Annotated in this window: 54 protein-coding genes, 1 tRNA gene and 2 pseudogenes (1 of these 57 cut by a window edge); 27 read left to right on the top strand and 30 right to left on the bottom strand. The window is 69.5% G+C overall.

Translation table 11 applies throughout. The annotated features are described in order from the left end of the window. From dapC to BN4252_RS00720, 7 genes are all read right to left on the bottom strand, one after another. On the bottom strand, positions 1-149 hold the 5' portion of the coding sequence (gene dapC, locus BN4252_RS00750) for a succinyldiaminopimelate transaminase (RefSeq protein WP_066524204.1). The gene continues 946 nt to the left of window position 1, outside the view; the window shows 149 of its 1095 coding nt (coding positions 1-149); its start codon is at positions 147-149; its stop codon lies off the left edge, out of view. A gap of 4 nt (positions 150-153) precedes the next feature. Continuing rightward, positions 154-477 (bottom strand): ferredoxin, encoded by a 324-nt coding sequence (fdxA, locus tag BN4252_RS00745; RefSeq protein ID WP_066524203.1) that lies wholly within the window; start codon positions 475-477, stop codon positions 154-156. Between the two features lie 16 nt (positions 478-493). Continuing rightward, on the bottom strand, positions 494-850 hold the full coding sequence (locus BN4252_RS00740) for a hypothetical protein (RefSeq protein WP_096877729.1): 357 nt from the start codon (positions 848-850) through the stop codon (positions 494-496). Then, positions 831-1736 (bottom strand): N-acetyl-1-D-myo-inositol-2-amino-2-deoxy-alpha-D-glucopyranoside deacetylase, encoded by a 906-nt coding sequence (gene mshB, locus BN4252_RS00735; RefSeq protein WP_066524200.1) that lies wholly within the window; start codon positions 1734-1736, stop codon positions 831-833. Before mshB ends, BN4252_RS00740 begins: the two co-directional genes overlap by 20 nt. Then, the gene (locus BN4252_RS00730; RefSeq protein WP_078056692.1) at positions 1733-3394 is read right to left on the bottom strand and encodes an ABC transporter family substrate-binding protein; all 1662 of its coding nucleotides are present in this window, start codon (positions 3392-3394) and stop codon (positions 1733-1735) included. Before BN4252_RS00730 ends, mshB begins: the two co-directional genes overlap by 4 nt. Before the next feature lie 78 nt (positions 3395-3472). Beyond that, positions 3473-5389, bottom strand: coding sequence for a translational GTPase TypA (typA, locus tag BN4252_RS00725; RefSeq protein WP_066524199.1), 1917 nt, complete (start codon positions 5387-5389; stop codon positions 3473-3475). A 76-nt stretch (positions 5390-5465) separates the two neighbouring features. Beyond that, positions 5466-5792, bottom strand: a complete 327-nt coding sequence (locus BN4252_RS00720) for a hypothetical protein (RefSeq protein WP_066524197.1) — start codon at positions 5790-5792, stop codon at positions 5466-5468. Between the two features lie 154 nt (positions 5793-5946). Here BN4252_RS00720 and BN4252_RS00715 point away from each other — a divergent pair, with 154 nt between their 5' ends. Continuing rightward, positions 5947-6666 (top strand): Rv1157c family protein, encoded by a 720-nt coding sequence (locus BN4252_RS00715; protein WP_066524195.1) that lies wholly within the window; start codon positions 5947-5949, stop codon positions 6664-6666. A 2-nt stretch (positions 6667-6668) separates the two neighbouring features. Next, positions 6669-7205 (top strand): DUF402 domain-containing protein, encoded by a 537-nt coding sequence (locus BN4252_RS00710; protein WP_066524193.1) that lies wholly within the window; start codon positions 6669-6671, stop codon positions 7203-7205. Here BN4252_RS00710 and BN4252_RS00705 read toward each other — a convergent pair. Both BN4252_RS00705 and BN4252_RS00700 read right to left on the bottom strand, forming a co-directional pair. Further along, positions 7202-7672 (bottom strand): nucleoside/nucleotide kinase family protein, encoded by a 471-nt coding sequence (locus BN4252_RS00705; RefSeq protein ID WP_066524190.1) that lies wholly within the window; start codon positions 7670-7672, stop codon positions 7202-7204. The genes BN4252_RS00710 and BN4252_RS00705 overlap by 4 nt on opposite strands. A gap of 3 nt (positions 7673-7675) precedes the next feature. Next, positions 7676-8011: a hypothetical protein gene (locus tag BN4252_RS00700; protein ID WP_066524184.1), complete on the bottom strand. Its 336-nt coding sequence runs from the start codon at positions 8009-8011 to the stop codon at positions 7676-7678. Positions 8012-8112: 101 nt separating this feature from the next. On the opposite strand from BN4252_RS00700, the gene BN4252_RS00695 reads away from it, so the two are divergent. From BN4252_RS00695 to BN4252_RS00685, 3 genes are read left to right on the top strand one after another with little or no spacing between them, the layout of a single operon-like run. Beyond that, the gene (locus BN4252_RS00695; protein WP_066524182.1) at positions 8113-9048 is read left to right on the top strand and encodes a DUF808 domain-containing protein; all 936 of its coding nucleotides are present in this window, start codon (positions 8113-8115) and stop codon (positions 9046-9048) included. Between the two features lie 21 nt (positions 9049-9069). Further along, the gene (locus tag BN4252_RS00690) at positions 9070-10203 is read left to right on the top strand and encodes a hypothetical protein (protein WP_066524180.1); all 1134 of its coding nucleotides are present in this window, start codon (positions 9070-9072) and stop codon (positions 10201-10203) included. Positions 10204-10239: 36 nt separating this feature from the next. Beyond that, complete coding sequence (locus tag BN4252_RS00685) at positions 10240-10662, top strand: cupin domain-containing protein (RefSeq protein WP_066524175.1); 423 nt, start codon at positions 10240-10242, stop codon at positions 10660-10662. 17 nt (positions 10663-10679) lie between these two features. Here BN4252_RS00685 and selB read toward each other — a convergent pair whose 3' ends face one another. From selB to BN4252_RS00670, 3 genes are all read right to left on the bottom strand, one after another. Further along, positions 10680-12461 carry a selenocysteine-specific translation elongation factor gene (gene selB / locus BN4252_RS00680; protein WP_066524174.1) on the bottom strand — a complete coding sequence of 594 codons (1782 nt, stop codon included), beginning with the start codon at positions 12459-12461 and terminating at the stop codon, positions 10680-10682. Then, on the bottom strand, positions 12458-13750 hold the full coding sequence (gene selA, locus BN4252_RS00675; protein WP_066524173.1) for an L-seryl-tRNA(Sec) selenium transferase: 1293 nt from the start codon (positions 13748-13750) through the stop codon (positions 12458-12460). Before selA ends, selB begins: the two co-directional genes overlap by 4 nt. Positions 13751-13775: 25 nt before the next feature. Further along, a tRNA-Sec gene (locus BN4252_RS00670) sits at positions 13776-13870 on the bottom strand. Between the two features lie 25 nt (positions 13871-13895). Here BN4252_RS00670 and selD point away from each other — a divergent pair. After that, complete coding sequence (gene selD, locus BN4252_RS00665) at positions 13896-14897, top strand: selenide, water dikinase SelD (RefSeq protein WP_066524172.1); 1002 nt, start codon at positions 13896-13898, stop codon at positions 14895-14897. 11 nt (positions 14898-14908) lie between these two features. Here the strand turns inward: selD and nrfD are convergent, their stop codons facing one another. Genes nrfD through fdnG form a run of 3 tightly spaced genes read right to left on the bottom strand, consistent with a single transcriptional unit; the run spans position 14909 to position 20304 of the window. Beyond that, positions 14909-16015 carry an NrfD/PsrC family molybdoenzyme membrane anchor subunit gene (nrfD, locus tag BN4252_RS00660; protein WP_066524170.1) on the bottom strand — a complete coding sequence of 369 codons (1107 nt, stop codon included), beginning with the start codon at positions 16013-16015 and terminating at the stop codon, positions 14909-14911. Next, complete coding sequence (locus tag BN4252_RS00655) at positions 16015-17034, bottom strand: 4Fe-4S dicluster domain-containing protein (protein WP_066524168.1); 1020 nt, start codon at positions 17032-17034, stop codon at positions 16015-16017. Before BN4252_RS00655 ends, nrfD begins: the two co-directional genes overlap by 1 nt. 6 nt (positions 17035-17040) lie before the next feature. Beyond that, entirely contained in the window at positions 17041-20304 is a 3264-nt protein-coding gene (gene fdnG / locus BN4252_RS00650) for a formate dehydrogenase-N subunit alpha (RefSeq protein ID WP_230208527.1), read from the bottom strand. A gap of 179 nt (positions 20305-20483) precedes the next feature. Between fdnG and BN4252_RS00640 the strand changes: the two genes are divergently transcribed. From BN4252_RS00640 to BN4252_RS00625, 4 genes are all read left to right on the top strand, one after another. Further along, positions 20484-21947: a DUF4185 domain-containing protein gene (locus BN4252_RS00640; RefSeq protein WP_066524165.1), complete on the top strand. Its 1464-nt coding sequence runs from the start codon at positions 20484-20486 to the stop codon at positions 21945-21947. Between the two features lie 44 nt (positions 21948-21991). Beyond that, on the top strand, positions 21992-23467 hold the full coding sequence (locus tag BN4252_RS00635; RefSeq protein ID WP_230208526.1) for a DHA2 family efflux MFS transporter permease subunit: 1476 nt from the start codon (positions 21992-21994) through the stop codon (positions 23465-23467). Further along, on the top strand, positions 23464-24228 hold the full coding sequence (locus tag BN4252_RS00630; RefSeq protein WP_066524162.1) for a spermidine synthase: 765 nt from the start codon (positions 23464-23466) through the stop codon (positions 24226-24228). The genes BN4252_RS00635 and BN4252_RS00630 overlap by 4 nt, the downstream gene beginning before the upstream one ends. 75 nt (positions 24229-24303) lie before the next feature. Continuing rightward, positions 24304-24510, top strand: a complete 207-nt coding sequence (locus tag BN4252_RS00625) for a hypothetical protein (RefSeq protein ID WP_066524156.1) — start codon at positions 24304-24306, stop codon at positions 24508-24510. Here BN4252_RS00625 and BN4252_RS00620 read toward each other — a convergent pair whose 3' ends face one another. Together BN4252_RS00620 and BN4252_RS00615 are read right to left on the bottom strand one after the other, a co-directional pair. Continuing rightward, positions 24511-26883: an ATP-dependent DNA ligase gene (locus tag BN4252_RS00620; protein ID WP_066524154.1), complete on the bottom strand. Its 2373-nt coding sequence runs from the start codon at positions 26881-26883 to the stop codon at positions 24511-24513. It lies immediately after the preceding gene. Between the two features lie 68 nt (positions 26884-26951). Then, a complete protein-coding gene (locus BN4252_RS00615; protein ID WP_066524150.1) occupies positions 26952-28439 on the bottom strand; it encodes an HNH endonuclease signature motif containing protein in 1488 nt (495 codons plus the stop codon). Positions 28440-28590: 151 nt separating this feature from the next. On the opposite strand from BN4252_RS00615, the gene ku reads away from it, so the two are divergent. Further along, positions 28591-29406 carry a non-homologous end joining protein Ku gene (gene ku, locus BN4252_RS00610; protein ID WP_066524227.1) on the top strand — a complete coding sequence of 272 codons (816 nt, stop codon included), beginning with the start codon at positions 28591-28593 and terminating at the stop codon, positions 29404-29406. Between the two features lie 49 nt (positions 29407-29455). On the opposite strand, the gene BN4252_RS11385 is transcribed toward ku, so the two are convergent. Next, a complete protein-coding gene (locus BN4252_RS11385) occupies positions 29456-29662 on the bottom strand; it encodes a DUF3072 domain-containing protein (RefSeq protein WP_066524225.1) in 207 nt (68 codons plus the stop codon). Positions 29663-30048: 386 nt separating this feature from the next. On the opposite strand from BN4252_RS11385, the gene BN4252_RS00600 reads away from it, so the two are divergent. The 6 genes from BN4252_RS00600 to BN4252_RS00575 all read left to right on the top strand — a co-directional run bounded on the left by BN4252_RS00600 (position 30049) and on the right by BN4252_RS00575 (position 36037). Next, on the top strand, positions 30049-31293 hold the full coding sequence (locus tag BN4252_RS00600) for an ABC transporter substrate-binding protein (protein WP_230208525.1): 1245 nt from the start codon (positions 30049-30051) through the stop codon (positions 31291-31293). Between the two features lie 3 nt (positions 31294-31296). Further along, positions 31297-32382, top strand: a complete 1086-nt coding sequence (locus tag BN4252_RS00595) for a FecCD family ABC transporter permease (protein ID WP_066524143.1) — start codon at positions 31297-31299, stop codon at positions 32380-32382. A gap of 3 nt (positions 32383-32385) precedes the next feature. Continuing rightward, positions 32386-33138, top strand: coding sequence for an ABC transporter ATP-binding protein (locus BN4252_RS00590; protein WP_066524138.1), 753 nt, complete (start codon positions 32386-32388; stop codon positions 33136-33138). Between the two features lie 65 nt (positions 33139-33203). Next, positions 33204-34310 carry a hypothetical protein gene (locus BN4252_RS00585; RefSeq protein ID WP_143341135.1) on the top strand — a complete coding sequence of 369 codons (1107 nt, stop codon included), beginning with the start codon at positions 33204-33206 and terminating at the stop codon, positions 34308-34310. Between the two features lie 63 nt (positions 34311-34373). Next, positions 34374-35489, top strand: a complete 1116-nt coding sequence (locus tag BN4252_RS00580) for a hypothetical protein (protein WP_066524132.1) — start codon at positions 34374-34376, stop codon at positions 35487-35489. A 5-nt stretch (positions 35490-35494) separates the two neighbouring features. Beyond that, positions 35495-36037 (top strand): DUF488 domain-containing protein, encoded by a 543-nt coding sequence (locus BN4252_RS00575; protein WP_066524129.1) that lies wholly within the window; start codon positions 35495-35497, stop codon positions 36035-36037. A gap of 3 nt (positions 36038-36040) precedes the next feature. Here BN4252_RS00575 and BN4252_RS00570 read toward each other — a convergent pair whose 3' ends face one another. Beyond that, a complete protein-coding gene (locus BN4252_RS00570; RefSeq protein ID WP_066524127.1) occupies positions 36041-36733 on the bottom strand; it encodes an SCO1664 family protein in 693 nt (230 codons plus the stop codon). Further along, the gene (locus BN4252_RS00565) at positions 36730-37272 is read right to left on the bottom strand and encodes a histidine phosphatase family protein (RefSeq protein ID WP_066524125.1); all 543 of its coding nucleotides are present in this window, start codon (positions 37270-37272) and stop codon (positions 36730-36732) included. Before BN4252_RS00565 ends, BN4252_RS00570 begins: the two co-directional genes overlap by 4 nt. A 129-nt stretch (positions 37273-37401) precedes the next feature. Between BN4252_RS00565 and BN4252_RS00560 the strand changes: the two genes are divergently transcribed. The 3 genes and pseudogenes from BN4252_RS00560 to BN4252_RS00550 all read left to right on the top strand — a co-directional run. After that, entirely contained in the window at positions 37402-38799 is a 1398-nt protein-coding gene (locus BN4252_RS00560) for a MoxR family ATPase (RefSeq protein ID WP_066524123.1), read from the top strand. Further along, positions 38780-40105 (top strand): annotated as a pseudogene (locus BN4252_RS00555) (hypothetical protein); the annotation flags it as partial. The gene BN4252_RS00560 and the pseudogene BN4252_RS00555, both read left to right, overlap by 20 nt. A 180-nt stretch (positions 40106-40285) precedes the next feature. Beyond that, positions 40286-40900, top strand: a pseudogene (locus tag BN4252_RS00550) (VWA domain-containing protein); the annotation flags it as partial. Here BN4252_RS00550 and BN4252_RS00545 read toward each other — a convergent pair. Continuing rightward, entirely contained in the window at positions 40897-41769 is an 873-nt protein-coding gene (locus BN4252_RS00545; protein WP_078056688.1) for a trypsin-like serine protease, read from the bottom strand. The pseudogene BN4252_RS00550 and the gene BN4252_RS00545 sit on opposite strands and share 4 nt — an antisense overlap. Continuing rightward, a complete protein-coding gene (locus BN4252_RS00540) occupies positions 41678-42673 on the bottom strand; it encodes a DUF418 domain-containing protein (RefSeq protein ID WP_143341134.1) in 996 nt (331 codons plus the stop codon). The genes BN4252_RS00545 and BN4252_RS00540 overlap by 92 nt, the downstream gene beginning before the upstream one ends. A 100-nt stretch (positions 42674-42773) precedes the next feature. Between BN4252_RS00540 and BN4252_RS00535 the strand changes: the two genes are divergently transcribed. Together BN4252_RS00535 and BN4252_RS00530 are read left to right on the top strand one after the other, a co-directional pair. Beyond that, on the top strand, positions 42774-43445 hold the full coding sequence (locus BN4252_RS00535) for a response regulator transcription factor (protein ID WP_066524220.1): 672 nt from the start codon (positions 42774-42776) through the stop codon (positions 43443-43445). Next, positions 43442-44593, top strand: coding sequence for a HAMP domain-containing sensor histidine kinase (locus BN4252_RS00530; RefSeq protein ID WP_230208524.1), 1152 nt, complete (start codon positions 43442-43444; stop codon positions 44591-44593). The genes BN4252_RS00535 and BN4252_RS00530 overlap by 4 nt, the downstream gene beginning before the upstream one ends. On the opposite strand, the gene BN4252_RS00525 is transcribed toward BN4252_RS00530, so the two are convergent. Continuing rightward, a complete protein-coding gene (locus BN4252_RS00525) occupies positions 44500-45672 on the bottom strand; it encodes a Dyp-type peroxidase (protein WP_078056686.1) in 1173 nt (390 codons plus the stop codon). The two genes, BN4252_RS00530 and BN4252_RS00525, sit on opposite strands and share 94 nt — an antisense overlap. A 118-nt stretch (positions 45673-45790) precedes the next feature. Here BN4252_RS00525 and BN4252_RS00520 point away from each other — a divergent pair, with 118 nt between their 5' ends. Then, positions 45791-46723 carry an ADP-ribosylglycohydrolase family protein gene (locus tag BN4252_RS00520; protein WP_066524115.1) on the top strand — a complete coding sequence of 311 codons (933 nt, stop codon included), beginning with the start codon at positions 45791-45793 and terminating at the stop codon, positions 46721-46723. Here the strand turns inward: BN4252_RS00520 and BN4252_RS00515 are convergent. From BN4252_RS00515 to BN4252_RS00505, 3 genes are all read right to left on the bottom strand, one after another. Further along, positions 46710-47168, bottom strand: coding sequence for a GNAT family N-acetyltransferase (locus BN4252_RS00515; protein WP_066524216.1), 459 nt, complete (start codon positions 47166-47168; stop codon positions 46710-46712). The genes BN4252_RS00520 and BN4252_RS00515 overlap by 14 nt on opposite strands. Positions 47169-47215: 47 nt before the next feature. Continuing rightward, positions 47216-48430, bottom strand: a complete 1215-nt coding sequence (chrA, locus tag BN4252_RS00510; RefSeq protein WP_230208523.1) for a chromate efflux transporter — start codon at positions 48428-48430, stop codon at positions 47216-47218. A gap of 83 nt (positions 48431-48513) precedes the next feature. Beyond that, a complete protein-coding gene (locus tag BN4252_RS00505) occupies positions 48514-50202 on the bottom strand; it encodes a 3-ketosteroid-delta-1-dehydrogenase (RefSeq protein WP_066524215.1) in 1689 nt (562 codons plus the stop codon). A 142-nt stretch (positions 50203-50344) separates the two neighbouring features. Here BN4252_RS00505 and BN4252_RS00500 point away from each other — a divergent pair, with 142 nt between their 5' ends. The 3 genes from BN4252_RS00500 to arfB are packed head-to-tail and all read left to right on the top strand — an operon-like array spanning position 50345 to position 51591. Beyond that, positions 50345-50935, top strand: a complete 591-nt coding sequence (locus BN4252_RS00500; RefSeq protein ID WP_078056685.1) for a putative glycolipid-binding domain-containing protein — start codon at positions 50345-50347, stop codon at positions 50933-50935. A 28-nt stretch (positions 50936-50963) separates the two neighbouring features. Beyond that, entirely contained in the window at positions 50964-51137 is a 174-nt protein-coding gene (locus BN4252_RS10995; protein ID WP_187370901.1) for a hypothetical protein, read from the top strand. A gap of 10 nt (positions 51138-51147) precedes the next feature. After that, a complete protein-coding gene (arfB, locus tag BN4252_RS00495) occupies positions 51148-51591 on the top strand; it encodes an alternative ribosome rescue aminoacyl-tRNA hydrolase ArfB (RefSeq protein WP_066524109.1) in 444 nt (147 codons plus the stop codon). Between the two features lie 359 nt (positions 51592-51950). Here the strand turns inward: arfB and BN4252_RS00485 are convergent, their stop codons facing one another. Together BN4252_RS00485 and BN4252_RS00480 are read right to left on the bottom strand one after the other, a co-directional pair. After that, entirely contained in the window at positions 51951-52637 is a 687-nt protein-coding gene (locus BN4252_RS00485; protein WP_066524108.1) for a DUF305 domain-containing protein, read from the bottom strand. Positions 52638-52685: 48 nt separating this feature from the next. Further along, positions 52686-54794, bottom strand: a complete 2109-nt coding sequence (locus BN4252_RS00480; protein WP_230208522.1) for a copper-translocating P-type ATPase — start codon at positions 54792-54794, stop codon at positions 52686-52688. On the opposite strand from BN4252_RS00480, the gene BN4252_RS11380 reads away from it, so the two are divergent. Beyond that, a complete protein-coding gene (locus tag BN4252_RS11380) occupies positions 54720-54971 on the top strand; it encodes a hypothetical protein (RefSeq protein WP_066524099.1) in 252 nt (83 codons plus the stop codon). The genes BN4252_RS00480 and BN4252_RS11380 overlap by 75 nt on opposite strands. On the opposite strand, the gene BN4252_RS00475 is transcribed toward BN4252_RS11380, so the two are convergent. Both BN4252_RS00475 and BN4252_RS00470 read right to left on the bottom strand, forming a co-directional pair. Further along, entirely contained in the window at positions 54972-55298 is a 327-nt protein-coding gene (locus tag BN4252_RS00475) for a heavy-metal-associated domain-containing protein (RefSeq protein WP_066524098.1), read from the bottom strand. A gap of 111 nt (positions 55299-55409) precedes the next feature. Continuing rightward, the coding region (locus BN4252_RS00470) for an ATP-binding protein (protein ID WP_143341132.1) at positions 55410-55618 on the bottom strand (209 nt) is incomplete at its 5' end.

Raw genomic sequence — 55618 nt, 5'->3', positions numbered from 1 at the left:
AGCTGGATGGACGGCGCGACCGGATCCACGGGCGTGCCCACGGACAGGTCGATCAGCCCGCCCTCGTGGGCCGCCGCGCGCGCCTTGACGTCCGCGATGGTGTCCCAGGGGAAATCCGGCAACACGTCACCCAAGGGTGTGCGCTGCATGGCGCTAGTCCTGGTTCTGCGGGGGCAGCGCGGCCACGAAGGGGTGGTCGAAGTCCTGCGGGCCGGTCTTTGCGGCGCCGCCGGGCGAGCCGAGCTCGTCGAAAAAGCCGACGTTGGCGTCGTAGTACTCGCCCCACTCGTCCGGCACGTCGTCCTCGTAAAAGATGGCCTCCACCGGGCAGGCGGGCTCGCAGGCGCCGCAATCCACGCACTCGTCGGGGTGGATGTAGAGCATGCGCTTGCCCTCGTAGATGCAGTCGACGGGGCACTCCTCCACGCACCCGCGGTCCATCACGTCCACGCAAGGCTGAGCGATCACGTAAGTCATGGAGACAAGTATGGCACTACCGCCGCGCAATGGGCCAAACGCCTCCGGCGATTCCCGCCACCACGAGGGCCACGGCCCACGGGTTGCCGGGCACCAGCACCTCCGCCATCCCCGGCACCGTGGCGGCCACCAGCCACAGGCCGGCGACCCATGCTGCGGTTGGGATGAGGGTGACGGCTGTGGTGTGCGTCCATAAGCAAGCTGCCCTCGAAAGCACCGAATTGAACGCTGCGGCAGCAGCCACCGCAACCGGCGCCCTCCACCCCTCCAGGTACACCGCCTGGAGCAGCGCGGCGAGCAGCGCGAAGCCGGCGAGCCACAGGTACGCGTGGATCACCTCGCCGCGCGGGTAGCTAGCGCTCGATGCCGCCAAGGAGGCCGCCGCTGGGGTCGGTGACGGGCACGCCCGCGCCGAGCTGGTAGTGCTCCACGCGCTGGATGGGCTGCACGATCAGGTTGCTCAGGGCGTAGTAGACCACGGGGCCCTCGGCGAGCGCGCCGTGCGGGTTGGTCGCGGAGACGCGCCCGTCCGCGATCCACAGCTGCGTGGCGTGGGCGCGCATGGCCTCGATCTTGGCGGAGTAGGCGGCGTCGTTCAGCTCGAGGCGGATATCGGAGCGCTCCACCCCGTCGAGCTCGCCGTCCTCTGGCAGCCGCCAGCCGTCCGGCGCGCGGTCCGGCATGAGCGCGGCGGTCCCCTCCGCTAGGCGCACGGCCCACAGGATGCGGGGCACCCCGACCTGCTCGGCCGCGGCGTGCGCGATCTCGTGGGCGTGGATGTGGTCGGGGTGGCCGTAGCCGCCGTCGGGTCCGTAGGTGACCACCAGGTGGGGCCGCTCGCGACGCAGGATGCCAGCGAGCAGCTCCACGGCCTCGGGCCCGGCGTTGACGAAGGCGCGGGGGTTGCGGCTCGCGGGCGAGCCGGCCATGCCGGAGTCGCGGAAGCGCCCCGCCCCGCCGAGGAACTCGCTCCGCGCGCGCATGTTGCTTATCGACGCCCCCAGCTCACCAATCCTGAACCCACCCAACTGATCAGCCTCGTCCGCGACCAGGTGCTGGTAGGTCTCGCCGATGACCTCGCCCTCCTCCCCCAGCGTGCACGTGACCACCAGGACGTCCGCGCCCCTGGCGGCGAGGTCCGCGATGGCGCCGCCGGTGGTGATGGCCTCGTCGTCCGGGTGGGCGTGGACGAAGACGGCGCGGTAGCCGGCCAGGTCGCGGGGTGCGGTGGCGGGTGTTGCGGTGTGCGGCTGTGTCATGGTTGTTCCTTCCAGGTGGGGGCCGTCTCCAGGCTGCCCGGCCAGTTGGCCAGGTCCGGGTCGGGGCCGATGATGCCCGCGCCGAGGGCCACCACGCGGGTCTCGTTGACGATGGGCAGCCACAGCGCCTCGTCCGCCTCGATTTGCTCCAGCTGCGCGGCGGCCTGCTCCACGGGCACGGCGCCGGTGAGCGCGTCGGCGGCCAGCTTCTCCGTCTCGGCGCTGCAGAAGCCGGAGACGTTGGCGGCGCGGAACGCGTGCGGCGGGCAGGCGGCGCGGCCCGCCACCTCGGTGCTCGTCCCGGTGTGGAGGCGCCAGCCCACCACCGCGCTGATCTCGCCGCTGGGCAGCATCGTGGACATCAGGCTGGCCGGGTCGGTGGTCACCACGGCCGCCTTGACGCCTCGCGAGACCAGCAGGTCCACCAGGGAGCGGGCGGCGGCGTAGGCGGCGGGGTCCGCTGGGTCGGCGGCGATGCGCAGCGGGCCGGCCAGCGCGGTATGGGCCGCGAGCGCCTCGGTGGCGGGTGCGGTGGCGGGCGCGGTGGCGGGGCTGCGCGGCGGGACATCCAACTCGGCGGTCCTGCCGGTGGCGATAGAGGCGAGCAAGGGGGCGTCGACAAGCGAAAAAAGCTCCCTGCGCGCGGCGAGCGGCAGGTCCGAGGTGGCGGTGAGGCCCAGCGTGCGCGGGCCCGGCACCGCGCGCACCTGCGTGCCGGGCAGCAGGCCGATGGTGCGCATCGTGGTCTCGTCGGGCGTGCGGTCCACGTACGCTAGCTGGTGCGAGCGCAGCTGGTCCGCCATCTGCGTGGTGCTGCGCACGTACTGCAGCTCGAGGACCTCCACCTCCGCCGGGTGCTCGCCCCAGAAGCGGTCGTTGCGGTTCAGCGTCACCGCGCCGCGGGAGGTATCCACGCCGGAGAAGAGGTAGCGGCCGGCGGACGCCGGGATGGAGTACCGCAACGCCTCCGCGAAGTCCGACGCGTCCGGGCGCAGCAGGTGCGAGGGCACGAGGTAGGTGAACAGCTCGCGCCAGTTGCGCAGTGGGGTGCGCAGGTCCACGTCGACGGTCTTCGCGCCGGCGCCGGAGACGCGGATGTTGGAGATGGCGTCGTAGCCCGCCGGGTCCACCGTGCCGGGGGTGGAGCGCATGGCGCGCCAGAGGTAGACGAAGTCGTCGCCGTTGATGGGCGTGCCGTCGGACCACTGCGCCTCCGGGGCGATGACGTAGCGCACCGTCATCGCGTCCGGCGAGTTGACGAGCGGCGAGGCGTTGACCAGGAGATCTGCGTTCTTTTGCCCGTTCACGAACGCGCTGGGCAGGACCAGGTCAGCGATGGCGCGCACGCTGGCCTGCTCGTCGGACTGCAGGTGCGGGTTGAAGCCGCTGCGCACCGGGTCGATGCCCACCTGCACCTCCACGCGCTCCGGGGTGGCCGGCGCGGGCTTGCGGGTGGTCACGGTGGTGGTGACCGTGGCGGTGGCCTCGGTTGTGGCCGCGGTTGTGGCCTCGGTGGTGGGGCCGTAGCGGTCCAGGTCGTCCTGGGACGCGAGCGGCGGCGGGCCGGGGTTGGCGGCGCAGGCTGCGGTGCCGGCCAACAGGGCGGCGGCGGCGCAGGCGGCCAGCGAGCGGCGGGCGGGGGAAAGGGAGCTACGCATTTGCCCCCGATCCTAACCCGCCGCGGCTGGCTGCCCCCGCCGGGCGCGCGCTACGTATCGCGCGCTACGTATCGCGCGCTACTTGTTCAGCTGCTTTGCGCGGGAGCGGGCGCGGCCGCGCTCGGTGGCGTTGAGGATGATCTTGCGCACGCGCATCGCCTCGGGGGCCACCTCGACGCACTCGTCGTCGTCGCAGAACTCGATGGCCTCGTCCAGGGAGAGGGTGCGCGCCTTCTGCAGCGTGACCGTGGCGTCCGCGGTGGCGGAGCGCATGTTGGTCAGCTTCTTCTCCTTGGTGATGTTCACGTCCATGTCCTCGTCGCGCGAGTTCGCGCCGACGACCATGCCCTCGTAGGTCTCCGCGCCCGGCTCGACGAAGAAGTCGCCGCGGTCCGCGAGCTGCTGGAGTGCGTACGCGGTGACCTGGCCGGAGCGGTCGGCGACCAGGGAACCGGTCGGGCGGCCCTTGATCTCGCCGGCCCACGGGCGGGCCTCGATGGAGTAGGAATTGGCGATGCCGGCGCCGCGCGTCTCGGTCAAGAACGTGGTGCGGAAGCCGATCAGGCCTCGCGACGGCACGTCGAACTCCATGCGCACCCAGTCACCGGAGCCGGCGTTGGACATGGAGGTCATCTGACCCTTGCGGTTAGCCAGCAGCTGGGTCACGGCGCCCTGGTGCTCGCTGGGCACGTCGATGACCATGTGGTCGTACGGCTCGTACGTCTTGCCGTCGACCTCCTTGGTCACCACCTGCGGCTTGCCCACGGTGAGCTCGAAGCCCTCGCGGCGCATCGTCTCGATCAGAACGGTCAGCGCCATCTCGCCGCGGCCCTGCACTTCCCACGCGTCGGGGCGGTCCGTCGGCAGCACCTTGATGGACACGTTACCGATCAGCTCCTGGTCCAAGCGCGCCTTGACCATACGGGCGGTGAGCTTGTCGCCGCCGTTACGGCCGGCCATCGGCGAGGTGTTCACGCCGATGGTCATGGAGATCGCCGGGTCATCGACCTTGATGCGCGGCAGCGGCTCGACGTGCTCCGGGTCGCACAGCGTGTCGCCGATCATGATGTCGTCCACGCCGGAGATGGCGGCGATGTCGCCGGCCACAACCTCGCCCTCGGCCGGCACGCGGTCGAGGCCCTGGGTGACCAGAAGCTCCGCCACCTTGACGTTCTTAACGTGCTGGTTGCCGTCGGCGTCGTAGTGCACCCACGCCACGGTCTGGCCCTTCTTCACGGTGCCCTTGAACACGCGGATCAGCGCGATGCGGCCGAGGAAGGAGGAGGAGTCCAGGTTGGTCACCTGCGCCTGGAACGGCGCGTCCAGGTCGGCGGACGGCTCCGGCAGCACGTCGTAGATCACGTCGAACAGCGGCTGCAGGTCCTCGTTGTCCGGCAGCTCGCCGTTGCCGGGGTTATTGAAGGATGCGCGGCCGGCGCGGCCGGAGGCGTAGAGCACCGGCAGCTCGAGCAGGTTCTCGGCGGCCTCGGCGGCGTCCGGATCCTCGAGCGCGGCGCCGAGCTCGAGCAGCAGGTCCTGGGCCTCCTCGACCACTTCGTCGATGCGCGCGTCGGGGCGGTCGGTCTTGTTCACGCAGATGATCACGGGCTTCTTCGCCTCGAGCGCCTTGCCCAGCACGAAGCGAGTCTGGGGCAGGGGCCCCTCGGATGCGTCGATAAGCAGCACGACGCCGTCGACCATGGACAGGCCGCGCTCCACCTCGCCGCCGAAGTCGGCGTGGCCCGGGGTGTCGATGACGTTGATGACCAGGTCGCGGCCGTCCTTTCCGGCGCCGGCGCGGCGGATGGCGGTGTTCTTGGCCAGGATGGTGATGCCGCGCTCCGATTCGAGCTCGCCGGAGTCCATCACGCGGTCGCCGTGCTCGCCGTGGTCGCCGAACACGCCGGACTGCTCCAGCATGCCGTTGACCAGGGTGGTTTTGCCGTGGTCGACGTGGGCGACGATGGCTACGTTTCGGAATTCAGGGTGCGACACTTAACCGCTACTCCTTGTTTATCGGTTTATCGGCGGTATGAACGGTTAAACACTACCCCCGCAAGGAGCATATTGCTTATCGACGCCCCTCGAGCACCTCGCGGATCTCCCCGTAGCCGCGCTCGAAGCACTGCTGATTCGTCGCGGAGTTGAGCATGCCCTGCGCGCGGGCGGAGAGCTCCACGGTGGCGGTTCCGTCGCCGTTGTCGGACGCGGCGATCTCGATGGGGGCCTGGTACTGGGGGTTGGTGTAGACGCCGAGGAAGCGGTACTTGAGGCCGCTGCCGACGTTGATGGTCAGCTCCTCGCTGGTTTTCTCCTTGAGGTCGAAGTTCTCGAACCCGCTGAGGCGGCGCTCGATCTCGTCCAACGGGAGGCTGGTGACAAACGTTTCGGTTCGCACTTCGGTCGGTCCTTTCTGCCTTTCGGTTCGGGGACACCACCAATGGTACGGAAGGAACGGAGGCGGGCGCGGCGGGCGGGAATATCGCATGAAACTTTGCGGTTCTTCAACGATTCGCCTTGACGCTGTTACCAATGTGACTAATGTGGCGTAGGTGCCTGTTTCCCGCCCCGCAGCCCGCGCCATCCGCGCAGCCGCCACCGTCGCCGTGGTAGCCGCGGCCGCATTGCCTGCGTCGCCTGCGCCCGCAACCGCTGCGCCCGCCGCGCCCGCGCCCGCCGTGCCCGCCTCCAGCCTCTCCTCGCACCGCTACCTCGACGAGCTCGGCCGCCCCACGCCGTACACGCAGGCAAAGGTCAACGAGTTTGCGGACCAGCCCTACGTGCCCCAAGACGTGGCCAACGCCCTGCGCAGCGCCGTGAGCTTCTTCGGCGGCACCGGCGAGCTCGGGGGGCCGCCGCTGCCCGCCGACGCTCCCCCGTTTACCCAGTTCTACTGGCCCACCGTGTCTAGCAACTGCATCGGCAAGGGCCTGCACTCCACCGCCTCGGCGCTGGTGGTGCCCGGCCCCGCCACCTCCCCCGCCCCGGGCGCGGGCCCGGGGCAGGCCACGTTCGTCTTCACCGCGCTGGGCACCCCGGCCGCCGCGCGCGACCAGGGCCAGATGAAGGTGTACTGGATCAACCTGAACACGTTCCGCACCGGGGTAACGCCGCTGGGCAACAACGGGATTAACCCAGCAGGGCCGGCAACCCTGTCCGGCACCGCCAGCACCGGTCCCGGCCGCGTGCTGGCAGTCGTGGACGGTAACGTGCGCACCACCGCCAACGTCTGCGCCTTCGCCCCAACAGCCGCGAGTTTTTCCGTGAGGTGATCATGAGCGCCGACCTCCACCCGGTGAAGCAGGAGACGTTCGACACGTCCTCGAACACCAACACCGACCCGAAGGGCTTCCTGCGGGAGGTGGACACGTTCCGCGTCACGGACTTCGGGCTGTACATGGCCCGCGGCGCGAACCACCCGCGCTTCGGCTACCTGGAGAGCTGGCTGCTGCCGGAGCTGGGCCTGCGCGCCAACATCTTCCACTTCCGCGAGGGCGTGGAGGAGGAGCAGGACTTCTACTTCGACGTGGCGCAGATCGACGTGGACGGGGACGTCTGGCGCACCCGCGACCTCTACGTCGACCTGGTCTCGCTCACCGGCTCCCCCATCGACGTGCTGGACATCGACGAGCTGGCGGCCGCGACGTCGGCCGGCCTGATCACCGCGGAGGAGGCGGAGCGCGCCATCGACGTCACGCTCACCGCGGTGGAGGGCATCACCCGCCACCAAGACGACCCGATGGAGTGGCTGCGCACCCTCGGCATCGAGCTGACCTGGGCGGACGAGGTGGAGCTCGCCCCCGCCGGCTAGGCCCGCCTGACCTCCACGTCCACGTCCACGGATCCGAGCCGCGCCTCCTGCGCCGCCCACATGTCCCACCACTCGGCGTAGCCGGGGTCGCGCCGCAGCGCCCGCGCCTTGCGCAGGCCCGGCTCGGCCACCACCCGGATGGTGTCCACGTCCCCGCGTTTTCGGGCCTTGCTTATCGACGCCCCCGTCACCGCGCCCACCCCCTCCACAATCACGTCCCCGCCGGGGGGAAGCGCCACCCACTCGGCCCTGCGGCCCAGCTTCCAGTCCCAGCGCCAGTACCCGGGCCGCTCGGGGTCGAGGACGTCCTCGGCAACCATGCGCGCCCCCTCGGCCAGCCCGCCCCAGCCGGGATAGAAGTCGTCCAAGTGCACCACCGGGATGCCCAGCGCCTCGCCGATCTGCAGGGCGAGGGTGGTCTTGCCGGCGCCTGAGGGGCCGTCGATAAGCAATGTGTACGGGGCCATCGGTCACCCGGCGGGAAGGATCGGGGCGGGGCCGAGCGAGCCCGGCACCGGGCCAACCACGCCCGCGAGCTGCCAACCCCCCCCCGCGTTGCGCACCGAAGGGGCGTAGAAGGGCGGCTGGATACAGCTGATGGTCAACAGGCGGCCCGGCGTGGCCGCGGTGCCCCACACGTCCGGGTCACCGGCCAGCAGCTCCTTCTGCGGCTCGTGCAGGTCGGTGGCCGTGTACTTCAGCCACGCGCCCCCCGCCGCGTCCGAGGCCTCGGTGCGCAGGTAGGCCACGTCGCCAACCTGCACGCGGTGGCGGCCGGAGGGGCGGGTTGAAGGGGGCGTCGACAAGCACATGCTCCTTATCTGATCGGGTTGCGAGTGTACTCCGGCTCCGCCGCGCCCTGGTACCTTTAACTACCGCTCCCCCTACCCCGACCGAAGGGAACCCCATGGCCGGCGGCCTGCTTGCACTGCTCGACGACGTAGCCCTCATCGCCCGCACCGCCGCGGCCTCCGCGGACGACGTGGCCGCGATGACCGTGAAGACCTCCACCAAGGCGGTCGGCGTGGTGATCGACGACGCCGCGGTGACCCCCCAGTACGTTTCCAACGTGACCCCGGCGCGCGAGCTGCCGATGATCTGGAAGATCACCAAAGGCTCCCTGCGCAACAAGCTGCTGATCATCCTGCCGGTCGCGCTGCTGCTCAACGCGGTGGCGCCCTGGGCGCTGACCCCGATCCTGATGGTGGGCGGCACCTACCTGTGCTTCGAGGGCGCCGAGAAGATCGCGCACAAGCTCACCGCCGACAGCGCCGCCGAGCAGGAGCGCGCCGCGAACAAGACGCCCGAGGACGAGGACTCGCTGGTCAAAAGCGCGATCCGGACCGACCTGATCCTCAGCGCCGAGATCATGATCATCTCGCTGAACGAGGTGGCGGACCAGCCCATCTGGATGGAAGCGGCCGTCCTCATCGTCGTCGGCATCATGCTCACCTTCGGCGTGTACGGCGTGGTGGCGCTGCTGGTCAAGGTGGACGACATCGGTCGCGGCATGATCGAGCGCGGCAACGCCCCGAAGCTGGGGCGCGTGCTGGTCAAGGGCATGCCGCACGTGCTGAACGTGATCGGCGTGATCGGCACCGTGGCCATGCTCTGGGTCGGCGGCCACCTGGTGGTGCGCGGCTTCGACGAGGTGATCGGCTGGCACTGGCCGCACGAGATCGCCGAGCGCGGCGTGGAGGCCGCCGGCGGCGGCGCGCTGGGCTGGATGGCCGAGACGGGCGTGTCGCTCGTGGCCGGGCTGATCGCGGGATTCATCGTGCTGGGCGTGGTGGCGCTGATGCGCCGGGCGCGAGGCGCTGGGGAGCCGGCGGCCGCGAAGTAGACGCGAAGTAGACTGCCCGCCATGGACAGGCTCTACCCTTTGGCGCCGTCGGTGTGGGGCGTCGGCGAAGAAATCGGCCTCGACCAGGTGGCCCAGGTCCCCCTCTTCGACGAGTTTGCCGGGCTTGAGGGCTCGGCGTTCGTGCCCGTCCTTTTGCACCCCAACCCCTTGAACGGGGCGTGGAGTGTGCGCAGATTGCTTGTCGACGGCTCCCAAGGCCGCGTCATCGGGGAGATCCCGTGGTCTCAGCGCGGGCGCTACGAAGACATGCGCCGCGTCGAGGCTTCCCTGCTCCTGCCGGTGACCACGGCCGAGATCCGCCACGACGCGGCGGCGGGCCTCTTCCGCACCACCGTGATCCTGCCGCCTCCGCAGCTGGCGGTGCCGCGCAACGACACCGCCCCGGGCGCCGCGGTGCTGCCGCCCGGGGACATGGTGGTGGTGGACACGGCGGCCGGCGAGTACTCCGCCGAGGAGCTCGCCGCCCGCTCCCCCGGCTCCTGGTTTGTCGCCCTGCACGAGGTGGGCGGCGCGGTGGCGGCGACACTGGGCGGCAAGGTGCTCGGCGGGTTTGCGGAGGCAGATGCGGCCCAGTTGCGGGAGTTCGTGCGCGTCGCGGCCGGTGCTGGCGGCGCGGGTGGCGCCGGTGGCGCGGGTGGCGCGATGCCCGTGTACGCCCGCGCCGTGCTGGTGGGCGGCATGGCGGCGCTGAACGTGGCCGGCCCCAACGAGGGCCTGCAGACGGTGCCCGCCCTCAAGGTCCCCGACCTGACGCCGACCGAGCCGTGGTCCCTCGTGGAGTTCCCGGACGGCACGTGGGCCGTGACCGTGGAGCGGGCGTTCGTGGCCGACCCGGGCGACACGGTGCGCCCGCGCCACACCGCGCGCTACGTCTCGCTGGCGGGCCGCGCGCGCCCCGAGGAGGTCGCCGCCCCGACGGAGATGTTTGCGCTACCGGGCGGCGCGTCGGGCGCGGCGGATCAGCAGGCCACGCCGGAACCGCGCCGCGTCCCCGCGGCCGGCGGCGACGGTGGGGACGCCCTCGCGGGCGCCGAGGGCTACCTCACCGAGGTAGAGAAAGTGCGGCTGCGCAGGCAGCGGCGCGCCGCGGGCACGGCGGGTACAGCGGGCACAGGGGGGCGTCACCGCAGGTAGGGGCGTCGATAAGCGAAAGCGCGTACGGTGGGGCGTATGAGCAACGACAAGGGACCCAATCCGTACGTAGTGAACATCGAGCGCGCGACGCTGGACAACGAGGCCTTCCGAGACACCCTGTGGACCGGCCCGAACCTGCAGCTGACGGTGATGACCATCCCGGTCGGCGGCGAGATCGGTGCGGAGATCCACGACGACCACGACCAGTTCCTCCGCCTGGAGGAGGGCGAGCTACGCGCCAAGATCGGCCCGTCCGAGGACGACCTCGAGGTGGACGAGGTGGTCGGCGCCGACTGGGCGGCCTTCGTGCCGGCCGGTACATGGCACAACTTTGTCAACGAGTCCGACGCGCCGGCGAAGCTGTACTCCATCTACGCGCCCGCCGAGCACAGGCGGGGCCCCCGCCACGAGACCAAGGCGGACGCGGACAACGACCCGAACGAGACCGACGCGGTCTAACCCCCGCTTCAGCCGGATCAGCGCAGGACGCGCGCGGTGCCGTCGACCCGGCGGGTCACGCCGCGCGCGTCCAGCGTTTCCAGCAGCGGGATGGCCACGCGGCGGGTGGTGCCCCACGCCTTGCGGGCCTCCGACGCCGTGAACGGGGCGGGCAGGCCGGCCAGGAGGGCCGCGGCCCGCTCCAGGGCGCTGGGGAGCAGCACCACGCCGTCCGCGATCCGCACCACGCGGCCGGCGCGCTCGGCGGCGGCGAGCTCCTTCGGGCCCACGCCCCAGCGCTCGAGGTCCGCGGCCTCGGGGGCGGCGAAGGGGTCGGCGGCCAGGTGCGCCTCCAGCTTGGCGATGCCCTCCCCCAGGTCCCGGGTCCGCCCTGAGGAAACCACGCCGTCGCGGACCTGCAGCTTGGCGGCGGCCGCGGCGAGCGGGAGCAGCCGCGCATCCGGCAGGGCCAGCCGCTCCGCCGCCGCGCCCGCGGTCAGGCCCGGGGAGAGCGGGTCGGCGGCCTCGTGCTCGGCCACGGCGCGCGCCAGGGCGTCCTTCCACGCCATGACCTGGGCCGCGCGGATCCAGTAGCCGGCGAAGGCGATCGACCCCTGCGGCGGGGCGTCCGGCACGTCGTAGCCCAGGGTGGCCAGCAGCGCGGGCTCGACGGCCACGCGGCGGGCGATCTCGGCGCTGATGTCCGGCAGGGCGGGCAGCTCAGCGGCGCGGCGAGCGGCGTCGCCGCGTGCGGTGAAGGCGGGCGGATCCGCGTCCACCACCCGCGCCCCGGCCAGGATGTGCTGCTCGCCGGAGCCGCGCAGCACCACGGCGTCGCCGAGCGCGAGCGGCAGCGGGCGCTCCAGGGTGAGGCGGGCGTGGTGCTCCCCGAGGGCGCGCACCGCGCAGGCCACACCCGCGGTGCCGATATGGCAGACCGCCTCGCGGGGCAGGTCGGCGGTGGGGGTTGCGGTGGAGAGGGAGACGTCGATAAGCGAAGTGCTCCACCACTCCCCCGGGGTCACCAGCGCGTCCCCGCGCCCAACGGCGGCGGCGTCGACGCCGCGCAGGTTCAACGCCACGCGCATGGCGGGGGCGGCGGCGTCCACGGGCGCGTCCTCGGACTGCAGGCCGCGCACCTGCACCTCGCGCTCGCCCGCCTGGAGGGTGTCGCCCGCGCGGATCGTGCCCGCGGTGAGCGTACCCGTAACCACGGTGCCGGCGCCCTTGACGCTGAAGGAGCGGTCCACCCAGAAGCGCACGCGGGCAGCGGGGTCGGGCGCTGCGGCGGCGCGCAGCACCCGCGCGAGGGTGGCGGTGAGCTCCGCGAGACCCTCGCCCGTCTTGGCCGAGACTTCCACAACCGGCCAGCCCACGGCCGTGGTGCCGGCGGTCTCGCGAGCGATCTCGGCGCGCACCTCGGCGCGGCGGGCGGCGTCGGCGTTGTCCGCGCGCGTCATGGCCACCACCCCGGTGCCGATGCCGAAGGCGTCGATCGCGTCCAAGTGGTCCCGCGACTGTTCCTTGAAGCCCTCGTCCGCCGCCACCACCAGCAGCACCGCGGGCGCGGGGCCCACACCCGCGAGCATGTTTGCGATGAAGCGCTCGTGCCCCGGCACGTCCACGAACGCGACGTCCAGCGGTTCCGCGGCCCCGGCGCCCGGCAGCGACGCCCACACAAAGCCCAGGTCGATGGTCAGCCCGCGCCTGCGCTCCTCCTCCCACCGGTCTGGCTCCATGCCGGTGAGCCGCTTGACCAGGGTGGACTTGCCGTGGTCCACGTGGCCCGCCGTGGCCACAACGTAGCGCGCGGCGTTCACCTGCCGCGCGGCGTTCCCCTGACCGCCTCCACCGCCGCCGCCAGCTCCGCGTCGCGCTCCGGCGGCACGCACCGCAGATCCAGCAGCAGGTGCCCGCCGTGCACGCGTCCGAGCACGGCGGGGTCGCGGCGGCGCAGCGGGGCGGCCAGCACCTCGGGCAGGCGCACCGCGTAGCCGGGTAGGGCCACCCCGGGCGCTCCCCCGCCGCCGACGCGGCCGTCGTGGTCCACCACCTCGCCGCCAACCCGAGCGGCGAGGCGCTCCGTGCGCGCGAGCAGCTCCTCCCGGTCCGCGTGCAGGTACTCGGCCACGGGCACGTGAGGAGCGCGCAGGGTCGCCTCGAGGGCCGCGAGCCGCAGCTTGTCTATGCGCACCGCGCGCGCCAGCGGGTGCCGGCGCATGCGCGCAACGGCCTCGCGCGTGCCCAGCACCACGCCCGCCTGCGGCCCGCCCAGCAGCTTGTCACCTGAGAAGAGCACCACGTCGGCGCCCGCTTTCAGCGCGGTCGCCGCGTCCGGCTCGTCCGGCAGCAGCGGGTCGGGCGTGAGCAGGCCGGAGCCGGTGTCCACGATCAGGGCCGCACCGTGCGCGCGTGCGAGGGGCTTGAGCTTGTCGACGCCCACCGCAGACGCAAACCCCTCCACCCGGTAGTTCGACGGGTGTACCTTGAGCACGGCGCTGGCGCCCCGGGCGAGCGCCGCCTCGTAGTCCGCCTCGTGGGTGCGGTTGGTCGCTCCGACCTCCACCAGGTCCACCCGGGCCGACTCGATCAGCTCTGGCAGGCGGAAGCCGGCCCCGATCTCGATGAGCTCGCCGCGGGAGATGACCAGCTGGCCGCCCTCGGCGAACGCCGCGGCCGCGAGCAGCAGGGCGGCGGCGCCGTTGTTGACCACCAGGGCGTCCTCCGCGGCCGGGCACGCCTCGAGCAGGGCGCCCGTCGCCTGCTTCCCGCGCTCTCGGGAGCGCACCCCGCCTGCGAGGTCCATCTCCACGTCCACGTAGCCGGCGGCGCGCAGCGCGGCATCGGCGGCCTCCGGGGCCAGGGGCGCGCGCCCGACGTTGGTGTGCACCACCACCCCGGTGGCGTTAATGACGGGCGTGAGCGTGGAGGGGCCAGCGGCGGCGAGCTCGAGGAAGCGCGCGGCCACCTGCCCGGGCGCGATCTCGCCGCGGCGCGCGGCCTCCTGGGCCCGCCGGGCTGCGGCTTTCAGAGCGTGGGGCGCGATCAAGGGGGCGTCGACAAGCGATACAAGCTCATCCGTGCGCGGAATGCTGCTGCGCGGATCCAAAAACGTCTACCTCCCCTGGCGCGAGTGGCGGAGATGGACAGGAATCGAACCTGCCAGGCCGAGATGCTCGGCCTCACCAGTTTTGAAGACTGGGGCGCCCACCAGGACACGTACACCTCCAAGCGGCCACGCTACCATGCGGCGTATGAGCCAAAACACAAAGGACAACCCGGGCGCCATCCGCCTCACCCAGTTCGCGGCGGGCGGCGGCTGCGCCTGCAAGATCCCCCCGGGCGAGCTGGAGGACGCCGTGGCCGGCCTGGTGGGCTACGCCGACCCAAACGTGATCGTGGGCCTCGACGACGGCGATGACGCCGCCGCCATCCGCGTGCGCGACGACCTGGCCGTGATCTCCACCGCAGACTTCTTCACCCCCGTGGTGGACGACGCCTACACCTGGGGCCGCATCGCCGCCGTCAACGCGCTCAGCGACGTCTACGCCATGGGCGGCACCCCGATCACCGCCATCAACCTGCTGGGCTGGCCCCGCGACGTGCTGCCCCAAGAACTCATCCGCGAGGTGCTGCGCGGCGGGCTCGACGCGGCGACGGCGGCCGGCATCTCCGTCACCGGCGGGCACTCCATCTCCGCGCCCGAGCCGATCTACGGCATGGCCGCCACCGGCACCGCGGACCCGGCGCGGCTGATGCGCAACGACGCCGCCGAGCCCGGGCTGCCCATCACCCTGACCAAGCCGATCGGATCCGGGCTTCTGAACAACCGCCACAAGGCCACCGGCGAGTGGTTCGAGCAGGCCGTCGCGGTGATGACCACCCTCAACGCCGACGCCTCGCGCGCCGCGGTGGGGGCCGGTGTGCGGGCCGCCACCGACGTGACCGGCTTCGGGCTCCTCGGCCACCTGTACAAGATGGCGCGCGCGTCCGGCGTCGACGCCGTGGTGGACGTTACCAAGGTGCCGCTCATCGACGGCGCCCGCGAGACGCTGCGCGACGGCTTCGTGCCCGGCGGCTCCAGGCGCAACCTGGACTGGGTGCGCCCGCACGTCGACTCGGACCGCGGCGAGGAGGAGCTTCTTTTGCTTGCCGACGCACAGACCTCCGGCGGCCTCCTCCTCATCGGCGAAATCCCCGGCTACCCCGTCATCGGGGAGACCACCGCCGGCACCGGGCGCGTGCGCGTGGTCTAGCGGGCCGTGGTCTAGCGGGCCGTGGTGATGGCATCGCCCGTCCGGCCCTCCCGGCGGCGACGCTCGAGGCGCTCGCGCTGCGGCTCCACCACGTACTTCGGATCCTCGGTGGACTGGCGGCCCGCCTGGATGATGCCGAAGCGCGTCAGGCAGGAGCCCGCCATGAGCGCCGCCCCGGACAGGGCGGCCGCGGCGCGGTTGCGCCCGGCCAGCAGCGCGCCCGCACCGCCGGCGACCACGCAGGCCTCCGCCGCCTTGAGCAGGCGCCCCGCCTTGCCGGCGCGCACGGTCTCCCCGAGCGGTGCGGTGAGGTTTGCCTCCATCCGCCGCGAGGCCGCGACGTCCGCCGCGGCGCCAATGACGGCAAGCGCGCGGGCCGGCCCGGCGTTTCCGGTGGAGGTGGTCACCAGCGCCGCGCCCGAGGCCGCCGACGCCGCCGAAGACACGAACAGGGCCGGCAGCTCCTGGTGCGCGTCCTGCCACATGGGCACCGAGGTGTTGCCGAGCAGCACCGCGGTGTAGACGGCCAGGGGCGCGCCAAGGATGCCGGAGGCAACGCCGGCCGGGGTGGCCGCCCACTGCAGCAGGCCGCGGGCCGCGCCCGGCAGGGGCAGGCGCTCCCCCGTCAGCTCGTCGACCTCGGCCGCGGCCGCGATCGCCGAGGTTGAGCCGAAGGCGCCCAGGATCCAGGACCCGACGCTCATCGGCGAGGAGATCTTGAACACGCGGAACATGTTCAGCAGGCGCTCGGGCCGGCCCAGATCCAGGATGAGGAGCCCGGAGCCCACGCCGGCGGCGCCGAAGGCCGCCAGGCGTGTGTTTCGCTCAAGCTCGCGGTTGCCGGTGACGCCCGCGCCGAGCGAGAGCAGGGCGGATCCGCCCGCGACGCCGCCGAGGAACAGGTAGCCCGCGATCGGCCACTCCCACGGCGGGAACTTCACTATTGGTTTGCCGTAGTAGGAGTCGTACTGCTCGAACTGGGCCTTCGGCACCATCAGCTCCTCGCCGCGGCGCTGCTTCTTGCCGCGCGTGTTGCTGCGCGTGTTGTTGGTGCCGGTGCCGCGGCGGCGCGGGCCGCGCGGCTCCTCCGGCGGCCGGAAGCTGTCGAATTCCGCCATTAGCTTCGTCCTCCAATCAGGAATGCGCCGGCCACCGCGCCGATGAGGCCGGCGGCGGCCGCGGCCGCGCGCTTCGCCATCGCGGGCAGGTTCGCGGTTGGCACTTGGGGGTCCGGGGGAAGGCCGTAGACCTCGGGGGCGTCGAGAAGCAAAAAGATCGAACCCGTGCCCCCGACACCGTCCTCGCTGTTGGCGCCGTACAGGCGCGCCTCGGTCATGCCCTGCGCGTGCAGCTCCGCCACGCGGGTCTTGGCGGCGGCGAGCATCTCGTCGTACGAGCCGTACTTGATCGAGGTGGTCGGGCAGGTCTTCGCGCAGGCCGGCCCCTCGCCCACCGCCTGGCGGTCGAAGCACATGGTGCATTTCTGGGCCACGCCGATGTTCTTGATCGGGGCGACCTCGCCAACGGTGAAATCCTCGCCGACGCGCTTGGATCGCTCGTCACGCTTGGACACCCCGCCGTCGGAGCGGCGCTCGATCACGCCGAACGGGCAGCCCGCCACGCAGGTGCCGCAGCCGTTACAGACGTCATCCTGCACCACCACGGTGCCGTGCTCGGTGCGGAACAGCGCACCGGTGGGGCACACATCGAGGCAGCCCGCGTTGGTGCAGTGCTTGCACACGTCCGAGGACATCAGCCAGCGGAAGTCCGGGGTGTCCGCCGGGGTGACGGACTCCGGCTTCGGGGTCGCCTCCTTCACGTCCTCGACGCCAATGCCCGGCATGCCGAGCGCCACCAGCTTGGCGCCCTCCTCGCGGGCGCGGGTGATTTGGGCCTCGGACTGCTCGATGAACGCCACGTGGCGCCAGGTGTCCGCGCCGAGTGAGCCGGTGTTGTCGTAGGACATGCCGGATAGCTCGTAGGCGCCGTCTTGCGGGTTGCGGTTCCACTCCTTGCAGGCCACCTCGCAGGCCTTGCAGCCGATGCAGATCGAGGTGTCGGTGAAGAACGCCTTGCGCTCTGATGGCTGGTAGCCAACGTGCCGGGGGGCCTCGGTGATGCTGTTTGTTCTTGCCATCTGCCTCTAGCCTTCCCTCTCCGCCATGTTGCGCTTGGTGTTGTCCTTCTCCGCGGTGTTCTCATCATCCAAGCCCGCCGCCGCGGTGGCGTCGTGGTTGCCCAGCGTGGCACCGGTGTCCTCGTTGAGGCCGGCGCGGCGCTGGTACTCGCGAACCAGCTCGTCGCGCTCCTCGCCGCGCGGGCGTCGGCCGGGGCGGATGTCCACGGCCGAGACCTTGGAGGCCTGGATGTTCACGTTCGGGTCCAGCATGATGCCCAGCAGGTCGTTCGGGCCGTCTCCCTTGACCTCGGCGTAGCTGCCCTGTCCGTAGTGGAACGGCATGCCGATCTGCTCGTACTCCTGGTCACCAATGGTCAGCGATGGGATGCGGTCCGTCACCAGCACGCGCGCCTCGATGGCGCCGCGCGGCGAAATCAGCGTTGCCCAGCCGCCGTTTTCCAGTCCGACTCGCTCGGCCATTTCTGGGGAAACCTCGCAGAACAGCTCGGGCTGCAGCTCCGCTAGGAACGGCAGGGTACGCGTCATGGCGCCGGAGGTGTACATCTCGGTCAACCTGTACGTATTCAGCACGTACGGGTAGACGCCCGCGCCGTCCTCGCCATAGTTGGGCGCGGACAGGTTGTTCGGGCCGCGCATGACGATGCGGGACGGGGACTGCTGCTGCTTGTACAGGAAGTTCGGGAACGGCGACTCCTGCGGCTCGTAGTGGGTGGGCAGCGGGCCGTCCACCATGCCGCGCGGTGCGAAGAGCCATCCCTTGCCGTCCGGCTGCATGATGAACGGGTCATCGCCGGCCAGCGCGGCGGGGCCAACGGCGTCGCGGTCCGGCTTGTAGCCGGGCGCGCGGTCCACCGGGAAGTCGACCACGTCGTTGGACTGCCACTTCTCGGCGTCCTCGTCCCACCAAACCAGCTTCTTGCGCTCGGACCACGGCTTGCCGTCCGCATCCGCGGAGGCGCGGTTGTAGAGCACGCGGCGGTTCATCGGCCACGCCCAGCCCCACTCCAAAGCCATCTCGTCCTGCTCGGAACCGGGGCGCTTGTTGGCGGAACGGTTGACGTCGCCAGCAAAAACGCCCGAGTAGATCCAGCAGCCGCACGAGGTGGAGCCGTCGGCCTTCAGGTCCGCAAACTTGTCCACCAGCTCGCCCTTGCGCGGGCCCTCGAGGTAGTAGCCGTTGATCTCGCGGAGCACGGACTCTGCGTTGATCTCGCCTTCCTCATCCAGCTCGTAATCCCAGGTGATCTTCTGCAGTGGCAGATCGCGCGGGTCGGTGGAGTCCTTGACGCGCTCCTTCAGGCGCAGGCCCAAGTCGTAGAAGAACTGCAGATCGCTGTCCGCGTCCCCTGGCGGGTTCTTCGCCTTGAAGCGCCACTGCAGCATGCGCTGCGTCTGGGTGAAGGTGCCTGCCTTTTCCACGTGGTTCGCCGCCGGGAAGAGGAAGACCTCGGTGTCAATCTCCTCCGTGACAAGGTCGCCGGACGCAATCTCTGGGGAGTCCTTCCAGAAGGTCGCGGTCTCGATCTCCTGGAAGTCGCGCACCACCAGCCACTTCAGCTTGGAAAGCGCCATGCGCTGCATGTGGCCGTTGGACTGCGCCACGGCGGGGTTCTGGCCGAAGACGAAGTAGCCGTCGATCAGGCCCTGCATCATCAGCTGCAGGGTGTGGTACGTGGAGTGCGCGCCGGTGAGGCGCGGCATGAGGTCCATGCCCCAGTTGTTTTCCTCGGTTGCGGCGTCGCCCCAGTAGGCCTTCATCAAGGACACCGAGTAGGTGTCGCCCTTCTGCCAGAAGCCCTTCTGGTCCGGTTTGGACACGGCGGCGAGGTACTGGTCCCAGGTCTGCACCTCGGCCTGCGGCATGGGCAGGTAGCCCGGCAGCAGGTGGAAGAGGGTGGGCACGTCGGTGGAACCCTGGATGGAGGCGTGGCCGCGAAGGGCCATGATGCCGGAGCCGGGGCGGCCCACGTTGCCCATCAGCAGCTGCAGGATGGCGCAGGTGCGGATGAACTGGGCACCCATGGTGTGCTGCGTCCAGCCGAGTGCGTACGCGAAGCAGGTGGTTCGCTCGCGCCCGGAGTTTTCGGCAATGGAGCGGGCCAGGTAGAAGAAGTCCTCCTGCGGGATGCCGCAGGCCTTCTCCACAATCTCCGGGGTGTAGCGCGAGTAGTGGCGCTTGAGGATCTGGAAGACGCAGCGCGGGTCCTCAAGCGTCTCGTCCTTCTCCACGTCCCAGGACACCTGCGCGTCCCAAGCCGGCTTCGGCTGCCACGTGGTGTTGTCGTACTTGCCGGTCTCCGGGTCGTAGCCCGAGAAGAGGCCCTCCAGATCCTCGGTGTCCTGGAATTCATCGTTGATGATGGTGGACGCGTTGGTGAAGGACTGCACGTACTCCTTGAAGTACAGCTCGTTCTCCAGCACGTAGTTGATCACCGCGCCGAGCAGCACCACGTCGGAGCCGCCGCGGATGGGGATGTGCTTGTGGGCTACTGCCGACGTTCGCGTGAACCTCGGGTCCACGTGAATAATCCGCGCGCCGCGCTTCTTGGCCTCAATTACCCACTGGAAGCCCACCGGGTGTGCTTCGGCCATGTTGGACCCTTGGATGACGATGCAGTCCGCATTCGCCATATCCTGCAGCGGCTGGGTCGCGCCGCCGCGGCCAAACGAGGATCCCAAACTGGGAACCGTGGAGGAGTGTCATATGCGGGCTTGGTTTTCAATCTGCACCGCGCCCGAGGCGGTCCAGAGCTTCTTAATCAGGTAGTTCTCCTCGTTGTCCATGGCAGCCCCGCCGAGGCCGGCGATGCCCATGGTGCGGCGGACGGGGTTGCCCTTGTCGTCGGTGTCCTGCCACCCGTTCTTGCGGGCCTCCATGAAGCGGTCCGCCACCATATCGAGCGCGGTCTCGCGGTCAAGCGTGACCCACTCCTTAGAGCGCGGGGCACGGTACAGGATCTGGGTGAGGCGCCCGGGGGCGTTCACCAGCTGCTCGGAGGCTGCGCCCTTGGGGCACAGGCGGCCGCGGGAGTGCGGGGAATCAGGGTCGCCCTCGATCTGAATGACCTTGTCGTCCTTGACGTATACCCGCTGCCCGCAGCCCACGGCGCAGTAGGGGCACACGCTTTTGACCACGCGGTCAGCGGAAGCGATGCGCCCCTCCATCTCTTTCGTTCGCTCCGACTCGGTGTTCTCGCCGCGCGCGAAGAGGTCGCCTCCGCGCAGCTGGCGCACCACCGGCCAGTTCAGTGGGCTGATACGTGACATGGGTTCCACACTAGTGCAGCGGGAGGGGGCGTGAGGGAGGGGGCGTCGACTTGTTCAGAGCGCAGAGTGGTAGTGGCGCCGGCGAGTGGAGCAGGGGTATGATGGTCGGCAGCGTCGGATGTGTATAAGAGACGGGTCTAGGGGTCCGTCCGTGCCCGTCCCGTGTGAGGTTCGCCGCCATGCCCCGCATCCCCCGTTCCGCGCTGCGCCGCGCCGCAGCTCTCGGCGTCGCCGCCGCCGTGTGCTCGCCCGCCGTCGCCGTCCCGGCGGCTGCGCAGGAGGAAGAGCAAGTGGAGGAGGGGCAGGTGCTTGACGACGAAGCCCTGACCGAAACCGACAAACCCGAGCTCACCAGCACCAACATGGCGCTTGACGGGGTCATTGTCCGCAACAAGGGTGACGTTGCTGGCGAGCACACGAAGCCGCTGGGTGTGGACCTCGTGGATCTCGGAGCGATGGCGCCGCTCGGCGACGGCTCCACGGGCGAGTTCGCGATGATCTTCGGCGACTCGTTCATAGGCGAGTTCGGCAAGCAGTGGATGAGCCCGATGGGCGCGGTGGCCCGCCAAGGCCGGTTGGGAAGCATCCAGCTGCTCCGCGCCCTGAACGGCACCAACCGGGTCTCGCAGCTGGTCAGCTACAACCACACCGACAACAGGACGCTGCTTCCTTCCGACATCATCAACATTGACGGCACGCTCTACCTGCAGGGCATGTGGAACGAGCCCTTCGGCAACGTCACCTCCACCCAGGTGTACCGCTCGGACGATGACGGGAAGACGTGGCAGCGCGCGAGCCGCGCCCACCGCTCCCGAATCGGCGGGGTGGAGGAGTTGATTTCGTGGGCGATGGGGCCGGACGGGGAATACCTGTACGCCGTGTCGACCAAGTTCGGGCGCAAAAGCCCTGTGTACCTGTGGCGGGCCCGCCCGGGGGACATCCCGGATCAGTCCAAGTGGGAGATTTACAACACCAACACCCGCTCGTGGGGCGACCGCGGAACGACAGTGCTGGACAAGAACGCGAACGGTAGCGCGCTCAAGGCCGGCGAGATGAACCTGCGCTACATCGACGGCTACTGGGTGCTCGCGATGTTTAACGAGTCCACGCTGTCGGTGGAAGTGCGGATCTCCGACACGCTGGAGCGGGACTGGAATGACGTCCACGCAGTCACGATTGTGAAGCATGGGCCGTGGTGGAACCGCCAGACCCCCGATAATTGGTCCCAGCCCTACGGGGGCTACATCGTTCCCGGCTCCACGCTGAACAACCTGGACCTAGTCATCTCGCAGTGGAACACCGCGGAGTCCGAGGCGGGGAATACGCGGCCGCGCTACACGTCCACGCAATTCAACGCGCGGGGGTTGCGCTGGCACGCAGAGAACTACAACGAAGCTTCCGCCCCTCAGACCAACAAGCGCGAGCTCGATATTTCCCCAAACCGAGCTGCTTCCCCCGGCAACGGCACCTCCCCCGGCACCTCCCCCGGCACCGACTCGAGCGCCCTCGGTTCCAGCGACTCGTTCGCGGCGGTCGCGATCGCGCTGGGCGTCATCGCGGGCGTGGCGGGCTTGGCCGCGGTGTCGTGGCCTGCGTTGCGCCCCCTCCTGCCGCCGCAGGTGCAGGCCGCGCTGCCGTTCTAGCAGGACGCGCTGCCGTATAGTCCCCCGGGCGTATAGTCCCCCGGGTGACTTCTCCCCGCACCCAGGCCGCGTCGCCGTGGCCAGCTCTGTGGTCGATGATGCTGGGTTTCTTCATGATTCTCGTGGATTCCACCATCGTCTCGGTGGCCATCCCCGCGATCACGGAGGGCCTCGACGCAACGTACGACCAGGTCATCTGGGTCAACAGCTCGTACCTGCTCGCGTACGCCGTGCCGCTTCTGGTCACGGGCCGGTTGGGGGACCGCTTCGGCCCCCGCACCATGTACTTGGCCGGCCTCGCCCTGTTCACGGTGTCGTCGCTGGCGTGCGGGCTGTCGCCGAGCATCGGGGCGCTGATCGCGGCCCGCGCGTTCCAGGGCCTCGGGGGCGCGATGGTCACCCCGCAGACCATGTCGGTGATGATCCGCACCTTCGACCCCGCCGCGCGCGGCGGCGCGATGGGCGTGTGGGGGGCCACGGCCGGGTTGGCCACCGTGACCGGGCCGCTCTTGGGCGGTTTGCTTGTCGACGCCTCCGGCTGGGCCTGGATCTTCTTCGTCAACGTGCCGGTGGGTATCGCGGGCCTTGTCCTCGCCTGGGTCCACGTGCCGCGCCTGGAGCGCACCAACCGCACCTTCGACTGGCCCGGCGTGGCCTTAAGCACCGCAGGCATGTTCTGCCTCGTCTTCGGCATCCAGGAGGGGGCGCGCCTGGGCTGGGATTGGCGCTTCTGGGGGTTCATGGTGGCGGCCTGCGCGCTCATGGGTCTGTTCGTCCGCAGGCAGAGCATGCTTGCCGACGCCGCCCTCGTACCGCTGCGCCTCTTCGCCGACCGCAACTTCTCGCTGGCCAGCACCGCCATCGCCACGGTCGGCTTCACCATCTCCACCTACATCATCCCGTGGATGATCTACGTGCAGACGGTGCGCGGCCTGTCCCCCACCGCGGCCGCCCTGCTGGTGTTGCCCTCGGGCCTGATCTCGGGCGTGCTGTCCCCCTTCGTAGGCAAGCTGACTAACACGCACGACCCGAAGCCCTTCGCCATTGCTGGCCTTTCCCTGGTGGCGGTGTCGGTGGCGGTGACGGCCCTGATCACCGACCCAGGCATCGACCCGCGGTGGATGTACGCGGTCTCCGCCCTCTACGGCGTGGCGAACTCGATGCTGTGGGGGCCGCTGTCCATGATCGCCACCCGCAACCTGGACCCGCGCCTGGCCGGGGCGGGCTCGAGCGTGTACAACACCACCCGTCAGGTCGGCGCAGTGATCGGCTCGGCGGCCATCGCGGCGATGATGAGCTCGCAGCTGGCCCGCCAGCTCGGGGGCGGGAGCGGCGCGGCTGGCGCGGCTGGCGCGGCTGGCGCGGCGGGCGCGGCCGGGGTGGGCGGCGCGCTGCCCGAGCCCCTGCACGCCCCGTTCGCCCAGGCGATGGCCAACTCGGTGTGGCTGCCGTGCGCCGTGATCGTGCTTGGGGCGCTGGTGGCCTGCTGCTTTGCCAAGACGAAGTCCTGGAAAGCGTGAGCGGCGCAGGCAGGCGCAAGCCCCGCGCCCGGAAGCGCCGCATCGAGGGCACGTACCCGATAGACACGGGCGTCGCCGAGATCGTGGCGGACCCGGACAGGGACGGCGGCTACGTGCTGGAAGTCAACCGGGTGCCCTCCTCGTACGTGGTGCCGGGCGCCCCGGAGGTGTTGGCGTTTGAGTACATGGGGTGGTTGGCGGGGTTCGTCGATAAGCAAGGGCCCTTCACCGCGGTGCACCTGGGTGCGGCCGGGTGCGCGCTGCCGAGCTACTTCGCGCACCGCTTCGGCAACCGCAACGTGGCCGTGGAGGTGGACGCGGCGCTCGCGGCGCTGGTGCGGGAGGTCTTCGCCCCGCCGGTGGAGATCGCGGTCGCGGAGGCGCGCGCCTTCACGCACGCGCTCCCGGCCGGGTCGGTGGACGTGCTGGTGCGCGACGTGTTCGCGGGCCCGTCCACCCCGCGGCCGCTGACCACCGTGGAGTTCTACCGGGCGGCGCGGCGGGCGCTCGCCCCGGGTGGAATCTTTCTGGCCAACGTCGGCGACGCGGCTGGGCTGCCCGAGGTGCGCGCCGAGCTCGCCGGGCTGGGCGAGGTGTTCGCCCACACGGCCGCGGCGGGGCCAGCCGAGATGCTCGCCGGGCGGGCCTACGGCAACGTGGTTGTGGCGGCGTCGGACGCCCCGCTCGCCTTCGCCGGGGACGTGCCGGTGAGGGACGGGGCGCGCTTTCACGGCGCGGCGGGAGTAGCGCGGCGGGACTAGCTGCCGCGCTACCATCGGGGCACTGTACAAGTACCTACCGCGTTCCGAGGGGGACGCATCGACAAGGAGGCTGCCATGCAGAACGACCCCGCCAAGCCCGGCTACACCACCGACGGCTCCACCAACAAGCCGGTTGACCACGACGAGGACCAGTTCGCCCAGGACACCGGCTCCGCCCTCGGCTACGGGGAGGAAGCGCAGAGCGATACGGAAAACGCCCAGATCACCTACGAGATGGACCTCGAGGACGGCGGCGACCACCCCACCCTCGAGGGTGAGTAGTCACACCTCCCAGCGCACGTCGGCCGGCGACTTGTCGTCGCGCCAGCCGCGCCAGGAGGCGTGGCGCACCTTGCGGCCGCCGGTCGCCCCGGTGAGCGCCACCTCGGCGACGTGCTTCGGGGTCACCCACCAGGCATCCTTCGCGTCCTCGGCCGGCACCTCCACCGGGGGAGTCTTGCGCTCGGCGCGGCGCAGCCTGGCCCCGATCTCATCGAGCTGCGCGGCCGAGAGGCCGGTGCCCACGCGCCCGGCGTAGCGCAGCTCACCGGCCTCGTCCGGCACCGCGACCAAAAGGGACGCGATGCCGCGCTTGCCGCGGCGCGCCCCGATCACCACCACCTCCTGGTGCAGCTCGCGCTTCACCTTCAGCCAGAGGCGGCTGCGCTCCCCCGCCACGTAGGGGGAGCTTTGCTGCTTGGCCACGACCCCCTCCAGCCCCATCTCCCCCGCCACCCGCCACGCCCCCTCGAAGCTGCCCGTGTGGGCGGGCGGGATGGCCACGTGCTCCGTGCCGCCCAGCTCCTCGAGCAGGGCGCGGCGCGCGTGGTAGGGCTCGCCGGTGAGGTCGCGCTCCCCGACCCGCAGCAGGTCGAAGGCCATGTAGCGCAGCTCCGCGCCGGGCTCGGCCGCGCGCAGCAGCGAGAAATCGGGGCGGCCTTCCTCGTTCAGGGCGACGAGTTCGCCGTCGAAGGTGGCGTCGGCAAGCAAAAGCCCCAGCTCGGGGGCGTGCGGGAAGAGCTCGGTGTAGTCTTTCCCGGCGCGGCTTCTAAGGGTGGCGCGGCCGTCGCGCACGTCGGCGATGATGCGGTAGCCGTCCCACTTCATCTCGAACGCGAACTCGGTGCCGTCCTGCTCGGCGAGCCTGATGTCGGCCAGGGTCCCCGGCGCCGGCAGCATCGGTTGCGGCGCCGGGCTGGCCGGTTTTGCATTGCTTGCCGACGCCCCCGGCTGCCGCCGCATCAGCTTCAGCAGCCAGTTGTCGCCCTCCTTGCTTCCGGGGCTCCCGGGGCTCCCGGGGCTTCCCGTGCGGATCAGGGCGAAGCGCCGGGGCACGCCGCCGAGGCCTCCGCCGGGGCGGCCACGCAGGACGGCGATGACCTCCGAGTCGCGCCACTTCTCGATCTCGCAGGTGCCGATATCCCAGATCTTTACTGTGCCCGCGCCGTACTGGCCCTTGGGGATCGTGCCCTCGAACTGGGCGTACTCGATCGGGTGGTCCTCGGTTTGGACGGCGAGGCGGGTGAGCTCGGGGGCGAGGGGCGGGGCCCTCGGCACGGCCCATGACACGAGGACGCCGTCGTGCTCGAGGCGGAAGTCCCAGTGCAAGTGGGAGGCGTGGTGCTCGCCGATGACGAAGATGGGCTCGCCCTCGGCCCGGGGCGCGGGGGCCGCGTCGGGGACGGGCTCGCCGGTCTTGGTCTTGTCGCGCATGGACCTGTAGGTGGCGAGGCGGTCTGGTGCTTGGGCGGTCTGGGCTGTCTGGACGGTCTGGGCGGGCCCGGGCATGCCGAGCCCGGCGATGGGGTCCACGCCGTCCGCGACCCGCTCGATGACCTCCTCGAACTCGAGGTGCTGCAGGCCGGGGCTCTCGATCTCCTCCCAGGTCCGCGGCGCGGCAACGGTTGGGCGGGAGCGGCCGCGCAGCGAGTAAGGGCAGACCGTGGTCTTCTTGCCATTGTTCTGGCTCCAGTCGATGAAGACCTTGCCCTCGCGCTCCGACTTCTTCATGGTGGCGGTGACGCGCCCGGGGTGCTCCTCCTCCAGCGCCTCGGCGAGGGCGCGGGCGACCTTGCTCACCGCGTCGGCGTCGCTTAGCCCGTCGAGTCCCGCGTAGAGGTGGATCCCCTTCGAGCCGGAAGTGACCGGCACCGCCTCGAGCCCCATGCCCTCGATGATTTCGCGGCACCACATCGCAACCTCGGCGGTCTGCTCGAGGCCCACGCCGGGGCCCGGGTCGAGGTCGAGCACGAGGCGGTCCGGGTTGGCGGGGGCGCTGCCCGTGCCGAAGCGCCACTGCGGGGTGTGCAGTTCAAGGGCCGCCACCTGGGCAAGCCAGGCCAGGGTGGCGGGCTCGGCGATGAGCGGGTACTCGCTCAGGCTCGTCTTGTGCTGGATCGAGGCGGTGGGGATCCACTCGGGTGCCGAGTCCTCGAGGTCTTTGCGGAAGAAGCTTTCGCCGTCCACCCCGGACGGCCAGCGCTTGCGGGTGACGGGCCTGCCCTGTGCCTGCGGGATGAGCGCATCCGCGACCTCCAGGTAGTAGCGCATTACATCGGCCTTGGTGGTGCCCGTTTCCGGGTAGAGCACCTTGTCCAGGTTGCTCACCTTGAGTTGGCGCTCACCCACTCGCACCTCGCTGCCTTCGGAAGCCATGCAGGCCAATCTATGCGCGCGCCGACTGGGCGCGCCACGGTTGCCGGCTGCATCAACCATCGCGGTTCTCAGCTCGGGGGCGGCGGGAAGAGCACGGGGTCCGGCGGGGCGGCGGCCCGCGCCGTCCCGGTTGCCGACCCGCCCGGGCGGTGCCTGAGCTTGTAGCCCGCGGAGTCGGTGTGGCCCTGAGTCTGGTTGAAGTGCATCGACCCGTCGGCGTGCACCACTCCCACTTCCCCGCTGCCTCCCGGGTCCCGGTCGACGTGGCGGCGCCCGTCGCGGCAGTCCCGATGGTCGTTGTTTGCGCGGTGGTGGGTCCGGCACAGGCCAATGAGGTTGGCTAGGTCCGTGTCGCCGCCGTGGCTGTAAGCGTGGAGATGGTGAACCTCTAGCTCTGACATTGGGCGGGTGCAGCCCTCCCAGGCGCAGACCCCCTGCAGGGCCAGCAGCGCGATGCGCTGGTACACGTTGGCCAGGCGGGTCCGGCCGAGCGACAGCGGCAGGCCGGTGACGGAGTCCAGTTGGAGGACAAAATCCTGGCCGTTCAGACCCAGGCGCATCATTTCGGCAGGGGGGAGGTTGACCCCCACGTTGGTCTGGAACGAGGAGGTCGGGTCAGCGCCCGCCAGATCATCCGCGGTGACCGAGATGATCAACGATGCCGCCCCGCCGCGGTCTGACTGGCGGTGGCGCTCCCAGTTCTGCAGGATGTGCACCAGCTCGTCGTGACGACGCTGGCCCGGGGTGCGGTAGTCGCGCTCCCCGCTGCCGGCGCCCGCGTTGGAGTTCGCCGGCAAGCCTGCGTCCACGTGCGCCTTCAGCAGCGCGAAGATGCCTGCCGTGGTGTCGATGGTGATCCGGTACTTACCGCTCGCCTCGTCCTGCTGGAAGAAGAGGGTGCGCTGGTCCCAAGCTGCGTTCGGGTTCGCCGCGGGCCTGTGCTTGCGGTTCGCGTTGGCCACGAGCCGCTCAACGTATTTGCGCAGGTCCTCCGGGGAGCGCAGCTTGGCCGCCTCGGTGGCCTTCTCCAAAATCGAGGTCCGCTCAGATGCCGCCTCCGCCGTGAGCGCCTTCAGGCAGCGCTGAATGATTCGCGCCTTCTCCGCGGAGAGGTCGCGCGAATTCTTCCGCGCCTTCTCCTGCCGTTCCTTCTCCTGCTGCTTCTTCTCCTGTCCCGCGTCGCTCCCGCCGCCGAAGTCCAGCGTCTCTTCTTCCCCGCCTTGTGCGCCCCCGGCGGGCGGCTCGGGCGGGGCCGGTGGCGCGAAAAGCTGCCGGCCGCGACCCAACCTGTCGTACGCCTCAGAGGCGGAGAGGCCGAGGCGCTCCTTCAGATACTCGGCGGCGTACGGTGACCCCACCTCGCGGCCCGCGTCATTCCGTTCGCATATATAGGCGAACGCGGCATCGAGGTACGTCTTCGCGGCCACAGCCCGTTCAAGCCGCTCCATGGCGTGCATCACGCCGGCAAATTGAACGGACGAGGGGTCATCGAAAACCGATAGCAACCCGGTAAGACCACGCTCAACCTCATCCACGTAGCTCTCAACAGATAGCATCTGCACCCCTCCTCCCCATTCGCCTTGAGCACTCCTAAAGTTACCTGTTAAACTCCGTAGAGTCAACAGTAAACCGAAACTTTTTTCTAGCATTTTTACGTGCGGTCGAAAGGGGGCGTCGAGAAGCAAAAGCCCAGCTAAGATGGTGCGCATGCGCGCAATTTGGTCCGGCTCCGTCACGTTCGGCCTCGTCAATGTTCCCGTCAAGGCGTACGGGGCGACCGAGGATCATGACCTGTCCTTCCACCAGGTCCACGACAAGGACGGCGGCCGCATCCGGTACGAGCGGCGTTGCGAGGTATGCGGCGAGAAGGTGGAGTACAAGCACATTGACAAGGCGTTCGAGGAGGACGGCGACACTGTCGTGCTCACGGACGAGGATTTTGCGACGCTGCCGGAGGCGGACAACGACGAAATTGAGGTGGTGCAGTTCGTGCCCGCCAATCAGATTGACCCGCTCATGCTGGAGAAGTCCTACTACCTGGCGCCGGAGGGTAAGACGCCGAAGTCGTACCTGCTGCTTCGCCAGACGCTGGAGGATTCGGAGCTGATCGCCGTGGTCCGCTTCGCGCTGCGCCAGAAGACCCGCCTCGGCGTGTTGCGCGTGGTGGGCAAGGTGATTGTGTTGCAAGGGATGATGTGGGCCGACGAGATCCGTGAGCTGGATTTTGACGGGGAGTTCAAGGGAACCAAGTCCCGCGCCAAAATTTCAGACAAGGAGATGGAGCTCTCGGCGCAGCTGGTCAAGTCCTACGCTTCCGACTTCACGCCGGAGGAGTTCGAGGACGATTACCAGCTTGAGCTGCGCAAACTCATCGACGCGAAGTTCGAGCAGGGCGACACGATCGACACCGAAGCCACCTTCGGCGAGCAGCCCGAGCAGGCGGAGGACGACGCGGACGTGGTCGACCTCATGGCCGCGCTCAAGGCCTCGTTGGACAAGCGGTCCAAGAAGGACAGCGCTTAGGGGGCTTTTGCTTGGCGACGCACCCCCGCCGCCGCCACCCTCCCGGAACCTAGTTACCTGTGATCTTCTTCAGGCGATCGATGTGCTGCGACGCCTCGGCCTTGGTCAGGTCGGCCGGGATCTGCTCGCCCGCCTGCTTGGCCAGCGTATCAATGTAGGACTTCTGCGCCTCGGTGGCCGGCTGGTCGCCCGATACCCACTCGGACGGGTCCTTTTCCAGGTTGCCGTCCCGAGCGTCGCCGGTGGCGCCGAGCATCTCCTGCCCCGCCGCGGCCTCCTGCCCCGCCGCGGCCTGCTGGCCGTCGACGGCGGGCTGGTTGTCGAGGCTTCCGGGCTGCTCGGGGCCGTCGATCTCCGGGTCATACGGGGGCTCGAGCGGCGGTTCGATAGGGGTGCTCTGGGGATTCACGGACTCAGTCATAGCGTCATGCTACCCAAATCCCGCCCCCTTCCGCTTTCCCCACCGCCACCCATCCCTCCCGCCCGCGCGCTGTTGGCGTTTTGCGCGTTGTCAGCGTTATTTGCGTTGTCCGCGCACGCCGTGAGCCCGCCCGCGGGTGCTTGACAGAAGTTTAGGCTTACCTTACTGTTGGACCCGTTCCTGCCGATTAGCTTAGGCTAACTTGATCGACATAAGGGGAAGTGTTGAAGCTTTCACACAGAATTGGCGCCGCTGCCGTCGCGTTCCTGACCGCGGCCGGGCTCACGGCGTGCGCGGACAACGCAAATAACGCTGACAACGCGCAAAACGCCAACAGCGCAACCACCGCGGCACAGGCCGACGCCAATGGGGCGAGCTCCAAACCGCGCGCCGCAGACGGCGCCATCACGGTGACCGACGCCGCGGGCCGCAAACTGGAGTTCGAGGAGCAGCCTGACCGCATCGTGCTCGCCGAGGGCCGCGCGGCCTACGCCACCGCCCTGCTGCAAGAGCACCCCCTGGACAACGTCGTGGCGTACGGCCAGGACCTGGAGAAGGCCGCCCCCTCGTTCCGCGACAAGCTCTTCGAGGTGCAGCCGGACGCCAAGGACATGCCGGTGATCGGCGCCATCCAGAAGGGCGACGTCACGGTTGAAAACCTGCTCGCCCAGGATCCGGACGTGGTCATCATGACGCTGGACCAGAAGAAGGCGGTGGAGGAAAGCGGCTTGATCTCCGACATGGACAAGGCCGGCATCACCTACGCCTTCATCGACTTCCGCCAGAAGCCGCTGGAGAACACCACCGTCTCCATGACGCTCCTGGGCGACCTCCTGGGCCAGCCGGAGCGCGCAAAGAAGTACAACGAGTTCTACACCGCAAAGGTCAAGGACATCACCGACCGCGCATCCAAGATCGCGGACAAGCCCGACGTGCTGCTGTGGACTGCGGCCGGCTACACCGATTGCTGTGCCGTCGCCGGCGACGCGCACCTGGGCACCCTGGTTACCGCCGCGGGCGGCCACAACCTCGGCCCCGAAGTCCTGGGCACGGAGAACACGACCATCACCGTGGAGAAGCTTGTCGAGCTGAACCCGGAGAAGCTCATCGTCACCGGCGGCGAATGGGCGCGCGACCCGAACAAGACTGATGCCTTCCGCCACGTGGAGCTGGGCTACCAGTCCTCCCCCGAGCTCGCCCTTGAGTCGTGCGACGGCCCGCTGCAGCAGCCCGGCCTGGATCTCCTCGACGCTCCGAAGAACGGCAACTACTTCGCCGTGTACCACCAGTTCTACGACAACCCCTTCAACGTGTTCGCCCTCGAGGCGTTTGCGAAGTGGATCCACCCGGAGGAGTTCAAGGACCTTAACCCCACCCAGGATTTCAAGGACTTCCACAAGGAGTGGATGCCGTTCGAGTACAGCGGCGAGTTCTTCATCGACCCGGCCCACCCGGAGGAAAGCTAACGCATGACTTCGCACGTATCCGCGGCGCCTGAACCGGCCGTGGATGCTCGCCAAGCCGCGATCGACAGCTACCGCAAGCGCGGGCGCCACAAGGCGCTCGCGATTGTGGGGCTTTTGATCGCGGTCTTTGCGAGTTTCCTGGTCGCGGTCATCGTCGGACCGCTCGACATCTCCATCGCCGACGTGTTCAACGCGGTGTTCCGCCCCGAGCAGGTGGACGCCCAGACGCAGGTGGTGATCCGCACCCTGCGCCTGCCGGCGGCCGTGATGGCCGTGCTGTGCGGCGCCGCGCTCGGCCTCGCCGGCGCGCAGATGCAGACCATCCTGGACAACCCGCTGGCGGAGCCGTTCACCCTCGGCATCTCGGCGGCGGCCGCGTTCGGCGCGGCGCTGTCCATCGTCATGGGCTGGACGCTCATTGACAACCCGCAGTTCAACCTCGCGCTCACGGCGGCGATCTCGGCGCTCATCGCCGTGGCGATCGTGGCGCTGGCCTCGGTGTGGCGCGGCGCCACCGCGGAGTCGATGATCCTGCTGGGCATCGCCCTGTCCTTCTTCTTCCAGGCCCTGCTCTCCCTGCTGCAGTACAGCGCCAACATCGAGGCGCTGCAGCAGATCGTGTTCTGGACCATGGGCTCGATGCAGCGGGCCAACTGGACGGCCAACGCCATCCTGGCGGTGGTGCTGCTTGCCGCCATCCCCTTCTGCGCCGCGAACGCGTGGCGCCTGACCGCCCTGCGGCTCGGGGACGACCGCGCCGCCGCCCTGGGCATCGACGTCAAGCGCCTCCGCCTCACCACCCTGCTGGTGGCGTCCTTCCTGGCGGCGTCCGCGGTGGCGTTCACGGGCATCATCGGCTTCATCGGCCTGGTGGGCCCGCACGTCGCCCGCATGCTGGTGGGCGAGGACCAGAAGTACTTTCTGCCCGGCGCCGCCGCGGCCGGCGCGATGCTGCTGAGCATGGCCTACGCGGTGTCGCTCTCGATCATCCCGGGCCTGGCGATCCCGATCGGCATCATCACCTCGCTGGTGGGCGTGCCGTTCTTCGTCTTCCTCATCTTCACCCGGGCACGCCGAAGGAGCGCGTAAGTTATGTCAGTTCGTGCGGATAATCTCACGGTGCAGTACGGGCGCACGACCATCCTGCACTCCATGACGTTCGGCCCCCTCGAGCCGGGCAAGGTTGTCGGGCTGATCGGGCCGAACGCCGCCGGTAAGTCCACGCTGGTGAAGACGATCGCCGGCATTAAGAAGCCCGCGGAGGGCGCGGTGGCCATCACCGACGGCGGCGCCGAACTCACCGGCAAGGCGCGCGTGGAGGCCGTCGGCTACGTGCCCCAGGACCTGCTCAGCAGCGCCTCCCTGACCGCGTTCGAGTCGATCATGGTCTCCGCGCGCCGCCGCGGCGTGGCCAACTGGGACCCGGTGGAGCGCACCGCCGCGATCATGGACCGCCTTGGCATCACGCACCTGGCTGACCGCCTCGTCTCCGACATGTCGGGCGGCCAGCGCCAGCTCGTGGCGGGTGCGCAGATGCTCGTGCGGGGGCCGAGCGCCATGCTTCTCGACGAACCCACCTCAGCGCTCGACCTCAAGCACCAGGTGGCCCTCTTGGACATCGTGCGGGCGGAGGCCGTCGGCACCGACCGGCTCGCGCTCGTGGCCATCCACGACTTGAACCTGGCTGCCCGCTTCTGCGACGAGCTGCTGGTGGTCAAGGCGGGCCGCGCCATCGCCCACGACACGCCCCAGGCGGTACTCACCCCCGACCTGCTCGAGGAGGTCTACGGCATCCGCGCCCGCGTGCTGGATGACGCCGGTGTGCCGGTGATCTGTCCGGTGTAGGGCCGGTGTAAAGGGGGCGTCGATAAGCAACTGCCTCTCCCCCGGAATCCGTATACAGTGAGCGCATGCATGCACAACGCGCGATCGCGCTGGGAATGGTGGGCGCCGCGCTCCTTGCGGCCGGCTGCGGCGGGGGCGCGCCCGACGCGGCGCAGGACACCGCCCGGTTCACGTCGATGCAAGCCGCGGGAAGCGAAACGAGCTCGGCGCCGCAGGCCACCGAGCCGAGCGCCGATCGGCCGGCCGACACCGGGGCGGCGTGGAAGCGCGAGTACGAGTGGGTGCTCGAGCATCCGGACGATTACCCGGTGAATTCCGCGGCGCAGTACACCCCCGGCGGAGCGTCGAAGTACGCCATTGTCGAAGCCACCGGCGGCGGCACGCCCGAGCTGCTGCTCGCCGTGGGCCAGGGCCACACCAACCCCGTGATCGTTTTCACCATCGGGACCGATGGCAAGGCGGTGGCCACCACGGACGTGCTGATCATTGGCACCCCGGGCGACGGCGCGGCGCGCGAGACGGTGTGGGCGGCGGAAGACGGCAACGGCCTGTACCAAATCAGCGGCTCCTCCCGCAGCAGCCAGGCGCTGTCGCGCCACTTCGTGCTCGACGGGACATCGCTGTCCAAGACGGGCGAGAGGGACATTAATAAGGACGCGCCGGGCTCGGAGTACCTCGGCATCGACTGGGTGGACATTTATAACCGGCAGCCGCTGACCGAGGGCACGCTCACCGTCGCCCCGCTCGGCGCCGCCGCCGGCACCGCGGGTGCGGGCAGCAGCCTCACGGCGGGACCGGGCCAGGTGCAGTTCACCGGCACCGTGGTGCGCAAGACCGGCGCGGAGCTGATGGCGCCGCTCGGCCGAGGAATGCCCAGCGGCGAGTCCCCGGACAGCGAGTACTTCCTGCTGTGGCTGGACTCGCCGATGCAGGTCACCGGCCGGAAGAACGTGGAAACTCTGACCAGGGAAGTCGAGTACATCGCTCTGGGCAGCCGCGAGTACTGGGCCAACGGCAAGACGCACGAGAGGCACCCCGAGTGGGAGGCGTACGTGGGCAAACGCATGGTGTTTGTGAAGGACCAGAACACAATCTACTTCCCCTCCGATACCTCCATGCCGCTCGGCGCCGTGTGGGCGGGCGACGACGACACGTACGCTGTCTTGGACTAGCTCCCGGCGCCTCGCTCCCGGCACCTCGCTCCCGGCACCTCGCGGGCGGGTAGCCTGGGGCGCATGCATCGTCGCAGCGCAGCAGCCGTCACCGCGGCCGCACTCGCCGCCGCCCCGCTCGCGGCGTGCGGCGGGGACTCCACGGACACCGCCGACGCCTCCTTTACCTCCCTGGCTCAGACCACGGCGAAGACCACTTCCGCGGCAAGCAGTGCCGAAGCGCAGCCCACCACCGCCCGGCAGCGGGGCGACGCCGCGTCGGCGTGGAAGCGCGAGTACGAGTACGTGCTCGATCACCCCGGCGACTACCCGGTGAACCCCGCCGCGTCCTACCAGCCAACGGGCTTCTATAGCTACGCCCTGGTGGAGGCGACGGGCGGCGGCGCGCCCGAGCTCCTGCTCAAGGTGGAATCGGAGGAGTTCAGCCCCGTGATCGTCTTCACCATCGGGGAGAACGGCAAGGCGGTCGCGTCCACGGACGTGCTGATCTCGGGCGCGCGCGGCGCCGGCGGCTCGCGCACGCGCGTGGATGCCGCAGCCGACGGCACCGGGCTCTACCAGGTGGACTCGATGTCCACCGGCACCACCGAGACGGCCGTGCTGTTCACCCTCGACGGCACCAGCCTGGCAAACACCTCCGGCGGGCAGGGGTACACCCCCTCCCCGCCCGCGGACCGCCAACTGGTCATCTGGACCCCCACGCAGGACCGCCAGCCGCTCGAGCTCGGCGAGCTGACCACCCAGGCCCTGCCGTCGAACCCGCGCGCGGCCAACGCCAACGCCACTTCCGCAGCCGCCCCGGCCGCGGGCCAAGTCCAGCTCACCGGCACCGTGCGCGCCGTGACCGGTGCGGAGCTCCAAGCCGGCAGCGGCCGCGGCATGCCCAACGGCGAGGACCCGCAGAGCGTCTACTACGTGCTCTGGTTCGACTCGCCACAGGACGTGACCGGCAAGAAGCTCACCGAGTACGTGACCAACCGCCAGGAGTACGCAGCGCTGGGCATGCGGGAGACGATGGCCAGCGGCCGCACCCACACCGATGGTTTGGAGTGGGCGGACCGTGTGGGCCAGCGCGTCACGCTCACCGTTGACCAGGACGGCTTGTGGTACCCCACCGATGCCGGCATGCCGCTCGGCGCGGTGCGGGTCGGCCCAGACTACAGCGTGGACGTACCGTAGCCCCCATGCGTATTTTCACGGTCGGCCACTCCAACCTCGAGCTCGACGAGTTCACCCGGCTGCTTGATGCAGCCGGGGTGCAATCGCTTATCGACGTTCGCAAACTCACCGGCTCGAAAAAGTACCCCTGGTTCAACGACGACTCCCTCGCCGAGCACCTGCCCGCGCGCGGCATCACCTACGGCAAGAGCGCAGGGCTGGCGGGGCGGCGCAACGTGTCCAAGACGGTGCCGTTCGACGTGAACGCCAACTGGCAAAACCGCAGCTTCCACAACTACGCCGACCACGCGCTGGGCCAGGAATTCGCCGAGGCGCTGGCCGAGCTGCGCCAGCACGCCGCCGAGACCCCAACCGCCATCATGTGCTCCGAGGCGGTGTGGTGGCGCTGCCACCGCCGAATCATCGCCGACCACCTCCTCGCCCACGGGGACGATGTACAGCACATCATGGGGCTGCGGTCCGACGGTGCGTCGATAAGCAGTGCAAAGCTTAACGACGGCGCCGTGATCGGCGACGACCTCCTCGTTCGCTACCCGGCGCGGGACTGAGCCCTATACCAGCGGCCAGGGGTACGGGAACTCCGATTGGGGCTCCGGCAGCCACGGCAGCCGCACGATCCGCGACGCCCGGGAACGCAGCGCCGCGACCTCTTCCGGCGCCAGTAGCTCCGCCACCTCCCCCGGCACCTCCTCCACCAGCGGCTCCACCGCCGCCACCAGCTCGTCCGGGATCGCCTCGTGGGCGAAATCCCAAATGACGGTGCGCAGCTTCGGATCCCGGTGGAAGCAGAGGCCCTGGTCGATGCCGAATACACGGTCGCCAGGCCCCAGCAAGACGTGGCCCGACTTGCGGTCGGTGTTATTCACCAGCAGGTCGAACACCGCCATTCGCAGGAACTGGGGGTGCAGGTCGGCGCGCGTCTCGTAGAGCGGAAAGTAGTGCGAGCCGTCGTTGTCCACGTAGTACTGCAGCGACCCCACACCCAGCGGCTCGATCTCGCGCACCACCGTCGGCGGCACTAGGTTCCAGCCCAGCCACTCGCTGAGCAGGTACGCGGCCCGCTCGCGCCGCCACAATCCGGGCTCGAAGTCGTGGAGGTAGCGCTCTCCGGCTTGCGGCTTGAAGATGCCCCAGCAGTAATCCTCTCCGAGCGTGAGGTCGACCAGCACGGTGAGGTTCGACGACTCCGCGAGCTGACCGACGAAACCGACTTCGCCGTGTTGGAGCAGCTCGATGGTGTTCACAGCTCAAGCTCCGAGATGGAGCACGGCTCCGCAGGAATCGACTGGAACGCGCCCCAACCCCGCCCTGTGAAGTGCGCGAGCGCCGCCTTGATCGGGTCGGCGTGCGTGAAGCAGGCAACCACCTCGCCCGGGTGGCACGCCGCGATCGCGCGCACGCCCTCCACCACGCGCTCCTGCATCTCCACGAAGGATTCCCCGCCCGGGAAACGGAACTCGCCCGGCCGCTTTTGCACCACCTGCCACTCGGGCAGTTTCGCAAGCTCAGTCAGCGACTTTCCTGTCCATTCGCCGAAATCGGCTTCGAGGAGAGCGTCGTCAAGCAAAAGCTCCTTTTCGAAGCGCGCGCACGTGGGCGTCGCGGTCTCGCGGGCGCGCTCGAGGGGCGAGGCATACACCGCGTCCACGAGAGCAAGCTGCTTGGCGACGCCCTCCGCCTGCCCCCTCCCCCGCTCCGAAAGGTGGAGGCCAGGCGCGCGCCCGGGGAGAACCTTGCCGGTGGTGGGCGTCTCGCCGTGGCGAATGAGGTAAATAATGGTCATTCCACTGCTCCAAAGGGATTGAACACCGGCACGCCAAGGCGGCGGAAGTACCCCTTTCCCATGTAGTTACGTCACTACATCGTATTGGCGGGCACCCACCCCCCACAACCCCGGCGTACCCCCGCCGGCATGACTGAAGCGACGACCACCCCGCCCGCAATCACCACCCTCGGCGAGCTCAAGGCCGCCGGTTATCAGTACAAAACGGTGCGCGAGGAGCTGCGCGACAACCTGATAGCCAAGCTGCGCGCCGGCGAGGATCCGTGGCCGGGCCTGCACGGCCTCGAGCACACCGTGCTGCCGCAGGTGGAGCGCGCCATCATCGCCGGGCACGACATCGTGCTGCTCGGCGAGCGCGGCCAGGGCAAAACCCGCCTGCTTCGCCCGTTGCCGTTGCTTCTCGACGCCTCCGTGCCCGCCGTCAAAGGCTCCGAGCTGCGCGAGCACCCGCTGCACCCGGTCACCGACGCCACCCGCCGCCGCATCGAGGAGGAGGGCGACGCGCTGGAGATCGAGTGGATCCCGCGCGCGGCCCGCTACTCCGAGAAGCTGGCCACCCCGGACACCTCGGTGGCCGACCTCATCGGCGACGTGGACCCGATGCGCGTGGCGGAGGGCCGCCGCCTGGGCGACCCGGAAACCATCCACTACGGCCTGATCCCCCGCTCTAACCGCGGCATCGTGGCCATCAACGAGCTGCCGGACCTGGCGGAGCGCATCCAGGTGGCCATGCTCAACGTGATGGAGGAGGCGGACATCCAGATCCGCGGCTACATGCTGCGCCTGCCCCTGGACGTGGTTGTGGTGGCCAGCGCAAACCCGGAGGACTACACCAACCGCGGCCGCATCATCACCCCGCTCAAAGACCGCTTCGGCGCCGAGATCCGCACCCACTACCCCGTCGAGCTGGAGGACGAGGTAGCGGTGATCCGTCAAGAGGCCCAGCTCACCGCCCAGGTGCCCGAGGTGATCATGGAGGCGCTGGCCCGCTTCACCCGAGCGCTTCGCGAGTCCGAGGCCGTGAACCAGCGCGCCGGCGTATCCGCCCGCTTCGCCATCGCCGGCGCGGAGACGGTCGCCGCCTCCGCCACCCGGCGCGCCGCGGTGCGGGGCGAGGATGGCCCCGTTGCGCGCCTGGTGGACCTGGAGGCCGCGGTGGACGTGCTCGGCGGCAAGGTCGAGTTCGAGCACGGCGAAGAGGGCCGCGAGTGGGACGTGCTTGAGTACCTGCTGCGCAACGCCGTGGCGCAGTCCGTCCGCCGCCGCATCCGGGGCCTCGACTTCGCCCCGCTCATCGAGGCGCTTGACGGCTCGACCTTCATCTCCACCGGCGACTCCGTCACCGCCGCGGAGTTCCTCGCCGGACTGCCGGAATTGAGCACTTCGCTTTACGACGACATCGCTCACGCCTTCTCCGCCGAGAGCGAGGGCGAGCGGGCTGCAGCGATCGAGCTGGCGGTGGAGGCGCTCTACCTCACCCAGAAGATCTCGAAAGACTCCGGGGAGGGTGAGACCATCTATGGTTAAGCCCCGCTTCCAGCACTACCGCAAGTACACCCCGGGGCCGGACCCGCTGGCCCCGCCGCCCGACCTGGCCAAGGCGGTGCGCGCCATCGCCGACGAGGTCATGTTCGGCTACTCCGCCGAGCAGGCGCTGCGCGAGTACCTGCGACGGGGCGCCGATTCGATGGCGGGGTATGACGATTTGTTGGCGCGCTTGAGTGAGCGTCGGCAAGCAATGCTCCAAAAGAACAACCTCGCCGGGACCCTGAACGGCGTGCGCACACTCCTCGACGAGGCCATCCTTGCCGAGCGCGGGCAGCTGGCGCGCGATGTGGACATGGATGACCTGGATCGATCCATGCGCGAGTTGACGCTAGACAACCTGCCCGCCTCCCCGGCGGCCGCGGTGACCGAGCTGGGTGGCTACGATTGGGCCTCGGGCGAGGCCCGCGAGAAGTTCGACCAGATCCGGGATCTGCTGGGCCGCGAGCTGCTCGACCAGCGCTTTACCGGCATGAAGGACGCGCTCGCGAACGCCACCGACGCGGACCGGGCGGCGGTGGCCGAGATGCTGCGCGACCTCAACGTGCTGCTGGGCAAGCACCGCGCCGGCATGGCCACGGACGCCGATTTCCGCGAGTTCATGGCCAAGCACGGCGATCAGTTCCCGGAGAACCCGCGGACGATCGAGGAGCTGGTGGAGCTTATCGCGCAACGCTCCGCGGCGGCGCAGCGCCTGCTCAACTCGATGACCGAGGAGCAGCGCCGCGAGCTGATGGAGCTCTCCGCGCAGGCCTTCGGCTCCGAGGAACTGCTGAACCTGGTTGCGGAGCTCGACGCGAACCTGCGCGGCATCCGCCCCGACCTGGACTGGACCGGCTCCGAGACCTTCGAGGGCGACGGGGACGGTATGGGCCTCGGCGAGGCCACCCGCGCGATGCGCGACCTGGGCCGGCTGGACCAGCTGGCCGAGGCCATGAACGCGGCGCGGCCCGAGATCGACCTCGACGAGGTGGCCGACCTGCTGGGCCAGGACGCGGCCACCAGCGCAAAAGCGCTGCGCGACCTGGAGAAGGCGCTTCGCGACTCCGGCATGATAGCCAAGGGCGAGCAGGGCACGCTGCGGCTCTCGCCGAAGGCAATGCGGATGCTGGGCAAGGAGCTGCTTGGCAACGCCACCTCCCACCTGCCCTCCCCCGGCAACCGCGACTCCCGCTTAGCCGGCCAGACCGGGGAGCCCACCGGCGGCACGAGGGCGTGGGAGTTCGGCGACACCGCGCCCTGGGACACCACACGCACCATCACGAACGCGATCCAGCGGGCGGCAGGCGCAGGCGAGCTCTGAGTGTGCTACAGGCCGTAAATAGTTGAAACGGAAAGTAAGATACGACATTATTCATTAATATAATGTTTTTGTCAGGCGGAAGACGGCATACGAGATAGGAGTCCGTCTCGTGGGCTCGGCGCGGGCGGGCTCGGCGCGGGCGGGCTCGGCGCGGGCACGCCGGGCGGCGGCGTGCGCATCGGACTCGAGGACATCGAGGTGGTGGAGACCGAGGCGCGCACCCGCAACGCCGTGGCGCTGTTGGTGGACACCAGTTTCTCCATGGCCATGGAGGGCCGCTGGGCGCCGATGAAGCAGACGGCCCTGGCGCTGCACCACCTCATCTCCACCCAGTTCCGCGACGACGAGCTGACACTCATCGGCTTCGGCCTCTACGCCCAAACGATGACCATCGATGAGCTCACCGCCCTGCCGCCGATCCAGGAGCAGGGCACGAACCTGCAGCACGCGCTGCTGTTGGCGGACCAGTTCTTCGCCCGGCACGTCAACCACGAGCCGACCCTGCTCATCGTCACCGACGGCGAACCCACCTCCATCCTCACCGAGTGGGGCGAGGCCCACTTCAACTGGCCCACGGACCGGATCACGCTTGCCCGCACCGTCGACGCACTCGACCAGGTGACCAAGCGCGGAGCCCGCACCACCTTCTTCCGGCTGGCGGACCACCCCGGGCTGATCGCCCTCCTCGACGCCCTGGCGAAGCGCTCCGGCGCCCGCGTGGTGGCCCCCGACCTCGGCGAGCTGGGCGGGGCCGTGGTGGGCGAGTACCTACGGCGCTAGGCCGCCCCCGCGCCCCCGCGCTTGCCGGCAGCGCCGGCGGCACCAGCGGCGAGCGCCGCCGCGCCCACCGCCGCCACCACGGCGGCGGCCCACACCCACCACGGCGTGGCGGTGCCCGCGGCAGCCGCCGAAGCCCCCGCCGAGCCGCTACCCGCCTCGCCCGCCCCCACGTCGCGGATCCCCTGCGCCTGGTCCGCCACCGGCGCCACCGCCACGGCCGCGTTGGAGGTCATCTCCCGCTCCGTCGGGTTGTCCGGGTCCTCGAACAGGCCGGCGGACATCACGCCCGCGACCTTCCCGCCGGAGAACACGGCGCCGCCGGAGTCGCCCGGCTGGATGCGCGCGCCGTGCTTGAGGCCCACACGCAGTGCACTCGGGGCGTCGTATAGCGCGAGCTCCGATTCGCCCTCCACCTCCGCCTTCGCCGATGGCAGGCGCGTGGTGCCGCCGGAACCGTCGCTGGACCAGCCGTAGATGGTGGCATCGCCGGACGGCAGCTCATCCGCGACCTCGGCGAAGCGCTCCAGCTGCATTTCTTGCTCGGTGTGCAGCAGGGCGATGTCGCCGCGCGGCGCCACCTCGTGCCGGTCCACCTTGTACACCTTCTGCAGGTCACCCTGCCCGGTCCGCACGGAGCCGCCGGGCTTGACGGCGGCGTCCACACAGTGGCGCGCGGTGATCACCCAGTGCGGATCGATGGCGGTGCCGGTGCACACGCCCTCGTCCGGGTCGCTGTCGTCCACCCGCACGGACACCACGGGGGCGGCCTCGGGCGCGTCACCCGCGAAGGTGTTGCTCTCCATGGCCAGCGCCGGCTGCGCCAGGCTGAGGGTTGCCGCCGCCGCAAGGGCGAAGGGGGTGCGTTTCATCGTTCTTCTCCTTTTTCTTGGTTGTTAGGTTGACCACCGCGTCCGTGGTGCGCCGCAGCGCGTCCTCCACCGGGCCGCGTGGGAAAAGCGCCAGCCACACGCTGGCCAGGGCGCACGCGCCAAGCACGCTCGCCCACGCGCCGAGCACCAGAGAGGTGGGCACGTGCAGGCAGTAGAGGGTCAGCGGCATCGCGCCCACGCGCGGTAGCACTCGTTGCCGCGGGTGCGCCACGAGGCAGCACAGGGAGCAGATGCTTATCGACGCCCCCACAGAGCCGACCACATCCACCACCCCGCCCGTGTGCCCCTGCGCCGCCGCGAAGGCCGGCAGGGCGGCGTACCAGCGGGCCGCGATGTCCCCGGCGAGCAGCAGCCCACCCACGGCCGCGCAGGCGGCGAGGCGCCGCCGGTTGCCGATCACGTGGCGCTGCGCCAGCAGCCCCGCCACCATGAGCGCCGCCCACATGCACAGCGGGTACGGCCCGCCGAGCACCGGCGCGGTGGCGCCGCCCAGCTCCGCCGAAAGCCCCGATGCCCCGGTCAGCGCCAGCGCCGCTACGGCCAGCCACCGCGACTGCCACCAGGGAGCGCGGCACAGCAGGATCATGCAGACGCCGAGCGTGGGCAGCACGACGACGATGTCGGTGGGGACCAGCGAAAGCGGCCACCCCAGCCCCGCCACCAGCGCGCCGCGCACCGCAACGTGCGCGGGCGTGGCACTGCCACGCGCCATGAAGCCCAGCGAGACCCCGGCGATGAACGCGAACAGCGCCGCCGGGAACCCGAAGAGCAGCTCCGCAGCCAGCCCGTCGGGGTACGTCAGGTGGGCGGCGATCATCGCTATCACGGCGACCGCCCTCGCCACGTCCACGCCAACCACGCGCTGCCCCTCTCTCGTCTGCATGGCGCACACGCTAGGTACGCCCATGTTGCGAGGGCGTTAACGCCCTAACGCCGTTAACGGCCTCGCAACACGGCCGGCGATACCATCGGTGACCATGACAATTCGGGTGTTGGTGGTCGAGGACGAGGTCTACCTCGCCGAGGCGGTGGCGGCGGCGCTGCGACGCGCCGGTATGGACGCAAGCTGGGTAGGGGATGGCGGGGCGGCGGTGGCGTCGATAAGCAAAAGCTCCCCGGACGTGGTTGTGCTCGACCGGGACCTGCCCGGGGTGCACGGCGACGACGTGTGCGCGGCGATCGTGCGCGACCACCCGGAGGTGCGGGTGATCATGCTCACCGCCTCCGGCACGCTGGATGACCGCCTCGGCGGCTTCGCCTTAGGCGCCGACGACTACCTGCCCAAGCCCTTCGAGCTTCCCGAGCTCATCGCGCGCGTGGAGGCGCTCGCGCGGCGCAACGCCCCCGGGCGCGGCGAGGTGTACCGCTGCGGCGACGTGCGCCTCGACCCCTTCCGCCGCGAGGTGACGCGCGACGGGGAACCGGTGGCGCTCTCTCCCAAGGAGTTCGCCGTGCTCGAGGTGCTGATGGAGGCCGGCGGCGGCGTGATCTCGGCCGAGGAGCTACTCGCCGAGGCGTGGGACGAGCACGCCGACCCCTTCACCAACTCCCCGCGCGTGACCGTCTCCCACCTGCGCCGCAAACTGGGGCTGCCGTGGATCGTGCACACCATCCCAGGCGCCGGCTACTACGTCGCCGAGGAGGCACGGCCGTGAAGCCGGCGCAGCAGTTGAGCCTGCGGGCGCGCATCACGTGGATGTTCGTGCTCACCGTGGCCGGGGTGGGGTGTGCGCTGATCGGCATCGTGTACGCGTACCTGCGGCTGACGCCGGTGCCGTTCCAGGCGGCGTTCGGTCCGGATGCCGAGGCGCCCGTCATCGACGCCGCGGTGCCCGTCACCGACGAGATCCTGCGGGTGGTGCTGACCGCGTCGCTTACGGTGCTCGCCCTGCTCACGGCGCTTGCTGGGCTCTTGGGGTGGTTCGTGGCCGGCCGGGTGCTGGCGCCGCTGAGCGCGTTCGCCGACGACGCCCGCCGAGTCACCTCCGGCGACGTGGACGCGCGCGTGGTATACCGCGGGCCCGACGACGAGGTAGGCCAGCTCGCCGCCGCCCTGAACCGGATGCTGGATTCTCTGGCCGCTTCGCTCGCGGCGCAGCAGCGCTTCGCCGCCAACGCCTCCCACGAGCTGAAGACGCCGATCACCACCATTCAGACCATGGCGGACGTGGCGCTGTCGGACCCGACCGCCCCCGCGGAGGAGCTGCGCGCCACGCTGGCGAGGGTGCGGGAAGTGAACGCACGCAGCGCCGGCACCGTCGCCTCGCTGCTCAGCCTCGCCGAGGTGCAGGCCGGCCGGCCGCTTTCCCGCGGCGAGGTGGACCTGGGCGAGATCTGCCGGCGGGTGGAACGGGAGCGCGGCGTGTTACTGGCGAGCGGGCCGGACCGGCTGCGCCTGCTCGGCGACGCCGCCCTCATCCACACCGCGGTGGACAACCTCGCCCGCAACGCGGTGCAGCACGGCGAGCCCGGCACCGCAGAGCTGGAGCTGCGCCCGTTTAAAGACGGTGCCGAGGTGGTGGTCCGCAACGGCGGCCCGCTGCTGGCGCAGGGGGACGTGGACCGCCTGGCGGAGCCCTTCGCCGGGTCCCGCGGCGGCACCGGACACGGCCTCGGCCTCGCGCTGGCGCAGGCCATCGCCGAGGCGCACGGCGGGGGGCTCGAACTTGCGGCCCGGGACGGCGGCGGGCTCGTGGCGGCGCTGCGCGTTTACTCGGTGCCGGGCTCGGCGCCGGGCTCGGCGCCAGACCCGGTGCCGGACCCGGTGCCGGGTTCCGCACCGGGCTTGAGCGCCAGCGAGTAGATCTCCCGGGCCCGGCGCACGTCCTCGGCGTTGTGCGACACCGGCACGTTGCCGCGGTCCCCGAACACCTCCTTGCCGCGCGGCAGGTCGATGGCCGGCTGCGTGGCCGCGCCCGGGCCGTCCTCGCCCTTGACCTCCGGGCGGGCGAAGTCGGCTGCGTTGTCCATGAACGCGCGCGGCGGGGCGAAGAAGTTCACGCCGGTCTGCGCGGTGGAGTAGTCCAGGATTCGGTCGTAGTTGCCCTCCGGCTCGCCGATGAACATGCGGCGCAGCATGAGCTCGGTGACGCGGACGTCGCGCGCGTAGCTCATGAAGTAGGTGCCCTGCTCCCCTAGCGCACTGCCGAAGGTGAGGTTGTTGCGCACGATCTCGAGGCCGTTGCCGTCCTCATCCTCCACGGAATTGACGGCGACGTGGCTGTTGCTCGGCTTCTCGTCCTCGTCCAGCTCGATGTCGGAGTGCTTGGTGCGCCCAATCACCTTTTCCTGCTCCTCCACGGGCAGGTCGTTCCACGCGCGCAGGTCGTGCGTGTACTTCTGGGCCACGATGTAGCTGCCGCCGGCCCACACGCCGTCGCGCACCAGGGCCACGGCGCGCCCTTCGTCGCCGCGCGGGCTCTCGGTGCCGTCGACAAAGCCGAGCGGATCGCGGAAGTCTTGGAACCGGAAGGCGTGCACCTCGTCGACCTCCTCCACCGCGTCCGCGAGCGCGTTGTTGATGCGCCGCGCCAGCTCGAACGCCACGTCGAACTCGTCGGAGCGGATGTGGAAGAACAGGTCTCCCGGGGTGGAGGGCGCGTGGTGCTTGGCGCCCTGAAGCTCGATGAACTCGTGGAGCAGCTCGGGCTTCTCAACCACGAAGAGGCGGTCCCACAGCTTCGCGCCGATGCCCACCACGGCGCTCAGGTGCGCGCTGGGCCAGCGGAACCCTACCCCGTTGACCAGGCCGGACAGGCCGGTGATCACCTGGAGCGCGGCCGCTTCTCCGCCCTCCTTAATAGTCACGGTGATGAACATCGCGTCCTTGGACTGCGGGAGGATAACGGTTTGAGAGACGTCTGCGGAGCTAATGTCGGGCATGCGCGAAAGTATAAGTGCGCCCGCCGACGCGCGTGTTCGAACGCTGCTCGAACACACCCGCCGGCCGTGTGGGGTCGGCCCAATACACTGTGCCTCCACCGTCAGCGAAGGAGGCCCCATGAACACCACCCACCTCTCCCCCACATCCCGCGCCCGCGGCGTGCTGCTCGGCCAGGCCATCGGCGACAACCTGGGCTCCGTCGCGGAGTTTGCTACCCCCGCCGAGCTCGCAGCCAGCTACCCTCACGGGGTGCGCGAGCTCACCGGCGGCGCGCGCTACGGCTGGACCGTGCTCGCGCCCGGCCAGCCAACCGACGACACGGAGCTCGCCCTCGCGCTCGCCCGCAGCCTGGTGCGCTCCGGAGGCTACCGCGAGTCGGACGTCCGCGAGTCCTACCGGCGGTGGGCCGACTCAGGGCCGTTCGACATGGGCAACACCTGCGCCCAGGCGCTCACCCCACCTTTCCGGCGCTCAGCGTCGAGCGAGTCCAACGGCTCGCTGATGCGCGTCAGCCCGCTCGCGGTCGCGTGCGCACCGAATGAGGCGGGGCATTTCGCGCTTGTCGACGCATCCTTGACCCACGCCAACCCCTACCCCGCTCGCGTGAACGCCTGCTACGCCGCCGCCCTCTCGGACGTGGTAGCCGGGGCGGAGCCCGCCGACGCGCTCCTGCGCCACGCCGGCGCCCTGCGCGCCGAGGTGGAGGAGTATATGGCCGCACCCCCCGGAGACGTCAGCGGCGGCAACATGGGCTGGGTGCGCCACGCCTTCCACCTGACCTGCTACTTTGCGGCCAACGGCACCGGGTTCGAGGAGGACCTGGTGGCGGTGGTGGGCATGGGCGGGGACGCCGACACGAACGGCGCCATCGTGGGCGCATTCCTCGGCAGCGTCCACGGCGAGGAGGGGATTCCGCGCCGGTGGCGCGACGTCATCGCCGCCTTCGACCCGGCCGCGACGTTGCGCCCGGACGAGTACTCGGTGCACGACGTGGTCGAGCTCGCGGACGCGCTCCTCGCGCTACGCGGCGCGGCCCCTACAACTCCTTGATGTAGCAGAGCATGCGGTAGTCCTGGCCCACCTCGACGTTTGTGAACCCGATGCGCTCGTAGAACCGGCGGGCCCCGGTATCCACCTCGTCAACGTTGATCTGGATCTCCCCGCCGCCGGCTGCCGCAACCACCTCGTGGACCACGGCCATCATTCGCGTGCCGATTCCCCGGCCGCGCAGTGCCGGCGCCACGTACAGCTCCTCCAGCATGGCCACCGGCCCCTCGTAGTACGGGCTCGGCCTCAGCGTGAGCAGCGCGAAGCCCACGGGCCCCTCAGCGCCCCGGGCGAGCACGGCCGCGGCATGGGGCGAGGCCAGCATGCCAGCCAGGCGGCGGGTCAAGGTATCCAGCTCGGGCGCGGGTGTGTTGAACTCGGCGTTGAATGCGCGCAGTAGCGTGGCGACGCACCCCGCGTCCCCAACCCCCGCCACGTGCACCGCCACCCCGGTGTGCGCCGTCACAGCGCCGTCACCACGCCGTCACCGCGCCGTCACAGTGCAGCCCAGCCGGCGAGCGCCGCGGCGACCACCACCGCCCACGCCGGCACCTTCCACTCCTGGAGCGCCACGAACGCCGCCGCCGCGATGGCCATCGTGCCCGCGCCGGTGATGCCCGCCGTGAACACCGGGTTGTACAGCGCGGCGGCGAGGATGCCCACCACCGCGGCATTGGCGCCAGAGAGGGCGAGCGAGGCCGCTGGCTGGGAGCGGATGCGGTCCCAGAACGGCATGACGCCGATGACCAGCAGCGCCGCCGGCAGGAAGATCGCCACCGTGGCCAGGATGGCACCCCACCACCAGGGCACCCCCTGCGCCGACGCGCCCAGGAAGGACGCGAAGGTGAACAGCGGCCCAGGAACCGCCTGCGCGGCGCCGTAGCCGGCGAGGAACGTGTCGTGGTCCACCAAGCCGGTGGGCACCGTGGCCTGCTCGAGCAGCGGCAGAACCACGTGCCCGCCGCCGAAGACGAGCGCGCCGGAGCGGTAGAAGCTGTCGAAGATGTCCAACCCGGTGCTCTTCGCGGCTCCGGCCGCGGCTGGCAGGAGCACGAGCAGCCCGGCGAAGGCGGCCAGCGCCGCGGCGCCCGCCGCGCGCGAGCCGGTCTTCGCCGGGGCGGCCAACGGGGCGGCTGCCGCGCCCCCGCCCACGCCGTCCTCGGCCGCGGCGCCTGCCTCCCCCGCGCCCTTCCGCGCGAATAGGGCGACGCCGGCGAGCATGCCGGCCGCGATGGCGCCGACTTGCGCCAGCGGGCTCGGCACCAGCAGCACGACCAAGAATGCGACGAGCGCCACCGCCGCGCGCACGCGGTCGGTGACAATACTGCGGCTCATGCCCAGCACCGCGTGCGCAACCACGGCGACGGCCGCGGCCTTCAGACCCGCAAGCCACCCCGCGCCCGAAATATCGCCCAGCTGCGCCACGCCAAGCGCGAACGCGACCAAGGCAATCACGGACGGCATGGTGAAGCCCACCCAGGCGGCTAGCATGCCCGGGTAGCCTGCACGGCGGTACCCGATGGCCATCCCCACCTGGCTGGACGCCGGGCCCGGCATGAACTGGCACAGCGCCACCAGGTCGGCGTACTCCTGCTCCGTCATCCACTTGCGGCGGGTGACAAACTCCTCGCGGAAGTAGCCCAGGTGCGCCGTGGGCCCGCCGAAGGAGGTCAGGCCCAGCCGGGTGAAGATCTTCAGTACCTCGAACACCCGGCTTACGCTACCCAAGAACCCGCCGGTCGGCGCTGCGGGTGGGCGGGAGTAAGGGGGCGTCGACAAGCAATATGCTCCCGCTAGCGGGCGGCGGCGTGGTTCGCAATGATGTAACCGTTGACCAAGCCCTGCGCGATGGTGGCGCCCGCGCCCGGGTAGACGTCGCCGAAGTAGTTGGCGGCGTTGTTGCCCTGGGCGTAGAGGCCGGCGATCGGGGTGTCGTCCTCGCGCACGACGCTGCCGTGGGCGTTAGTCATCAGGCCGCCGCAGGTGCCCAGGTCCGAGATCACCATCTTCACCGCGTAGAGCTTGCCCTTCAGCGGGCGCAGGTTCGGGTTCGGGGTGTTGGTCGGGTCGCCGTAGTAGTTGTCGTACTTCGAATCGCCGCGGTGGTAGGTCGAGTCGACGCCGGCCTGCGCGTCGAGGTTGAACTCGTCGAACTGCGCGGTGAACGCGTCGACGGGCACGCCAATCTTCTTGGCCAGCTCAGCCGGGGTCTTGGCCTTGAACGCCACCCCCGCCTCGTACCAGCTCTTGGGCAGCGGCATGCCCGGGAACACCTCGGAGCCGAAGAGGTAGGACATCTTGTACTTCTGGTCGAAGACGATCCACATCTCGTTGGCGCGGCCCTCCTCGCGCATGGCCAGCACCTCGTTGCCGAACGTCATGTAGTCCTGCGCCTCGTTGATGAAGCGGCGGCCCGTCTGGTCCACCATGAACGAGCCCGGCAGCGAGCGCTCCGCGAGCGTGATCTTCGGCTGGCCGTCCTTCTCCAGCGGGGCCATGGCCGGGAACCACCAGGCCTGATCCATGAATCCGGTCTTCGCCCCGAGCTGCTCCACCGGGATTGCGATGGTGTCGCCGTTGTTCTCGGAGTTGCCCATCGAGTTGTCGTCGGTCAGGCTCTCGCTCTGGTACTTCATGCGCCACTCGGTGTTGTGGTCGAAGCCGCCGCCGGCCAGCACCACGCCGCGCTTGGCGTTGATCGTGTATTCGGAGCCGTCTTGCTTCACGACGGCACCCGTGACTCTGCCCTCCCCATCCACAATCAGCTCCGTCATGGGGCAGCGCGTCCACACCGGAATGTCATTCTTGATGACGGCGTGGAACAGCCCGCCCGCGGTGGCCTGGCCCGTGGCGACGTACTCCTTGCCGAACGCCATGCCGCCGATGCCCTGGATGGTGCGGGTGGCGGAGATGGGGAATGACTTCAGCGGGGTCTTGGTGATGAGGTTGACCCACTTGTAGTCGTAGCCCGTCATGGGCATGGGGAACGGGGCCGCCACCGCGGTGGGGTGGAAGCGGCCGCGCTCCTCCCCCAGCTGCTTCAGGTCGAACGGGCGCGCCTCGCAGGTGCGGCCGATAGAGGCGCCGCCCGGGTTCTCCGGGTGGTAGTCGGAGTAGCCCTTCGACCAGAAAAGATTAAGGTCCGTGAGGTTGTCCAGCGCCTCGATGGCCTCGGGGCCGTGCTTGATCAGCGCCTCCCAGCGCTCGCGCGGGGCATTGTCGGGCACGATGCTCCCCACGTAGTCGAGGCCGCGCTGCACCGTGTCCTTAAACCCGGAGCGGCGCAGCACGTGGTTGCCGGGCACCCAGAACGCGCCGCCTGACATCGACAGCGAGCCTCCCACGTACTCGTTCGCCTCCACCACCAGCGTCTTTAGACCCAGCGAGTGGGCATACAGCGCGGTGGCAAGGCCAGAGCCAGATCCGACGACCAAGAGGTCAACATCGGCATCGTGTGCTTTTGGTCCAGATGGGATTGTCATCTTCATCGCTCCTCGCTACTAAATGTGATGGGTTACACACATGAGCGTAGATTGTTGACTCCAGTCTGTCAGGTGTGGAGTTTTCTGCTACACAGCCGTCCCCACCATTGACAGGGCAGGTCGACCGCATGATTCTTAAAAGATGGAACGCACCTACCAGTGGGAGCACGTAGACAACCCCCTTATCCGGAACGACGCAACCGTTCAATTCCACAAGGCTGGCCTGTCTGCAACAGGAGTTCAGCTCGGCGAGGGCTACAAAGCGACCTGGGAACTTCAGGCTCCAGAAAACTGGGTGACCAATCACGTGGAGGTCAACGTTAAGGGCGATGGTTGGGAACGAAGCCTCAACCTCGTCCGGTCTGAGGATGGTAAGTGGTCAGCCGAGACCAGCGAAAAGGGCACTCCGCCTCCGGATCTAGCCAAGCCTGGAATCAGGCAGGACGAGGATTTAATCGAAGCACTGGATTGCGATCTGGGCCTCTGCCCCCTCACGAACACTATGCCCATCCGGCGCCTCGAACTTCTCGAAGGAGATGTACCGAAGACGAGGCTCATCATGGCCTGGATTGATATGCCGTCCCTCCAGGTGATTGCGTCAGACCAGTACTACAGCTCCCTCGGATCAAACACTGTCCGCTACGCAAGCGGAACGCGCGGGGTCGATGTGGAGCTGGATGTCGACGAAGATGGAGTGGTTATCCACTACCCCGATCTCGCCCGACGCATTTAGCAAGGACAATCTGGGCGATCTACTCGATATGAAAATGATGAACGGGCAGCCGATCGGCGAAAAACAAATTGACGCATGGGTAGCTGAAGCTGAAAACGGTTACAACATCGCCGTGCTTCGCCAGGCTGGGAGAAAACCGAGAGATGAGGCCGCTGCGCAAGGGGCACTGCACCGAAGCGAGAAGGAGTCGAAGACCACGTAGGCTGGGCGACATGAATGACCTAACCATCGCGCCCGGCCCTGGGATCCCCGACGGTGCGGTCATCGCCGCCGCCGACCTAACGGAGCGGTTCACAAAGTCCTCGGGCCCCGGCGGACAGGGCGTCAACACTACTGACAGCAAGGTGCAGCTTTCCCTCGATATCGCTGCGTGCGCATCGCTTTCCGACGCCCAGCGCCGCCGCGCCCTCCACCACCTCGAGCACCGCATGGACGGCACAGTTCTTACCGTTTCCGCGTCGAGCCATAGGTCGCAGGTACGCAACCGCGCCGAGGCGCGCGAGCGCATGGCCTCATTGTTGCGCGAGGCGCTCGCCCCTCCACCTCCACCGCGGCGCAGGACGAAGCCGACGCGGGGCTCGGTGAGGCGTCGTCTCGAGGCGAAACAGCGACGCTCGGAGTTAAAGTCGACGCGACGGCGGCCACAGATCCCCTAAGGTCGCCCTTAGCCAAGGGCGATTCCACGGGTGGAAGCTGCTTTGGTGCCTACACGTTGAACTTGAACTCGACACCAACGCCGTGTCCACTACTCGGGGGACACCCCCAACAATCAATGCTGCCCTGCCGGCAGACCAGGGCGGCCGTGTGAGTATCGGACAATAATGCGTAGTCCTCCAAGGGTCTGGACACAGGAGCTTTCCCTTCCTCAGCGGTGCGACCAGAGGGAGAAAAAACATCCACCCCGGTGCACCCGCTGCGGTGACAACGACCCATCGCCCACAGCAGGTGGCAATCGTCACGGTTATCCCTCTTTTTCAGATGCCTGTCCTCGGGATCAGAAAAAGACGGGGACCTGTCATAGGGCGGTGAGCATCTGCTGCATCTGGGCGATCTCGGCCTCCTGGTCGTTGATAATCTGTTCGGCCAGGGTGATCGCATGGGGATTCTGGCCGTCAGCAACCTCGTCACGGGCCATGTCGACCGCACCTTCGTGGTGGGCGGTCATCTGCTCCAGGTATAGACGGGCAGCCTCGGTACCCTGGGCCTCCTCAAGGGCTGTCATGTCCTCCTGGCTCATCATCCCGCTCATGCCACCCATCTCGCCGTGATCCATTCCACCCATCTCGTCCATGGTCCCCATGCCCCCAGAGTCGGTGACCGGCTGCTGGCCCCAAGCCTCGAGCATGGCGTTCATCCGGTCAATCTCCGGTCCCTGGGCGTCAATAACCCCCTGGGCAAACTCCACGACCTGGGCGGGGATACCCTCCTTGGCCAGGAGCATCTCACTCATCTCCACGGCCTGCTGGTGATGCGGGATCATCATCTGGGCAAACATGATGTCCGCGCCGTTGTGATCGGCGGAGATCTCCCCGTCCGCCTCAGTCGTCGCCGTGGTGGTCTCGGTCGTCTCAGCGGTAGTCATCGCAGTGCTGGTGGCCGAGGTGGTGGCGTCGGTGTTGCCTGACTCGGTGGCCTCACCGCAGGCGGCCAGCGCCAGGGTGGAGGCCACGGCGAGAGCGGAAAGAACAAGGGTGCGCTTCATGGTGGAGCCTTTCAGGGTCATATGGGGGTAGTGGAGAGAAGTGGTGGATCAGCGGACGGCGGTGGATGCCGGAGTAGGCGTGGTGTGTTCCTCCTTCGACTCGGTCGGAGCCAGGTGGGCCGGATCCAGGTCGATCCGGCGTAGCAGCTGGGCGTTCAGGGCCACCACGATGGTCGACGCAGACATCAAGATCGCGCCCACGGCCGGGGACAGCACGAACCCGATCGGGGCGAGCACGCCGGCGGCCAGCGGCACGGCGAGGATGTTGTAGCCAGAGGCCCAGATGAGGTTCTGGATCATCTTGCGGTAGCTGGCCTGGGACAGCTCAATCATCGACAGCACTGCCCGCGGGTCATCACTGGCTAGGACCACTCCGGCGGATTCCATGGCCACATCCGTGCCGGCACCGATGGCGATACCGACCTCCGCGCGGGTCAGAGCGGGGGCGTCATTGACACCGTCACCGACCATGGCCACGCTCAGGCCCCGCTCCTGTAACTGGGTGACCTTGGTGTCCTTGTCCTGGGGCAGGACCTCGGCGAAGACCTCATCGATCCCCAGGTCCTGGCCAACCGCCTGGGCCACCTGCTGCGCGTCACCGGTGATCATCGCGACCTTCACCCCGCGGTCCTGCAGGGCTTTCACGGCGGCGCGGGATTCGGGGCGGATCTTGTCCTCAACGGCCACCGCACCGATGATCTGACCGTCGCGGACAATATGGAGCACACCGGCCCCACGCCCGGCCCAGGCGCTGGTGGTGTCGGTGAGCTCGGCCGGGGTGGTGAGGTTGAGCTCGCGCAGCATGTTCGGCCCACCCACGAGGATCTCAGCGCCATCGACAGTGGCCCGGACCCCCCGGCCGGAGGCGGCGCTGAAACCAGTTGCACGGATTTGCCGACGGGAGGCCTCGGGATGGGCGGCCGCGGCCGCCACGATGGCGCGGGCCACGGGGTGCTCGCTGTCGGCCTCCGCGGCGGCGGCCAGGGCCAGCAGCTCGCCCTCGGTGACGCCGACAGCTGCCGCGACACCGGTGACCGCGTGCGCCCCCTCGGTCAGGGTGCCGGTTTTGTCGAAGAGCACCACGTCGATGGTGCGCATCCGCTCGAGCGCCATCCGGTCCTTGATGAGCACCCCGGATTTCGCGGCCCGCTCGGTGGAGATCGCAATGACCAGCGGAATCGCCAGGCCCAGGGCGTGCGGGCAGGCGATGACCAGCACCGTGACCGTGCGCGCCACGGCATCGTCCGGGCTGCCGATAATGGTCCACACCACCGCGGTGATCAGAGCGGAGATCAGCGCGAACCAGAACAACAACGCCGCCGCCCGATCCGCCAGGGCCTGGGCCCGGGAGGAGGACTCCTGAGCGTCGGCAACCAAGCGTTGGATCCCGGCCAGGGCGGTGTCCCCGCCGATAGCCTCCACCCGGACGCGGACGGTGTTGTCGGTGGCCACGGTACCGGCGACCACCTTGTCACCGGTGTCGCGGAAGACGGGACGGGATTCGCCGGTGATCATCGCCTCATCGAATTCGGCGGCTCCGTCGAGGATGGTACCGTCGGCCGGCACCCGGGCACCGGCCCTCACCAGCACGACGTCGTCGACGACCAGCTCGGAGATGGCCACGGTGCGGGTGGTCCCGTCGATAACTTTCTCGGCCTCATCCGGCAGCAGGGCAGCCAGCGCGTCAAGCGCGGAGGACGCGGCCCCGAGAGCGCGCATCTCCAGCCAGTGGCCCAGCAGCATGATGGTCACCAGCAGAGCCAGCTCCCACCAGAAGTCCAGCTCAAAACCGCCCAGCCCCAGAGTGGTGACCCAGGAGGCGACAAACGCCACGGTGATGGCCATGGCGATCAGGAGCATCATCCCGGGTTGGCGGGATTTCAGTTCTTTCCATCCGCCCTTGAGGAAAGGCGTTCCGCCGTAGACGAAGATGATCGTGCCCAGCACCGGGGGGATCCAGGTGGATCCGGGGAATGCCGGGAGGTGGTAGCCGAGCAGCTGGGCGACCATGGGGCTGAAAATAGTGACGGGAATGGACAGAATCAGCGACCACCAGAAGCGGTCCCGAAACATTGCGGTGCTGTGTCCGGCGTGTTCGCCGTGACCATGAACCTGGTGGTCTTCGTCCAGGGCGGAGTGCGGGTGATCGTGGGGCATCGCCTGGCCGTGGGTGTCGGCATCTGCGTGGTGTTCGTGGCTGGCATGAGCCGGGTGGTGGGTGTGGTCTGTTTCCGGAGCGGCGTGATCACCATGGTGATCACCGGAATGGTGGGGAGTGCTCATGACGTTCCTTTCGCTCAACCCGGTCGGGGTCGAGATGATGGGCAAAACTGATCAGGATAAGACGGTGTAGCCGGCCTCCTCGATGGCCCGGCGAACCATCTCCGGAGGTACGACACCGGTGACCGTGACGGTGGAAACACCACCAGCAGCGAGATCAACCTGGACGTCGTCGACCTGGGGGAGGGCCTGAAGGGCCTGGGTCACGCTTTTCGCGCAGTGGCCGCAGGTCAAGCCTGTGACCTGGTAGCTCGGGGAGGCCCCTCCTGCTGACGAGTCGCCGGAGGCAGGGATGGAGGCGGTGTCGGCACGTGAGGCAGGTCCGCAACAGCTGCAGCCGTGAGAGGCCATCGGCAAGAGGCTGGGTGGGGGGTTGATCATGGGAAAGCTCCTACGGGTCGGTGGGATGCGGTAACGCTCGCTAGCGTATACCCCCCCGGGGTATATTTTCAAGGGGTGGAGGGCACGGCCCTCACGCGGGGCAGGGTGTGGTCACCGAGCAGCCTCCTCACTATCGGGAGGGGACAGCGGGAGGCGGAGGGCAAACACCGCTCCGCGACCGGGTCCGGGGGAGGTGGCGGTGAGAGTGCCGCCGTGGGCCTCGATCAATGCCTTGGAGATGGTCAGACCGATCCCGGCCCCGCCGTTGTCCCGGCTGCGGGCGGCATCCCCCCGGTAGAAGCGTTCGAAGATGTGTTCGA

It is taken from the genome of Corynebacterium bouchesdurhonense (genome assembly GCF_900078305.2).
Classification (GTDB): Bacteria; Actinomycetota; Actinomycetes; order Mycobacteriales; family Mycobacteriaceae; genus Corynebacterium; species Corynebacterium bouchesdurhonense.
Note: the sequence above shows the minus strand (reverse complement) of the source record. Positions and strands in the feature narration are given on the sequence as shown.

Coding starts and splice junctions, on each gene's coding strand:
- BN4252_RS00620 (WP_066524154.1), bottom strand. CDS start 26,883: ATGGCTTCCGAAGGCAGCGAGGTGCGAGTGGGTGAGCGCCAACTCAAG.
- BN4252_RS00500 (WP_078056685.1), top strand. CDS start 50,345: ATGGAACGCACCTACCAGTGGGAGCACGTAGACAACCCCCTTATCCGG.
- BN4252_RS00655 (WP_066524168.1), bottom strand. CDS start 17,034: ATGGCAAGAACAAACAGCATCACCGAGGCCCCCCGGCACGTTGGCTAC.
- arfB (WP_066524109.1), top strand. CDS start 51,148: ATGAATGACCTAACCATCGCGCCCGGCCCTGGGATCCCCGACGGTGCG.
- BN4252_RS00595 (WP_066524143.1), top strand. CDS start 31,297: ATGACTTCGCACGTATCCGCGGCGCCTGAACCGGCCGTGGATGCTCGC.
- BN4252_RS10995 (WP_187370901.1), top strand. CDS start 50,964: ATGAAAATGATGAACGGGCAGCCGATCGGCGAAAAACAAATTGACGCA.
- mshB (WP_066524200.1), bottom strand. CDS start 1,736: ATGACACAGCCGCACACCGCAACACCCGCCACCGCACCCCGCGACCTG.
- BN4252_RS00545 (WP_078056688.1), bottom strand. CDS start 41,769: ATGAAACGCACCCCCTTCGCCCTTGCGGCGGCGGCAACCCTCAGCCTG.
- BN4252_RS00585 (WP_143341135.1), top strand. CDS start 33,204: ATGCATGCACAACGCGCGATCGCGCTGGGAATGGTGGGCGCCGCGCTC.
- BN4252_RS00685 (WP_066524175.1), top strand. CDS start 10,240: ATGAGCAACGACAAGGGACCCAATCCGTACGTAGTGAACATCGAGCGC.
- BN4252_RS00475 (WP_066524098.1), bottom strand. CDS start 55,298: ATGATCAACCCCCCACCCAGCCTCTTGCCGATGGCCTCTCACGGCTGC.
- BN4252_RS00480 (WP_230208522.1), bottom strand. CDS start 54,794: ATGCCCCACGATCACCCGCACTCCGCCCTGGACGAAGACCACCAGGTT.
- BN4252_RS11385 (WP_066524225.1), bottom strand. CDS start 29,662: ATGCTCGGCGCCACCGGCGACGCTCGGGACGGCAACCTGGAAAAGGAC.
- BN4252_RS00640 (WP_066524165.1), top strand. CDS start 20,484: ATGCCCCGCATCCCCCGTTCCGCGCTGCGCCGCGCCGCAGCTCTCGGC.
- BN4252_RS00710 (WP_066524193.1), top strand. CDS start 6,669: ATGAGCGCCGACCTCCACCCGGTGAAGCAGGAGACGTTCGACACGTCC.
- BN4252_RS00590 (WP_066524138.1), top strand. CDS start 32,386: ATGTCAGTTCGTGCGGATAATCTCACGGTGCAGTACGGGCGCACGACC.
- BN4252_RS00565 (WP_066524125.1), bottom strand. CDS start 37,272: ATGACCATTATTTACCTCATTCGCCACGGCGAGACGCCCACCACCGGC.
- BN4252_RS00705 (WP_066524190.1), bottom strand. CDS start 7,672: ATGGCCCCGTACACATTGCTTATCGACGGCCCCTCAGGCGCCGGCAAG.
- nrfD (WP_066524170.1), bottom strand. CDS start 16,015: ATGGCGGAATTCGACAGCTTCCGGCCGCCGGAGGAGCCGCGCGGCCCG.
- BN4252_RS00580 (WP_066524132.1), top strand. CDS start 34,374: ATGCATCGTCGCAGCGCAGCAGCCGTCACCGCGGCCGCACTCGCCGCC.
- BN4252_RS00525 (WP_078056686.1), bottom strand. CDS start 45,672: ATGCCCGACATTAGCTCCGCAGACGTCTCTCAAACCGTTATCCTCCCG.
- BN4252_RS00520 (WP_066524115.1), top strand. CDS start 45,791: ATGAACACCACCCACCTCTCCCCCACATCCCGCGCCCGCGGCGTGCTG.
- fdxA (WP_066524203.1), bottom strand. CDS start 477: ATGACTTACGTGATCGCTCAGCCTTGCGTGGACGTGATGGACCGCGGG.
- BN4252_RS00505 (WP_066524215.1), bottom strand. CDS start 50,202: ATGACAATCCCATCTGGACCAAAAGCACACGATGCCGATGTTGACCTC.
- selD (WP_066524172.1), top strand. CDS start 13,896: ATGAGCCAAAACACAAAGGACAACCCGGGCGCCATCCGCCTCACCCAG.
- BN4252_RS00485 (WP_066524108.1), bottom strand. CDS start 52,637: ATGAAGCGCACCCTTGTTCTTTCCGCTCTCGCCGTGGCCTCCACCCTG.
- BN4252_RS00695 (WP_066524182.1), top strand. CDS start 8,113: ATGGCCGGCGGCCTGCTTGCACTGCTCGACGACGTAGCCCTCATCGCC.
- BN4252_RS00540 (WP_143341134.1), bottom strand. CDS start 42,673: ATGCAGACGAGAGAGGGGCAGCGCGTGGTTGGCGTGGACGTGGCGAGG.
- BN4252_RS00690 (WP_066524180.1), top strand. CDS start 9,070: ATGGACAGGCTCTACCCTTTGGCGCCGTCGGTGTGGGGCGTCGGCGAA.
- BN4252_RS00560 (WP_066524123.1), top strand. CDS start 37,402: ATGACTGAAGCGACGACCACCCCGCCCGCAATCACCACCCTCGGCGAG.
- ku (WP_066524227.1), top strand. CDS start 28,591: ATGCGCGCAATTTGGTCCGGCTCCGTCACGTTCGGCCTCGTCAATGTT.
- BN4252_RS00625 (WP_066524156.1), top strand. CDS start 24,304: ATGCAGAACGACCCCGCCAAGCCCGGCTACACCACCGACGGCTCCACC.
- BN4252_RS00615 (WP_066524150.1), bottom strand. CDS start 28,439: ATGCTATCTGTTGAGAGCTACGTGGATGAGGTTGAGCGTGGTCTTACC.
- BN4252_RS00730 (WP_078056692.1), bottom strand. CDS start 3,394: ATGCGTAGCTCCCTTTCCCCCGCCCGCCGCTCGCTGGCCGCCTGCGCC.
- BN4252_RS00575 (WP_066524129.1), top strand. CDS start 35,495: ATGCGTATTTTCACGGTCGGCCACTCCAACCTCGAGCTCGACGAGTTC.